The sequence below is a fragment of the Bacillus sp. B25(2016b) genome (assembly GCF_001679765.1).
GTDB classification, from domain to species: domain Bacteria; phylum Bacillota; class Bacilli; order Bacillales; family Bacillaceae_G; genus Bacillus_A; species Bacillus_A thuringiensis_K.
The window spans coordinates 3067189-3114477 of sequence record NZ_CP016285.1; the positions used below are offsets into that span (position 1 = coordinate 3067189).

Sequence of the window (47289 nt, forward strand, 5' to 3'; positions counted from 1 at the left end):
GCTTGAAATAATAATATGTCAGCTGCCATTAAAATCGGGTACGTGTATAACCCCATATTCACTCCCGCATCGACCTCTAACCCTGCTTCTTTATTTTGCTCCGCCTTCGCTTTATACGCATGAGCACGGTTCATAAGACCTTTCGGAGTTAGGCAAGCTAAAATCCAAGCTAATTCTAGAATCTCCGGCACTTCCGTTTGTCGATAAAAAATCACATCTTCTCCAAGTCCAAGCGATAGCCAAGTAGCTGCTACCTCTTTCGTATAACTACTAAACTGACTCGGATCATGCACAGCATTTAATGCATGATAATCAGCTATAAAGTACAATGCTTTTCCTTCATTATTCTTTGACATTTGTAATGCAGGTTTAATCGCACCAATATAATTTCCTAAATGCGGATAACCTGTCGGCTTAATTCCTGTTAACATTATTTTGTCACTCATCCTAACTCCTCCTTTCTCAAAATAAAAAGAGCCCCTCATCCTTAAAAAAGGACGAGAGACTCCCGCGGTACCACCTTAATTAGCTATCATGAATAGCTCACTTCAACTTCTTAACGTGAAGCAACCGTCTTTACTTACTCATTTCAGTTAGAAGCTCCAGAGCCCATTCCACATTCATCCCTTACTGATTCCCACCATATCATACATCAGCTCTCTGAAAAGTTTCGAATATGTACTCTTCTCTTTCATCGCTTTTCATTATTTTTTACAGTTTATCACATTTCACTTCTAAACAAACCAAAATTTTCTACTTTATATAGCAGGAATTTCCACTTCAATTGTCTAATACCATATAGGTTTGCAGAAATACTCGAAACAACTTTGGAGGTTTTTTCATGGTAAAATATATATCTATTTTAGGTTCAACAGGATCTATCGGCACATCTGCATTAGATGTCGTTTCAGCTCATCCCGAACATTTTAAAATCGTCGGTTTAACCGCAAATTATAATATTGATCTTCTTGAGCAACAAATCGAAACGTTTCAACCTCGCATTGTAAGCGTTGCGACAAAAGAATTAGCAGACACGCTTCGTACGCGTATTTCAACCAACGTAAAAATTACATACGGAACAGATGGCTTAATTGCGGTAGCTACTCACCCTGATTCAAATCTTTTATTAAGTTCCATCATTGGTGTTTCAGGGTTACTTCCAACAATTGAAGCATTAAAAGCGAAGAAAGATATTGCCATCGCTAATAAAGAAACGTTAGTTGCAGCTGGTCATATCGTAACTGAACTGGCCAAGCAAAACGGATGTCGTTTAATTCCAGTCGATAGCGAACATTCAGCTATTTTCCAATGTTTAAACGGAGAAAATAATAAAGAAATTGACAAATTAATCGTTACAGCTTCTGGCGGTGCATTCCGTGATAAAACACGTGATGAAATGCAAACATTACAAGCAAAAGATGCTTTAAAGCACCCAAACTGGTTAATGGGGGCAAAACTAACGATTGATTCTGCCACATTAATGAATAAAGGGTTCGAAGTAATGGAAGCAAGATGGCTATTTGATATTCCTTATGAAAAAATTGATGTAATGATTCATAAAGAAAGTATTATTCATTCTTTAGTAGAGTTTATTGATGGATCAGTTATTGCGCAGCTCGGTGCTCCTGATATGAGAATGCCAATTCAATATGCGTTTCACTACCCTACTCGGCTATCTTCTTCCTATGAAAAATTAAATTTATTAGAAATTGGTAGTTTACATTTTGAAAAACCAGATTTAGAGAAGTTCCCTTGTCTACAATACGCATATGAATGTGGCAAAATCGGTGGTACTACTCCCGCTGTATTAAATGCAGCAAATGAAATTGCAAATGCACTATTCTTAAAAAATGAAATTGCCTTTTTCGATATTGAAAAAACAATTTACAAAACAGTTGAAGCTCATCATAACGTAAAAGATCCTTCACTAGATGCTATATTAGAAGCGGATCAATGGGCGCGCCAATATGCAAATGAATTGTTAATAAAAAAGAGCTAAAACAGTTCCCACTGTTTTAGCTCTTTTTTTCACGTATTCAACTTAACAAATCTATAACCGTGCGTCACTAACACTTTTAATATCGCATACCCTGGAATCGCTAAAATAATGCCCATAATCCCAAATAAATTTCCGGCAGTTAAAATAATAAAAATGATAGTAATCGGATGAATGTCTAACTTTTTCCCCATAACTTGCGGAGAAATAAATTTACCTTCTGCTAATTGTACAACCATCATAACGATAATTACTTTTAACACCATTGCTGGCGAGTCGATAAATGCGATAATTAACGCTGGTGTAATCGCGATAATTGGTCCTACGTACGGAACGATATTTACAATCATCGCTAAAATCGCAAGTAATACCGCATATTTTATACCGATAATAAGGTAACCGATTAATAGCATAATACCGATAAACAAGCTCACGATAATTTGCCCTCTAATGTACGAACTAATCGCATAATGCATATCGTCTAGTATTCTCATTGCTGCTGGTTGTCTTTGCTCTGAAATAAACTTTAAAAAGTGATTCGGCAATTGCTCACCATCTTTTAAAAGATAGAACAATATAAATGGAACCATTACAAATGTTAAAACAACCTCTGTAACAGTACTCAAAAATCCAGTTACATTTCCTGTTACTGATGATAAAGATTTCGTAAAATCAACTGTGTAGTCTTTTACCATATTCGCAACATTAATATTTAAATTCTCCTGAATTTTACCGAGTAAATTACTTTCCCCGAATCTACGTGCTGCTTGTTCAATCTCATGACCAAAATAAGGTAAGTTATCAATTAATGCATCAATTTGATCTTTAATAATAGGGATAACCGTTACAACTAAAAATACAAATAATCCTAGTACGATTAAATATATGGAAGCTATCGATACAATTCTTGAAACACCTTTCTTTTCTAAAAGCGAAACGAATGGATGTAAAATATAGAATAGCACGCCTGCTAATAGTACTGGGAAGAAAATTGTTTTTAAAAATACGATAAACGGTGTAAAAACAAATGATATTTTTGTTAGCAATAAAATATTAATGAACAATAACGCAAATCCAAGTAATACCGCCAAATAATTTTGTTCTCTAAAAAACTTTCTTAACTTATCTCTTTTTCTTATATTTATTTTCTCCAATGAAACCACCTCTTCGAATGATGAAAAGCCCTTATTCAGGGCTCTTCATCATAATCTATATATCTATTTCTTTGCAGCTTTCACTACAAATGATACAATAAAAATTAACACGATTGCACCTAATAATGCTGGTACGACATGAATCCCACCAAATGATGGCCCAAAGGATCCAAATAATCTACCACCTAACGAAGCACCTAATAAACCTGCGATAATATTTCCGAACATACCACCTGGGAAATTTTTACCCGTTATAGAACTAGCAATTGCACCTATAATAGCACCAACTATTAATGTGATAATCCATCCCATTTTTAGTCCTCCATTTCTATTATAGTTTGTATGATTCAATACAAACATATGTATCTATCATTGCTAATCATATTTCACTATAGAAATATATTTACTACTATTTTACATATGGAGATACATATATTATATGCAAAAAAGAAAAATATTGTCAAACTCACCCATAAAGCAATTATATTCATATACCATATTTAAAGGAGGCTTCATTATCTATGATTCTTAAGTTAAATTCCACTTCTTTTGAAGTAGCAACATCCATTTTACAGGTTCAAATTCCAGCTTATAAAGTTGAAGCAGACTACTTAAATAGTACTGCCATACCTCGTTTATATGATACTGTAAACGATATTCAAAGTTGCGTTGAAACATTCTATGGATATTTCTCTGAAAATAAACTTGTCGGTTTTATTTCTTTTGTACAAGAAGAAAAACTAATCGATATCCACAGGTTAGTTGTATCGCCCGATTTTTTTCAAAAAGGAATCGCAACGAAACTCCTAATTTATATATTTAACATGTTCCCTTCTTCTATGACATACATTGTACAAACGGGTAAAGCGAATACCCCTGCTATTACTTTATATAAAAAACACGGATTCATTACAGTATCAGATACAATACTTCCTAACGGTATGATTCTTACGCAATTAAAAAAGACAGAATACACAAAATAATTTGACTCGTTCGCTCCTTTGTGTTATTTTTTACTTTATAAAACCTTTTGCTGAGTCCAAATTTTGGAGCGGGGGAACCATTTTTGTAGCTATGCTACTTGGGGCGAATCTTCTTTAAGTAGGGAAACTCTCACTTCCCGAGTCCGACAGCTAACCTCGTAAGCGTAATGGGAGAGGAAGGTGCTTTTTGCCTATGTTACACATTTTGCCTCCTTAATTATAAATATGGGATCGATATCAAATAGTCACCTATATTTATAGAAAAGGAGAATGTATTATGTTACGTTTATCTGATCACGCAATAAAAATGATGGAGCAAAGACTCCGAATTGAAAAACAACGCACATATCAAGCAAATAAAGTTGTAGATAACTTACATCACAAATACTTCTTTCAGCATATTTTCCAACCGAAAAGATGAAGAAAATGTTTATTTAATATTAAAAAACACAAGGTGTGTCTTACAAAGACATTCCTTGTGTTTTTTATATTCTTTATAAAATTTTCACTACATTTAAACTTGCTGTAATCGCACCTGCTATAGTAGTCACATGACCTACACCTAACGGGCCATTTTGTAATATTAATGTTGAATTGGCACTCGTCACATTCACAAGAAGTGTATTTGAAATGGCTGGTTCGATTACTACAGTTGATGTCGTTACGTTTTGTATAAAACTCCCTGTTAGTTGCGTTCCATTTAATAGTAACCTAACAGATACTGTCTCATTCCCACCAGTCGCGTCCCCTTGGAAATAGTAGCTTACTAAATATATTCCTGGTGTGGATACTGTGACAGTTGTAGCACTAGTTAAAGATACACCAGTTCCATATACAGTAGATCCAGAATTAATTGGGATGTTGGCATTTGCTGCAATTGTACTTGTTGAGGTAGAGAAGAAATAGCCGCCACCTGTTGAAATGGCAGACGATCCAGTTGCACCGGTTAAGCCGGTTGGGCCCGTAGCACCTGTTGGGCCTGTTACTCCCGTTCCCCCTGTTGCTCCTGTTATTCCTTGGATTCCTGTCGGTCCTGTTGCACCCGTCGCTCCCGCTGCTCCTGCCTGACCTGTTATCCCTTGTGGTCCTTGGATTCCTTGCACTCCTTGTGGACCGGTTGCTCCTGTCGGTCCGGTTGCTCCGGTTGCTCCTGTTACACCTTGTGGTCCTTGAATTCCTTGAGGTCCTTGAGGGCCCGTTACTCCCGTCGCTCCTACTATTCCCGAGAAGCCTATTGCTCCTACGCTACCAGTTGCACCTGTAGGTCCAACCGCTCCATTTTGCCCCTGACTACCTTGCGCTCCAACTGGTCCTATACTACCATTAGCACCTGTCACCCCACTTGCTCCAATTGGGCCTTGCAACCCTTGAATCCCTTGTATACCTTGTATTCCTTGCGGACCCGTTGCACCTGTATTGCCTGTCGTTCCCGTTATCCCTTGTATTCCCGTAATCCCTTGAACACCTTGCACACCTTGTAGTCCAGTTGCCCCAGTTGCTCCTGTGGCTCCAGTTTCACCCGTTGCACCTGTAATTCCAACATTTCCTTGTGGGCCTTGTGGGCCTTGACTACCTTGCGCCCCTTGGACTCCCTGTGGACCTGTTATACCGACTTCCCCTGTATTTCCTTGGGGACCTCTAATTCCTTGTGCACCTGTTGGACCGGTAATTCCTTGCACACCTTGTATACCTTGAGAACCTTGCGCTCCTGTTGGACCTGTTACGCCTTGTATTCCTTGCACACCTCTAGGACCTTCCGCACCGGTTGGACCGATTTCTCCCTGCGGACCTTGTATGCCTATTGGGCCTTCTACACCGGTTGCTCCTGTTATTCCTTGAACTCCTTGTATTCCTTGTATACCTGTAGTTCCGTCCTCCCCTTGTATTCCTTGCGCCCCTTGAGAACCTTGAGGGCCCGTTACACCTGATATTCCGGTTACACCTATTTCTTCCTGCACTCCTTGCGCGCCCGTTTCTCCTTGCTCACCTATTTCTCCTTGTATTCCTTGGGCGCCCTGTATACCTTGACTACCAGCAGGGCCTGTAATTCCTTGTATTCCTTGCATACCTTGTAATCCAATATCACCAACAGGACCTTGCTCTCCAATTAATCCTTGAGGACCTTATAAGCCGACCGGACCAGTAATTCCTTGCTCTCCAGTATCACCAACGGGACCTTGTATCCCTTGAGCTCCTGTTGTCCCTCGTGGTCCTTGTATCCCCCCAATACCTTGGGGGCCTTGTGGACCAGTTGCTCCCGTAGGCCCAGTAATTCCCGGAGGCCCGACCGGATCTTCATGCCCTCCAGTTGGACCGATTGGACCACTATTACCTGTCGGACCCGTTGCTCCTATACGCGGAAGAGGCAGTGCCACTCCAAATTTTTTGCACTTTCTATGATGACGCACAACAATCCCCCTTCCCCAAAATAATTACACCTTTCATATGAAATGCATCTTTATAAGAAAAGTACACTTTTGACCTCATTTTTTTAAAATAAAGAAGCCTATCATTTCATCTATTTGAAATGATAGGCTTCTTTTTATAAAACAATTTACTTCCTCGCCTTAATAATAAAAGTAGTTGGCACCATCCTAGCTTTATATAAAGAATAATATTTCGTAGACGGCTCAGCTAGTTCTCCATCAAACGAGCTCGATGGTTCAGGCTCTTCTATTCTCTCAATTTTAAATCCCGCTCTATTTAACTCATTTATGTATGTACTTATTTTTCTCTTATATAATGTCGCTTGTACATTTTCTCCTTTAAATGTTTCAAACGTAATGGGCGTTTCCTCATGATAAGAAGACTTTATAGCAACTTCTTCCGTACCATACTGTAAGTTTGAATATACTGGGTGCTCCCAACTAAAAATAAAACTTCCCCCTGGCTTTACATATGAATAAATCAGTTCCAACGTTTTTCTTAAATCCGAAGTCCAACCTAATGCATAAATGGAATATACAATATCAAAATATCCTTTCGGAATATCTCCTTCTTCTTCCATTGCTCCGCATACTAACTTTGGATTCCAATCCTTTAACGTCTTATTCGCTATTTCAATTTGTGTACTCGAAAGATCAAGCCCCCATAATTCCTCTGCCCCTTGTTCCGCCATATATTGCAACGAATGCCCACTTCCACAGCCAATATCAAGAACCTTTTTCTTTCTGATTGAATCGAACAAACGAATCTCATCTTCAGACGCCGTATACGGACCATATTTAGGTAAACAATCCACTTGAAAAAAATAAGGTGCAACTGTATCCCAACACTTTTTATTTATAGCTAGCATTTGTGTGCCTTTCATATTATTCATTCCCCCCATCCATTTTTCTTTCTCTAATATTAATTACATATCATAACCAGATCGCCCTTTTCTCTTCGCCCGGTAGTTTTTCACTTTTGCAATCGTACCGCATGCTCTTCCTCCTTCTTCTCCAGCATACATACCACACCATCTTTTACTTCCATTTCGCGAATGATCATAAAATACCCAGCGACAATCTGGACATGCTTTTAACCTTCCCCACACACTTTCTTGAATTGACATTAACACAATGCTTAACACTTTTGTATACACATTCTCTTTATATACTGGTTCATATGTAATACCTTTCATATTATCCTTTATATGTACATGAAATGGGTATTTCTCTAACCATTTTTGCAATGATCCTTCGCCTTCAATTGTCATCCGAATATCTTCTCGAAAACCTCTTAATTCCTCTATCGTATGAAATGGAAACTCTTCATCAAAATATTCTTTCATAAAGAGCTTTATATCTTCTTTTGTTTGCAGCAAATCAATTGGCTCTCTCGTATCGTTTGGTATTCTCCATGTATTTAAAAATTCCCGAATATATTCTAGTTCATTTGGAGCGTTTTGATTCAATTCGATCCACCTTCTTCTTAAAATTTACTTTTTTCTGACTTTATGTATAATTATAGTATAAAATAGTTAACCATCAAATATTTTTACTGGTTACATAATTAGGAGGATTTCTATGAAAAGTTTCTCAACACCGATACGTTTCATGCTTATTTCTTCATTTTTTATGTCTTTTGGGTATTTTGCAGTATACGCATTTTTAGCTATTTATCTATTAACCTTTCTTCATTTTTCTGCTGTCCAAGTAGGAACAGTGTTGACGGTTATGACAATTACATCACGAGTTATCCCATTATTCTCAGGGTTAATTGCTGACAAAATAGGCTATATCATTATGATGATAGCCGGTTTATTTTTGAGAGGAATCGGATTTATCGCTTTAGGAATATGCTCTGATTTCCATACAATTTCTATTTCTTCTGCACTTATTGGCTTCGGAACTGCATTTTACGAACCTGCCGCTCGTGCTATATTTGGCTCACAGCCAGCTCATTTGAGAAAAAATTTATTTACATATTTAAACCTTAGCTTTAATTGCGGTGCAATAATCGGACCAATTGCAGGAGGATTCTTACTCTTACTCGATCCACTCTACGCTTTCTCTCTAACAGGATCTCTTATGCTGTTATTTGCTTTTATCTTTTACTTACTTAAAAATCACTTCCAAGTCACTACTGAAAACACGTCTATTACATTAGGAATACAGGCCATCTTACAAAACAAGTATTTCCTTCTGTTTTCCTTTATCATGATTTTCTTCTATATTATGTTTACTCAGCTTACTGTCGCACTTCCACTTCATATGAAAAACATTAGTAATAGCAATCAACTTGCTACACTCGTTATTACGATAAATGCGATAACAGGCGTCATATTTATGGTATTATTCCGAAAATTATTCCACAAATACAACACACTTTCGATTATTAAATACGGTGTTTTATTAATGAGTATTTCCTTTTTACTCATTCCTTTATTTCGACACCCATATTGGCTCTTTATTTGTGTAATTTTATTTACAATCGGTGAAACACTCGTATTACCTAACGCTGATATCGCTATTGCAAATTACAGTAATGAATCATATACAGCCACTTTCTTCGGATTTTATCAATTATCACTCGCATTTGGTTTTATCATTGGTAATTATACCGGTACATCTTTTACATCCAACTTAAGCGGAATGTATACACCATGGCTTATTTTTGGCGGAATAGGACTTATTGGTTTTATTTCACTACATATTTTGAATATAAAAAAAGTGGCCTCTAAAGAGGATGTACACCTATGCAATACAAGCGACCTATAACGAAAAAGATTCGACCATCATATGTGACAGTCGAATCTTTTTATTTTTCATATTCAAGGTGATTATGTCTTTTACAACCAAATAAATAGCAAGCCCCTATATAATCAGTTTCAAACTCTAATCCTGGAACGTATCCAGATTTGATACGTTCTACCAATGTTTTATAACAATTATTCTCTTCTGTATATTCCTCAATTAACTCTTTCTTATCATTTTCTGTCCAGTTTTCTTCTACTTCTTCATTCTGAACATCTTCTATTTCTGCTGTTTTCGCTTCGATAGATTCCCGTATAACTTCATTTATACGGGAGAAATTATTCGTTTTATATAGAGCATACACAAATCTACCAATCCAATTAGGACTTTTCCAGCATTCTTTATATCCCTTTTCGAACCATTCAATTGCTTCTTTATAGCAATTCAACTCAACATATAAATCTGCTACCTTAATTTCCCCTAAAAAATTATCAGATTCCCTGTTAAAAGTATCTAACTTCTCTTTTGCTTCTGTCATTCGTTCTAAATCAATTAAACATTTTACATAGCTATACATGATATAGTCCGAATCCCCTGCAACTCGCAAGAAAAATTCTGAAGCTTTTTCCAGCTCTCCAAGGTTATAATGTGCTACAGCTACATTATGATATGCTTCATCTGATGGTTGAATCGAAATAGACTTTTGTAATGCTTCTTTCGCTTCTGTCCATTTTTCTTGTTTCATGTAAATGTCCCCTAAGATGTTATAAGGAAAGTATGAAGAAGGATTCAACTTAACAACTTCTCTTATTAATTCAAGAGCTTTATCATCATTCTCTTCCTCATAAAAGTACATCCAAGCCAGATTATTGAGAGATTGTACGTCTCTAGATTCATGTACTGCTTGTTGAAACAGTTCCATTGCTTCCTCATATTTATTTTGTTCAAACATTTCAATTGCCTTCTCATTAATGTTCAAATAAATACCTCCGAAGTAAATGAATTCATCTATTCCCTATCATTATAGTAAAATGTAAAAATTATAATTTCTATAAAAAAATTTCTTTCTCTCGTCTACATTTCGATTGAAATAGAAGCTAAAACACACGAATTTACAACAATCAGTAAATTTTTCAATCTCCCTTAAATTGGATATACACCCTGTTTTAATTTACATATTATGGTACAATTAAAAGGGTACTAACTAAACATTTACGCTCCACACTAGTAATCTAGCAATACCAAAATCAAAATTCACATGGAATTGAGGGATGTTATGAAACAGAAATTAGCTGTTCTTCTATTCACCGGAATCATATTATCCGGATGTTCAGCTATTCCAGGAAATTCTTTAGAAACTGGAAACGGCAGTATGGAATTATTAACACCAACCATTACAACAAAAGATAATGAATTAGAAATTAAGACCGAGGGCATTGATGAAAATAAAGTGACCTTTATTTATGTTGCTAATAAAAAAGTGTTGGAACAAAAGCTAAAGAATGGTGAATCCTACAAGCTTAACATTAAAGATATCGAACACGCTCATAGGACAGACTACAAACCAAAAGTTCAACTTTTGCAAACGAAAGATGATGATGATGGTGGAGAAATAGTAACCTTCAAACAAGTTAGATATACAGTTAAAAACTGATTTTAAAGTTGTTTCATTATAAATGTAACGAACGAAAATATACTTTTAACAGTAGATACATGTAAGGGGTGCTAACATGAAAAAACGATGGATTTCTTGGTGGATTGGTAACATATTTTGGATTATCGTTTTTGGAATATGGGCCACTATCATTTGGCTACGAGATTTTGATGGTGCTGGTGTTATTCAAACACCTGAAATTAAATCAATATCACTTATCGTTTTATTAATTACGTTTATCATACCGGTATTTTTTCAAATTATATGGCTAATCATTAATTTGAGAATGAGTAAAAAAAATAATTATACGATTTAGTTTTTTTGAATTAACAGATGAATATTTTTCATAAAAAAGAGAGGAATCTACATCAAAATAGATTCCTCCCTTTTACATTTGGACTTATACTGCGCTTTTACCGCAGCACTACTCCTCTTTTTTACGATGCATGTTCATCTTTCTTCTTCATTAACGCTCTTTTCTTCATCGCTTTCGTTAAATATCCACCTTTAAACGAACGAATTTCATACGAAGACATAAACGCTTTCGGTGCAATTTCATTAATAATTTCTAAAAGCTCTTTCTCTCTAGAACGCTTTGCGACGATATCTAAGCGATAACGTATAGAATTAATACCTTCGCCTTCAAATACTGTAACGCCAAATCCAGAGTGACGTAACTCATCTACTAATTCATTACAACGGTCTAGTAAACTAACTTGATACGTAATATAACCAATTGCTAATTTATTCTCTATATAACCGCCTAATAACAGTCCCGCACTAAAGCCAATGACATAGGCAACGATGTTCATCCAATTTGATAAATCTTGAAACACAATACCTAAACTGACAATGTAAATAGCTCCTTCTAACAATCCAACACCAGCAGCGGATCTTGTTTGATTCTTTACAAGCAAAATCGTACGAATTGTTAAAATTGGAACGTAAATAATTTGTAGCACAAAAATAAGTAGCGCTTGTAACATTGGTATCCACCTCTTTCAAAAAGTCTTTTGTCATAATAACATACATAACCTTTAGAAATCGATGGGTTTTTTAAAATTTTTTTATTATTTTTCATACTATTGAAAAACGCAAAAAAGAAGCGTATCATATTTGTCGTTAATTTGATTACTTGTATCATATCGCTAAACTAAAAAAGGAACCAAATTAGGTCCCTTTCATCATAGCTCTATGTTTTTCGAAGCATGTTCCCTTTGCTTCTCTTCTTCTTTCACTAACTGCATATTTGCATACGCTAAATTTGCAATCATTAAAAAGTGACCACCTAAAATACCTGTACCGAATGCCCAAATTTCCATTTCATGCTCAATTTCATACATGATTATAGCTCCTAAAATAGCAGCTGCAAATCGGTTTAAAACTCCTAATCCAGGAGACTTTTCCTTCATTACGATACTTTTTCCGAGTTTCTCCACTCTGCGAGCTAATAACCAAAGACAATAGGCGCTTACTGCTAATCCAATACCAAACCCTGTCACTTGTTTTCCAAACGGAGTAATCGTCCACATAAGTAGTAAACCACTAAAGATCACATACAATTGTAATCGATATACACGTAAGGCTTCTTGAATCAAAATATCCGCTCCTAAGTTCTCATTTTTTGTACTTTAGAAGAAAAGCAGCAACTTACACAGTTGCTGCTTTCTCTTCTTCTTGTTCTTGTTCCATCTTACGAATTTCAACACGTTTAATTTGGTAAGCGTCTTTTTCTAACACTTTAAATTCATAACCTTCTGCCTCAACGTGTTGTCCTTCTTCGATTTCATGATTTTGCATCATAATCCATCCACCGATTGTATCCACATCATCTTCTTCGATGTGTAATCCAAATAAATCTTTCACTTCTGAGATAAGCACTTTTCCATCAACAATGATATGTTGCTCGTTCACATGTTGAATTGGTGGTGCTTCATCTTCATCATATTCGTCACGAATTTCGCCGACGATTTCCTCCAAGATATCTTCAAGCGTTACAATTCCGGCTGTTCCTCCGTACTCATCATATAAAACAGCCATCGGAATTCGCTTCTTCTGCATTTGAAGTAATAAATCGTGAATTGGAGTCGTTTCCATCACTTCAATAATCGGACGCATATACGAGCGAATAGATGATAAATCTTTTTGATCCTCGGTCATATATCGAATAAAGAAATCTTTTACGTTGACCATACCGATAATATCATCTTTATCCTCTCCAAAAATCGGATAACGTGTGTATCTCTCATTTTGGATCACTTTCATGTGTTCTTCTACTGAATCTTCCAGGTAGAAACCAACGATTTCTGTTCGCGGTACCATAATCTCTTTTGCAATACGATTATCAAATTCAAAAATGTTATTTACATACTTGTATTCGGCTTGATTAATTTCGCCACTTTCATAGCTATCTGAAAGAATAAGGCGTAATTCTTCTTCGGTATGAGCTACTTCATGTTCAGAAGCCGGTTTTAAACCGAATAAACCAGTTATCACACGAGCTGAACCATTCAATACCCAAATAAATGGATACATTACTTTATAGAACATCATTAGTGGAGCTGCAAATAATAATGTTACTTTTTCAGCCTTTTGAATTGCCATCGTTTTCGGAGCCAATTCCCCTACTACAACGTGTAAATACGTCATTAACATAAAAGCAAGACCAAATGTTAATACTGATGAAATAGAAGGATTTAAGTTCCATTTCTCAAATAATGGGTGTAATAACTTTTCAATTGTCGGTTCACCTAACCAACCTAATCCCATAGCTGTCACTGTAATACCTAATTGACAAGCAGATAAATATTCATCTAAATTTGTTGTTACCTTTTTCGCTGCTAAAGCACCGCGTTTTCCTTCTGCAACAAGCTGATCAATACGACTTGAACGTACTTTTACAATCGCAAACTCAGCTGCTACGAAAAATCCAGTAAATGCGATTAAAATCGCAACCATGACTAAATTAAATATTTCCAATGAATCCCCTTAGTTAAAAAACTAAGGTGTCCACCTCCTGTATACTATAATGTTTTCTTATTTGTTTCTTAGAAAACATAGCCCTATACAAAAATTAAAGAGGTCAGATTTCACTTTTTCTATAATAATAGAGCAAGTGTCTGTATTAAAGCTGTCGTTTGACCAGATAAAGATTTCGATATTTTTTCACGTTGTGAATCAGTCAATCCATCTAAAAGCGGCTTTAACTCTGTTAACTCTGCTTCTAATCGATGAATATGGTCTGTCACTTCATTCACTTGTTTCGAAACGTGTTCATTGATACCGAGCAGCTTCTTCTTCTCCTCGATTTTCTCTTTAATTTCACAAAGCGGCATATGCATTTCTTTGCACTTCTCAATAAATTGTAATGTCTCAAATGCTGTTTCGTCGTAATAGCGATAATTAGATTGAGATCGCTCCGCTTTTAAGATACCTAGATTCGTATAATAATCAATCGTTCGTTTCGACACGTGAGCCATGAGAGCCAACTGTCCGATTCGATACACCTTCCCAACGATCTTCCCCCCTTGTTTATATTACTTACATGATACAATACATAAACTGTACAGTCAAACGTGACGGTTTATTATTCACAATTTATACCAAATTCCAAGCTCCACCCTACTATTATCCAATACAAATCACTCATACAATAAAATTACTAAACTATTACCTAATCACTACATTGTCTGTACCTTTTAACCTTTCTTATTTAAAAGCATATTCTACTAATAATGATTGCTTGTATAGGAGGAAATTAACATGAAAAAGACAATCATTTCTCATTTTTATAATGAAGAATACCTACTCCCATGGTGGCTTATGCATCACACGAAAATATTCGATCACGGCATTTTAATTAATAGAGGGTCTACAGATCGTTCCGTAGAGATTTGTAAACTATTAGCACCCCACTGGGAAGTACGAAATTCCAGATTTCTTGAGTTTGATCCAACTAATACTGATATTGAAGTGATGGAAATTGAAAGAGAAGTTTCAGGTTGGAAAATCGTTTTAAATACTACTGAATTCTTTTGTTGTAATAATACTGAAGATTTTTTTTCATCTCTTCATACACTAGGCCAAAACATGTATGCGATTAGAATGATTTTAATGATAGATAATCACAATTATAATTATTCAAAGCCTAGATATTCTATCCCCTTAGTAGAACAGCGATACCACGGTGTCTTCCCTTACAACCCACAACTCGGATGTGCTTGGAGATTTATTCACAATCATCTAGATGGTGCATATTTACCTGGTAGACATCATTCGCGGCACGGATATATAATTTATGACTATCCTTCATTTATTTTAAAATTTTATTTTAGCCCTTGGAATGAACAGTCAAAGGCAAGAAAATTACAAATTACACCTACCCTTTCAAAAAGGGGTGTTCAAATGGGGCTTCAAACACATTACGGTCAATCTCCTGAAGTACTGGACATACGTTTTTTAGAGCTTAGTAACCTAACACAAGACCTCCGTCATAACCCTGAATACCAAGAATTATTCCCAAAATTCAAACCGTAATATTTTCTGCATCGTCATCGCCTCAAACATTTTCATTCGCTTAATCAAAAACAATCTCATTTGCATAAAACATGAATACTGTATAAATAATAAATTTTTATTTTAGGAGGAAAAAATGAAAGCTGTTATTCTTGCTGGTGGGTACGGTACAAGAATTGGGGAAGAAACACATTTAAAACCGAAACCTATGATTGAAATTGGAACAAAACCCATTCTATGGCACATTATGAGTTTGTATAGTCATTACGGGATTACTGAGTTTATTATTTGCTTAGGCTATAAAGGATATGCAATTAAAGAGTTCTTTCTAAATTACAACTTACACATGTCTGATTTCACAATACAGTTAAACGATAATACAATTACTAGCCATTCTCATCGTGTAGAACCGTGGAAAGTTACACTAATCGATACTGGTGTAAATACCGAAACGGGTGGCCGAGTGAAAAAGATTCAAAATTATGTCGGAGACGAACCTTTCTGCCTCACTTATGGTGATGGATTAAGTAATGTAAATATAAAAGAACTTATTACATTCCATAAAAAACATGGAAAAATGGCTACTGTTACTGCCGTACAACCTCCTGGTAGATTTGGTTCTCTCATATTAGATAAACAGTCTGTAACATCTTTTCAAGAAAAGCCATTAGGTGATGGCGGATGGGTTAACGGTGGATTTTTCGTTTTAAATCCTGAAGTTTTCAATTACATTAGTGGAGATAAGTCTGTTTTTGAAACAGACACTTTAGTTCAGTTAGTAAACAAAAACGAATTGGCCGCATATCAACATTCTGGTTTTTGGCATCCAATGGATACATTGCGGGATAAAAATAAATTAGTCGAGCTATGGGAAAGTAATAACGCTCCATGGAAGGTTTGGTAATATGGCTTCATCATCTTTTTGGAATAAGAAAAAAGTATTTATTACGGGACATACTGGATTTAAAGGCTCCTGGCTCACCCTTTTCTTAAGTTCTTTAGGGGCAGAAATAGTGGGCTTTTCTTCTCATCCCCCATCCATTCCTAATCTTTTTGAACAAGGTAACGTAGCAAAAGAGTGTATGACAATTCATGGCGATATTACTGATTACGACTCTTTATTCCACGCCCTAAAACAACATAATCCCGACATAATATTTCATTTAGCAGCTCAGCCAATCGTCACCACTTCATACAAAAATCCTATCGATACATTCAAAACGAATGTTTTAGGTACTGTCCACGTGCTAGAAGCAGCAAAGTCCGTCGAAAGCGTACGTGCCATTATTAATGTGACAAGCGATAAATGTTATGAGAATGACGGTAGTGGCGACCGAGCGTTCGTGGAAAATGACCGACTAGGAGGTTTCGACCCTTATAGCGCTAGCAAAGCTTGCGCTGAAATAGTGGCAACATCCTATCAAAAATTATTCTTCCGCACTAATACCCAGAAACTCGTCTCAGTCAGAGCTGGTAACGTCATCGGCGGTGGTGATTGGGCAGAAGATCGATTATTCCCTGATATCATTCGGGCATATTTGCACAATCATACTTTGTGTATTCGAAACAAATATGCCGTCCGTCCGTGGCAACATGTTTTAGATCCTCTACATGGCTATATCCTTCTAGCTGAGAAACTTTGGAATGATGCTAAATATGCAGAAGCATGGAATTTCGGACCGATTAATGAACCTAGCAGAACCGTAAATGATGTCATTCAATCCGTAACGAAATTATGGAATAAACGACTCACCATCCATTCTCCCTCTACGAAAACTCCTTATGAATCACCAATTTTAACACTCAACAGTACAAAAGCAGTAAACAAACTCGGCTGGACCCCTAAGTTATCAACAGATGATTCTATTGCTTGGACTGTTGATTGGTACAAAAAATATGCATCCGGTGAAAATATAGAATCTTTCACGCGACAACAAATCGATGCATTCAAAAATTTATAAGGGGACTATAAAATGGAACAGAAAAAATGCCGTTTTTGCCACTCATTACTAACCAACACTTTTTTAGATTTGGGCGTTTCTCCTCTTGCTAATTCATTTGTAGCTCCTGAAAATTCATATAAAATGGAACCATTTTATCCGCTGCACACATTTGTTTGTCACTCTTGTTTACTCGTGCAGCTAGATGAATTTGAATCTCCGCACAATATTTTTCATGACTACTTATACTTCAGCTCTTACTCCTCAAGCTGGCTCCTACACGCTAAACAATATGTAGAAATGGCGATTAAGCGTTTCAACTTAACGAAACATTCAAAAGTGATTGAAATCGCAAGTAACGATGGGTACTTATTACAATACTTTAAAAAAGAAAATATCGAGACATTGGGAATTGAACCCGCGAAAAACGTAGCAGAAATTGCTATCAAAAAAGGAATTCCTACTCATGTGAATTTTTTCAGTAATGACTTAGCAAAAAAATTGCCACAAGCTGATTTAATCGTCGCAAATAACGTATTAGCACACGTTCCGAACTTGCATGATTTTGTCGCTGGTTTAAAAACACTATTAAAACGTGATGGCACGATAACAATTGAATTCCCACACTTATTAAACCTCATATCCTTTAAACAGTTCGATACTATCTACCATGAGCACTTTTCCTACTTCTCACTTATAAGCCTTCAAAAAGTTTTAAGTTATCATCATTTACAAATTGTTGATGTAGAAGAACTTTCAACGCATGGTGGTTCCTTACGGATTTTTGTAAACCATCTAAGTGCCCAATCAACTATCCATTCCAATGTTACAAAATTAATTCAAAAAGAAGTCGACCACGGGTTAGATACTTTAGATTGCTATCTCCTTTTTTCTAAACGCATCGAACAATTGAAAATAAATATTTTAAAGTTTTTTATTGAAGCGAAAGCTTTAAACAAACAAATTATCGGTTACGGTGCTCCAGCTAAAGGAAACACCCTTTTGAATTATTGCGGGATAGGTAAAGAATTTCTAGCTTATACAGTAGATAAAAATCCTCACAAACAAAATCTCCTTTTACCAGGAACTCGTATTCCAATAAAATCTCCAGCAGAAATTAAACGTACAAAACCAGATTACATTCTTATACTTCCTTGGAATTTGAAAGACGAAATTATGAAAGAATGCTCTTTCATTCGTGAATGGGGCGGTAAATTTTTAGTGACGGTTCCAGAAATTGAGGTGATCGAGCCATGAAGAAAGTTGTTGTAACAGGTGGTAGTGGCTGGATAGGTAAATATGTTGTACATTCACTTATACAAAAGGGATACGAAGTGCACGCCACGTATAATAAAAATAACCCCTCTCACCTCCCTTGCCATTGGCATAAAGTAAACTTGCTTCGCGATGACGAAGTAAAACAATTCATTTACGACGTTCAGCCTAGCCATCTCATTCACCTTGCTTGGGAAGCAGTGCCACCAGCATGCTATGTATCTATTAATAATTACTATTGGCTAAAGTCTAGTATTTCATTGATTCAACACTTTACAACATGCGGTGGAAAGCGTGTTGTCGTTGCAGGTACTGGCGCAGAGTACGAATGGTTTAACGGCGTATTATTTGAAGATTCACCGCTCCTTTCCTATAAAACCCCGTATTCTTTATGTAAAAATGCACTGCACTCCTGGCTAGAAACGTATGCACAACAAACAGGCCTCAGCATGTGTTGGGGCCGCATTTTTCATATGTATGGACCTCACGAACAAGGTAATCGGCTCGTTTCTAACATTATCACTTCCTTATTAAAAAACGAGGAAGCACTATGTACACATGGAAAACAATCGAGAGATTTCCTCCATGTGAGTGACGTCGCTGACGCTCTCGTAACAATATTAGAACACATCGTTACAGGCACCATCAATATCGCTTCTGGTCAATCTGTACAAATTAAAGAGTTAGCTTCTATCATTGCTAAAAAGATAGGAAAAGAACATTTAATTAAACTAGGTGCAATCCCTTTCTCTAAAGATGAACCTTTATTTGTCGGGGTTAATGTAGAACGTTTAAAAACTGAAGTAAACTGGAAACCAACATACGATCTAAATACAGGAATTGAAGAAACAATTTTATGGTGGAAATCATTTATACAAAAACATAACGATATGCATCATTAAAACGTAAATCCTTCGTTCCTCTCGCTAATTCCTTATACCATCCTTCTAATCTTTCCGGCGTAACAATATGATGCGTCCCCATTCCCCCATGCTTACTAGCTTCAGAAAGAGTCGGACCAATTTGTAACTTTCTCTTTCTCATCGCATCGTTCCACGGACTAAACCCAAACCATAATATACAGGCAAGAGGTGGATAAATCATCGATTCATGCGCAGATAAATGTCTTCCAACCGTATAACTTCCATGCTCATGATTATGAATAAATCTACCTCTTCTCCATAACGGCCAATCTTCTGGTAAATAACCATGAAACCGCTGTTTCATTAAAGGTATTCCAAAGTTAAGGTCCGGATAGTTGTAGTTAGGATCATCAACCATAATAAGCCCGTCCAGCCAATACATCCTCCTCCCCAATTCATTTAGCAATTTCCAAAACTGATTTTTATCTTGCACGCAAAGAAACTCAGTCGTATTTAAAATCATTTTCCATCCTTGTACTTCTTGTTCTATCCTCATCACTTCATGATCTGTCGCATATGCATCAAACTCTGGATTTACAGAATCTCGCACCTCCCAATGCGGTGCGAATTTTTTACAAATCTCAACCGAACGATCCTTAGAACCTTTATTAATTAAAATGCCATGATCAAACAGTTTCGTATGATGTATAAGCCACCACGGCAATAAATACTCTTCGTTATAAAAATGAGAAATAACAGTTGTAGTTATAACAATCTCCTCCTCTTTCTCTATTAATCTACTTTTTCATCCTACTCTTAATATACTTATCTGCTATGTCATTGGTTTCTCTTATTTTAAAAATATGTTTTTCTACCATATACTACACTTTCTTAGACAGCCACTATTTCCTAAAGAAACATCCCAATAAACTGAAAATTAAGTTATAATATCATTATAAAATATGAAGGAGGAATGCACCCATGTACTACAACACTTCATTCGAAAACGATCAACCTGTAGGCCGTCTATAAACTAAGGCGGGCTTGTAACACATACACTATGCCTCGTCTTAGGGAACTCATATTACCCTAAAAATAGACGGAGGTACTTCAAATGAAACAAACAATTTTAGGAGCTATATGCTTATCACTAGCAGCAAGTATATGGGGCGGTATGTATGTTGTTAGCAAATACGTACTCGATTTTATCCCACCACTAACACTCGTTTGGCTACGCTTTATTATCGCTTTTGTTGTTTTGTATGGCATTTTAAAACTAGCTGAGAAAAAGCAAAAGAAAAAAGTAACCATTCGCAAAAAAGATTGGCTCCTATTCGCTTGGATTGGATTTATCGGATATTTTATTTCAATCACATGTCAATTTATCGGAACAAAATTATCCGACGCTCATACAGGCTCATTAGTAACATCAGCTACACCTGCATTTATGGCTATATTTGCAGCGCTCATTTTGAAAGAAAAACTAACCGCTCGTAGACTTTTATCTACTATCATAGCGACAATCGGTGTCATTATCGTAATCGGGTGGGATATTGAAATTGGCTCCTATTTTATCGGAACAATCATTTTAGTTGGAGCCGCTATTACGTGGGCTTTACTATCTATTTATGTAAAAATCGCTTCAATCCAATTTTCATCCTTAGTTATTACAACGTATGCCATATTCTTTTCACTCTTTTTTATTACACCTTTTATGATAGGGGAACTACAAACATCCTCTATCGGAACAGTAAATACGTACGTCATATTAGGCGTATTATACTTAGGAATCGTCTCAACAGCAGGTGCCTTTTTCCTTTGGAATAAAGGATTAGACTTAATGGATGCAAGCATCGGTTCCTTATTTTTCTTCTTCCAACCTATCGTTGGATCATTACTTGGTTGGCTCTTATTGAATGAGACATTAAATAGTAACTTTTTCATTGGTGGTATGCTCATTATATGTAGCGTTTTCATTACTACTTTTGAAAAGAAATAAAAAGCAGGCAGAGATTCTTAGTCTCTGCCTGTTCGCATAATTGGATCTTGGTCGTGAAAACCAATACAAATCGGTATATATCATAATACTTCGCTTCTATTTGCTCTACTGCTAACGAAAAGACATCCTCTTGCATCTCTTCTAAATACTGAAATATATCCACACTAAACACTCCTCACTCTTTACGCACTCCAATGCGATGGACGGGACAACAATTTCGGCAATTTCGTATGCTTATCCCCTTTCGCCGCATTAATTTGAACTTGCGTAAGAAAAATACAATTTGTAAAGTCTGCTCCGCGAATATCTGCATCTCGTAAATCTGCTCCAATGAGATCTGCCCCTCGTAAGTCTGCTCCATTTAAGTTTGCCGCAATTAAGTAAGCTCCTCTTAAATTTGCACCTTGTAAATCTTTCTTTTTCAGATTCGCTCCCATAAGGTCTGCTCCGCGGTGAATGATTCGTTTCTTACGCGCAGTATTCATTTCCTTCCATACTAATTCGCTCGTTTCTAAAAGAAGAATGTTCACCTCTGCCCTATGCATTGGAACATTTATTTTCATTAACTCACCTGGATTTAAATTCGAAAGTCGCTCTGTCTCCTCAATTGCGGTCTCCAGCTCTTTATGAATTGGCTGTGTTGCCTTTAAAAGAATCGCTTCATTCAAATACCAAAGCATTTCATGAAGTTGATGCATAACCGGAAAAGCATCGTACATTTTTCTTGCATGCTTTGCATCTTTCCTCCAATCAATCCCTTTAAACGTACCCTGAGAAATCTTCTGCCCAGCACCGAAACACTCAAATACTGTACAACCTTTATAACCTTTTCCTCTAAGATTTTTATGTATACTACATTTAAAATCTGATTGTAAGTTGGAACATGGTTTACCACCATCTTTATTCACTGCAAAATCTACCGATGCTGCGAACGGTAATGCAACGCAACATAGACCGAAGCATTTTTCGCAGTTTGCTTTTAAATGATCATTATGATTAGTCAAAATCTATACCCCCTGTTGTCTTTTGACTATTTCATAATATTCCAACTGTAATAAATAATCAATTTTAAAATAAACCGGCATCTTTCGTTTCAATTCATAACTTTATCATTCGATTTCCTTTCAATTGAAAAGGACTATTTCTATTCAATGAATTATAATTAAATTATAAATTTTCTAACTAAAAGGAGACTTATTATGGCACTAGAAATGAAAACAAACTGTCAAATTTGTGATCAATCGCTCGAACAAGATTCTGAAGCATACATTTGTGTATATGAATGTACATTTTGCGCACCATGTACAGAAGAAAGACAAAACGTTTGTCCAAACTGCGGCGGCGAATTAGTACGTAGGCCGAAAAAGAAACAATAAAAAGCAAAGCGATATCGCTTTGCTTTTTATTGTTTTCTGAGTATATGAAATTATATCGAACACAACTTAAACATTTAAAAACTTCACACAAACAGGCTCTGGCACAGCAACATCAGATTGTAAAAGTGTTAACTTTCCTGTAGATTCATCTCTTGAAAATAGCACAAGATTATGTGACTTTTCATTTGTAGCAACAAGGAACTTTTCAGTAGGATCTAATACAAAGTCTCTTGGCCAATTTCCTTCTGTAGATGTGTGTTCAACAAATGTAAGCTGACCTGAATTTTGATCTACGCTATAAACAGCGATACTATTATGACCACGATTACCTGCATATACAAAACGGCCGTCAGAAGAAATATGAATCGCACTTCCTTGACTATTTTCATCAAATTGTTCTGGAAGAGTAGAAATATACTGTAATTCTGTAAAAGATCCTTCTTCCGAGTTATATGTTAGCGCAATAACCTCTGAACTAAGCTCCGTCATTACATAAGCGTATTTTCCATTTGGATAAAAAGCAATGTGTCTTGGTCCACTTCCCGGATTCACAGACAGGCTATTCACTTCTATTAATGTACTATCTTTTATTTCATACGTAATTAATTTATCTATCCCTAAATCAACACCTATCACATATTTTTCATCAGGAGTGTACCCCGCGTAATGTGCATGTGGTTTTTCTTGTCGTTCTTTATTCGGACCTGAACCTTCATGCGCCATAATAGATGAAGCAGGATTTACAGTTCCATTTTCTTCATTTACTTCAAAAGACTCAATCGTTCCTTTATGGTAATTTGCTGTAACTACTGTATGATTTCCACTATCAACACTAATATGACAAGGAGAAGCCCCTTCTACTACTTGTCTATTTTTCGCTTTTAGTTCTCCAGTATGACTATCAATGGAATAAGCAGCTACACCGCCAGATTCGCCTTCCTTAACAACGGAATAGAGATATTCATTATTTCGGTTAATCGTTACATATGTAGGGTTATCCAACTTAGCGGCAAGTGTTACATTACCAATTTTTTTTGCTTCCGTGTCTAAAATAAACTTATATATTCCTTCACTATTTTCTTTCGTGTATGTTCCAACATATCCGATAAACTCTTTGTTATCCTTCATTTTCATAACCCTCTCTCCCTATATTTTTCATTCATCATACTTCTTAAAATATTTTATGTTGAAAGAGTATCCTAAAAAATCGGAGTACCTCTTTATACGTTACCATATTTTCTTGGTAAATAGCTTTTAAACCCACTTTTTTTGATACGCTGCTATACTTTCATATTCTTCTTCCAATTGACGGGACAAACGGATATAGATTGGCGTTAAATCTTTATATTTTTCCACACTTTCCATGTTTGGCTCATGATGAAAATCTGCACCTACCATTTCAGAAACTACATGTAACGTATCTACTTCACCTAAACTATATAAACCGAGGATGGCAGCTCCTAAGCAAGAGCTTTCGAAACTTTCAGGAACATATACGTCTTGATGGAAAATATCCGCCATCATCTGTCTCCAAAGTTCCGACCTTGCAAAACCGCCTGTCGCTTGAATTTTTTTCGGTTCGCCAATGAGTTCTTTTAAAGCGAGAAGAACTGTATATAAGTTATAAATTACTCCTTCTAAAACAGCACGTATCAGATGTTCTTTCTTATGATGCAATCCGAGTCCAAAGAAAGATCCTCGCGCATTTGCATTCCATAAAGGAGCTCTTTCCCCCGCTAAATACGGGTGAAATAATAAACCGTCAGATCCCGGATTCACTTTTGCTGCTATTTCAGTAAGCACCTCATATGGATCTTTTCCTAAGCGCTTTGCAAGTTCAATCTCTGAAGTGCCCAATTGGTCACGAGCCCACCTGAAAATCATACCGCCGTTATTAACTGGTCCACCGATTACCCAATGGTCTTCAGTTAATGCATAACAAAAAATTCTACCTTTTGGATCTGTTACAGGACGATTTGTTACAGCACGTATCGCACCGCTTGTACCAATTGTAACAGCCACAACGCCAGGATCTATTGCATTTACACCTAAATTAGATAGTACTCCATCACTCGCTCCTACTACAAAAGGCGTAGAAACAAGTACATTCATCTCTTTGGCAAACTCTTCATCTAATCCTGTTAAACTGTGCGTTGTTGGAACAAGCTTTGAAAGCTTTTCATCTGTAATTCCTGCTACATGTAAAGCCTCTTCATCCCACTTTAAAGATTTTAAATTGAACATTCCTGTCGCTGATGCTATAGAATAATCAACTACATACTCTTTATATAACTTGTAAAAAACATATTCTTTAATAGAAATGAATTTATAACTTTTTGCGAATAACTCTGCCTGCTCATTCTGTAGCCAAACTAATTTCGAAAGTGGTGACATCGGATGAATTGGTGTCCCAGTACGAAGGTAAATTTCATGACCATTCATATCATTCTTTATTTTCTCTGCCCAGTTTGCACTTCTATTATCTGCCCAAGTGATACATCTCGTTAACGGCTTTCCCTTTTCATCTACAGCAATGATACTATGCATTGCCGAACTAAAAGAGACACAAAGAATATCATTCGGCTGTACACTACTTATTCGTACAGTTTCTTTAATCGTATTTATTACTGCACGAAAAATTTCTTCTGGGTCTTGTTCTGCTGTTTCAGGTGTAGGAGAATATAAAGGATATTCAATTCCATGACTAGCAATAACAGATCCATCAGTAGAAAATAGAACTGATTTTGTACTAGTTGTCCCAATGTCTACACCAATCATATATTTTGAGCTCACCATTTCTTCCTCCTAACAAAAAATTGCTACAGTATCCCACCATAAAAATACATTCCTTTTATCTATTAATAACGTTGTATGCCACAATTATCTAAATAGAAACATCTTTATCTTAAACAAACATATCGAGTAGTAAAACGCCTCCAAAAGCGATAAATGAAAGTAACGTTTCTAATACTGTCCATGTTTTAAATGTTTCTTTCACTGTTAAACCTAGGTATTCTTTTACCATCCAAAAACCAGCATCGTTTACGTGTGAAAACATTAATGCTCCTGCACCTGTTGCAATAACGAGTAACTCTAAGTTCACACCTGTCGTATTTTCAACGATTGGCGAAACGATACCCGCTGCTGTTGTTAAAGCGACTGTCGCTGAACCTGTCGCAATTCGAATTAACCCAGCTACTATAAATGCTAATACAATTGGAGATAGAGCTAAATGCTCAGACATTTGAGCAATAGCATTCCCTACCCCACTATCGATGAGAATTTGCTTAAATCCCCCGCCGGCACCAATAATCGCAACAATTGAACCGATTGGTAATAAGCTATCTTCTGTTATCTTCTTAATAGCTTTTTTATCGATACCTTGACGAAATCCAAGAAAATAGAACGCCGCAAAACATGCAATCAATAGTGCAATTATAGGACTACCGATTAATGTGACAATCTTCATCAAAGTATTAGAAAGAGGCACATAAGGAGCTGCTGCAGCTAAAACCATTAACATAACAGGTAACAATATAACTAAAAATGAAACTCCTATTCCTGGTAATTTCGTTGATTTTGTATTTACACGAATCAATTCTGGCTCATTTTCAGGAATTACACGTTTGTGAATCCACTTAGCGAATATAGGACCTGCAATAATCGCTGCAAAAAATGTAATAATGAGTGAATACATTAGTACCTTTCCAAGATTCGCTTTATAAATACCAATTGCAACTATGGCCCCTGGATGCGGAGGAACAAGACCGTGTACGACAGATAGCCCAGCAATTGCTGGTAATGCTATCAATAAAATATTTTGTTTCGTTGTTTTATGAATTGAAATTACTAACGGCAGTAATATTAAAATGCCTACTTCAAAAAACACCGGGATTCCAATAATAAAACCTGCAATTAACATAGCCCATGGTAAGTTTTTTATCCCAAAGGATTTAATAAAGAACTCTGCCACTTGCATTCCAGCACCTGACTCTGCCATCATTTTCCCTAAAATTGTACCCAATACTAAAATACCTACTAAATGCCCGAGAACACTTCCGACTCCCATTTCATAAGCACTCACTATTTTATCCATTGGCATTCCAGACATAATTGCTAAAAACAAACTTGCAATCGTTAAACTAATAAACGCATGCCATCTCCACCACGATACCCCTAAAATAACAATTACAATTGATAATAATGTAATAATTAAAAGGTACATATTCATACGCAATTTCACCCCTTTATGTAAACCCTTTCAAAATTACTATACAATTAAGAGCACCTATATAGTTCTTTCATGAGTAAGAATTTATATATCGATATACAAATCATCTTCACAAAATAATAATTTATACAAAAAGAATCTCCCTTATCAGAGATACATGTTAACTACTCTCTCTGATAAGGGGATTTCTCTTTCATAATTATAATGTTATTTTATACATGCTTCATACGAGCATATTTTCCTTCTTCAAAAGTGAATGACACTTTCTTCTCTTGCTGTTTTCACGTAGTAAGACTACAAACTCAGGATCCAGTTTAAACGATGAAGTTACTTAAGATTTGTCCTCTCATGAAAAACAATTTTCGGAAAGCACCTTCGCTTTCATACATTATAATTTAGGCGCTTTCGCCCAATCAGCAGCAAATTTCTCAATACCTTGGTCTGTTAATGGGTGCATAGCAAGTTGTTCAATTACTTTATAAGGAATTGTTGCAATGTGAGCACCTGCCATCGCTACACGAGTTACATGATCTGGATGTCTAACAGAAGCCGCAATAATTTGTGTATCTAGTTGATGAACATCGAATAATTCAGCAATTTTAGCAACTAATAATACGCCATCTTCAGAAATATCATCTAAGCGTCCTAAAAATGGAGAAACGTACGTTGCACCTGCTCGAGCAGCTAAAAGTGCTTGGTTCACCGTGAAAATAAGTGTAACATTCGTTTTCACACCTTTTTCAGTAAGGTAGCGACAAGCTTCTAATCCAGCTAACGTCATCGGAAGTTTAACTGTAACTTTTTCATCGCCACCGTTAATTTTAATCAGTTCTTCTGCTTGGGCGATCATCTCTTCAGCTGTAACAGCATCTGGCGTTACTTCTGCCGAAACAGATTCAACTTTAGGAACTGCCTGACAAATTTCTGCAATACGGTCTTCAAATTTAATGCCCTCTTTTGCTACTAAAGAAGGATTCGTTGTAACACCAGCTAAAACTCCAAGTTTATATGCTTTTTTTATATCCTCAAGATTTGCAGTATCAATAAAAAATTTCATGATTAATTCCCTCCAGTTTTTAAACGTTGATGAGTTACATGTTTAATATGCTTATCCCGTAAAAGCCCGATTGGTGTGGAATGAAGCCCCTACTTATTAAAGTTTCACTTTATTTCTTTTCTACTGCATGTCCGCCAAATTCATTGCGCAGAGCTGCTACAACTTTTCCTGTAAATGTATCATTGTCTAATGAGCGGTAGCGCATTAATAGAGACATTGCGATAACAGGAGTTGCTGTTTGAAGGTCTAATGCTGTTTCTACTGTCCATTTTCCTTCACCAGAAGAATGCATAACACCCTTAATCTCATCCAGTTTTGCATCTTTAGAAAATGCATTTTCTGTTAATTCCATTAACCAAGAACGAATGACTGAACCGTTGTTCCATACTCTTGATACTTTTTCATAATCGTAGTCAAATTCACTTTTCTCTAGAATCTCAAATCCTTCACCAATAGCAGCCATCATACCGTATTCAATTCCGTTATGAACCATTTTTAAGAAGTGACCACTACCAGCTTTTCCAGCATATAAGAATCCATTTTCTACAGCAGTATCGCGGAAGATAGGTTCAACGATGTCCCAAGCTTCTTGATCTCCTCCGATCATGTAACAAGCACCATTACGAGCTCCTTCCATTCCACCAGAAGTTCCTGCATCCATAAAGTGAATGCCATCTTTCTTTAATTGCTCATATCGGCGGATAGACTCTTTATAATGTGAATTACCAGCTTCAATTAAAATATCTCCTTTTGATAAAAGTGGTGTAACCTCATCAATAACAGAATCAACAACAGCGTGTGGTACCATTACCCAAAGAATTCTTGGTGATTGTAATGACTGAACAAGTTCACTTAAACTAGATGTACCTGTTGCCCCGTACTCTTTCATTTCTTCTACTGCGCTCGTATTTAAATCAAATGCTACTACTTCATGTTTATGATCCATTAAATTTTTCCCTAAATTTAACCCCATTTTACCTAACCCAATTAATCCTACTTGCATAATATAATTCCTCCTCAAATCATCTTTTATTAAAAATCCATATCACTACAATCTGGAATGCCTTTCAGCACTGAAATGTTAGTATGTACAGAAAGGTATTCACAATCATAGCTTAAGAATTCAACACATTTTTTGTAATTTGAACAACATTTTCTGGCGTAAATCCAAATAGATTCATGACTTCAGCTCCAGTACCTGAAGCTCCAAATGTTTCAATTGATAGTACTTTTCCTTCTTGTCCTACATAACGTTCCCAACCAAGAGATACACCCATCTCAAGAGATACTCGTTTCGTTATAGAAGACGGAAGAACGGATTCTTTATATTCGTTCGGTTGGTGATCGAATAGCTCCCAGCTCGGCATTGCAACGATGCGAACAGAAACTTGATCTTCTTCTAATTTTGCTTTCGCACTAGCAGCTAAGGATACTTCAGAACCTGTCGCAATTAAAATTACATCCGGATTTTCATTCGTTTGTGTTAATACGTAAGCTCCTTTAGAGAGATTCTCTATGTTCGCTTTCGTTTCATTAAACACCGGTAAATTTTGACGGCTCAGTACTAAAACGACTGGACCATCCGTTTGCTGTAAAGCATACGCCCAAGCACTTGCTGTTTCATTTGCATCTGACGGACGGATAACTGTTAGACCAGGAATTGCTCGAAGAGCTGCCAATTGTTCAATTGGTTCATGCGTTGGACCATCTTCTCCTACAGCAATCGAATCATGTGTAAATACGTAAGTAACAGGTAACTTTTGCAGTGCAGCCAGTCGAATGGACGGACGAAGATAATCATTAAATACAAAGAATGTACTTACGAAAGGTTTTACTCCTCCATGAAGCGCCAATCCATTCGCTGCAGCGCCCATTGCATGTTCACGTACACCGAAATATATATTTCGTCCAGCATACGATTCTACTGCATATACTGCTTCACCTTTTATATCTGTCATCGTAGAATGAGAAAGATCCGCACTTCCACCGAAAATAGAAGGAATCGATTTCACATAATGATTAATAGCTTCCCCACTTGCAACACGAGTAGAAATTGTTTTTTCAGTATCAAAGGATAGAATGTCTTTCGCTTCAATTAAAACCTCACCTGTAATCGCTTTTTCTAATTCATCTGCCAGTGTAGGATTCGCTTCTCTGTATAAGTTGAACTGCTCATTCCAGTCATTGTCTTTTTCAATACCTTTTTGTTTTAGTGCATTAAAATGAGCCTTTACTTCTTCAGGTACAAAGAAATCTTCCTTATAACCCCAACCATACACTTGTTTTGTCGCTGTTGCCTCTTCTACTCCAAGCGGATTACCATGTGCTTTGTTCGTTCCAGCAACTTTTGGACTTCCATAACCTATAATGGTTCTAATTTCTATAAGAGTAGGTTGATCCGTATTTTCTTTCGCTAATGTAATAGCTTTTGTAATAGCATCGACATCGTTTCCATCTTCAACTCTTACATATTGCCAATGTACAGATTCTACCCTTTTCTGAATATCTTCAGAGAAAGCAATGCCTAATTCACCATCAAGTGAAATTTCATTTGAATCATACAGTACAATTAACTTGCCAAGTTTCATATGTCCTGCCATTGACATCGCTTCATAAGCGACACCCTCCATTAAGTCACCATCTCCGACTAAAGCATACGTATTGTGATCTATAATAGAGTGACCACCCTTATTAAACTTTGCTGCTAAATGAACTTCTGCCATTGCCATTCCGACAGCATTAGCAATCCCTTGTCCTAACGGGCCTGTAGTCGCTTCAACTCCAGGAGTATGACCAAACTCAGGATGTCCAGGTGTTTTACTATTTAACTTTCTGAAGTTTTTCAAGTCATCAATTGAAACATCATATCCAGCTAAATGAAGTAGACTATATAACAGACTAGATCCATGTCCCGCCGATAAAACGAAACGATCACGGTTAAACCATTCTGGGTGATTAGGATTGTAATTTAAATGATTCGCCCATAATGCATAAGCCATTGGTGCTGCTCCCATCGGAAGACCTGGATGACCTGAGTTTGCCGCATTAATAGCATCAATCGATAACGTACGAAGTGTATTCACTGCTAATTGATTTATGTTTTGTGTCATAGTAATCGTCCCCCTAAATGCTTTCATTAAAGAAAGTGCTTATTTTTCCGTCTCTTGATCTAACCACCATTTAAATCCACTTTCTTGTAACAGTTCATTCGACGCTTCTGGACCATATGAACCAGACTCATATTCATGAAGCGGTAATAAGTTTTCCTCGAACGCTTCAAGAATTGGTTGTACCCATTCCCATGACAATTCAACTTCTCTCCAATGTGCAAAGAATGTAGCGTCTCCACTCACAGCATCATGAATGAGTCTTTCATACGCTTCAGGTACTCCCACATCCGCTTGCTCACAAGTAAAGTTAATACGCATCGGTTCAATTTCTCCATTTTTCAATGGATTTTTACTGTTTAACTGTAATGAAACGTTCTCACCTGGACTAATTTCAATTATTAACAAGTTAGGTGCTGCATTTGGATTACTATCTTGATATTGCTGTTTTAACGTATTTTTAAATTCAATTACAATACGAGTAGACTTTTCTTTCATTCGTTTGCCTGTTCGTATATAGAAGGGAACGCCAGTCCAAAATGGATTATCGATCCACAGGCGAGCAGCAACAAATGTGTCTATGTTAGAAGAAGGATTTACTCCTGGCTCCTCTTTGTATGCTACAACTTGCCCGCCTTTTATCTCACCTGCAGCGTATTGTCCGCGAATGATATGGCTTTGAACGTCTTCTTTTTTCACTTTACGAAGCGTTTCCATTACCTTTCGCTTTTCCTCTCGAATTTCACATGCATTAACCTTTTCCGGCAGATTCATAGCAGTCATCATTAATATTTGTAACATATGATTTTGAACCATATCTCGAATGGCCCCTGCCTGGTCATAATATCCTGCCCTTTCTTCAACCCCAACTGTTTCACTCGCTGTGATTTGTACATTCGCTATATGTTCTTTATTCCAAATTGATTGGAGAACAGGATTTGCAAATTCTAATGCTTCAAGATTTTGAATCATCGGTTTACCTAAATAATGATCGATACGGTATATCTCGTCTTCTTCAAACGTGCGACTAAGCTTATCGTTAAGCTCACGAGCAGATGTAAGGTCGTGCCCGAATGGTTTCTCAATCATCAGACGTTTCCATCCATCCGTTTTATCAAGTCCGCTTTCCTTAATATTTAAAGCAATGGTCTCGAAAAATTCAGGAGCAACGGAAAGATAAAACATTCTATTTCCTTTTATATGTAATTCTTCTTCCCTTTCACGAACGACTTGTAATAACCTCTCATAGTCTTCCGGCTTACTCACATCTAATGGACAATAGCGAAAATTATCTAAAAAACCTTCCAGTTCTGGAGTACCTTCTTCTCTATGACGGGAAAACGTCTCTATTGATTCTTTTATTCTTTCTTGAAAATCTACATGAGATACTTGACGTCTCCCAAGCCCGATAACGGATATTTGCTTTGGAAGCTTTTGATCTCTATATAAGTTATATAGTGCGGGGTAAATTTTGCGTTTCGCTAAGTCCCCTGTCGCTCCAAATAAAACAAAGGTCATTGATTCCAATTTCAGTCCCCCTCTTGTTGTATAATCCTTGTCAATATTTTAAAAATGAATTGTACAGAAGCTCATGTTTTATAAAAACAAAGAGTTATCAAATTCCAATTCTTTTTATACCTTTCGCTTTTTAATTGTCCCCAATATTAATAGTGGCAATTCAAAGCATTTCTACCACAACTACTTATTTATAGAATTTAACGGAATATTTTATATCTAATTACTTTTAGTAATTAGATAATCTTATGTCTAATATATTAACCACATAAATTATTATCGTCAATAAAAATGTCTTGAATTACATACGATTTATTTCGTAATACTTTTCTAATTGTATTCCTAGTTACCATTCATTTTCAAAGATAATGATCGATACGATAAATATCAGTTTAATCAAAACATTCAATTAATTTTCCATTAAACTCACGAGCAGACGTTACATTATAATCAAAAGGCTTCTCTATAATAAGACGATTTAATCCTTTTGTAGCCCACAATCCACTTTCCTTAATATTTAAAGCAATGACATCAAATACTTCTGGTATAACAGATAGGTAAAACATACGGTTTTCAGGAATATTTAATTCTGTTTCACGCCTCTTTACAAGACTCAACAAATCTTGATAGTCCTCTACATTCGCTGTATTTAATTGACAATAACGAAATGTGCTAATAAATCCTTCTACTCCTGATTCGTCATCAGTAGATCTTCTAGAAAATGTAGCAATGGATTGTTCTACCTTTGTTTGAAATTCCACATCTGACATTCCCCCTCTACCAATACCGATAATTGAAATAGATTGCGGTATATGTTGATTACTAATTAGTTTGTATAAAGCATGGTAAATTTTGCGTTTCGCTAAATCCTCTGTCGCTCCGAATAAAGTGAAACTTTAATTAGCCCTTACCAATCTGGCTTTTACAAGCAGCCCAACTCCCACCTAACTTCTTTGCTTTCGCTGAATTTTGAGGCGGGGGTCTTACTGCCCGGCAAAAAGCGGGATAACATTCAAAAAAACCTTGCAGAAAAATTCTACAAGGTTTTTGTCTATACATACAAAATAATCACTATATTAAAATAAAAGAGTTTATAATTCATCACAATACTATTAAATATAAGCTGCTTTAAAGGCTTGTTGGACAGCTTGTACTTCTAATGAGTCTTTACCATATAAGTTCGTTGCTACACGAATACAAGCTTCTTTTAATTCTTTAAAGTCAGAAGTCATATTTAATTCATCCGTATTTGCATAATAGAAAATATCAAACATTTTATCTTCTCCAATGCCATGTACGTTTACTCCATTATGGTTTCCACCACTAGCAATCAAGTAAGCTACTTTATTAATAATGCTAGAGTTCGTGTGTACACCACCATGATCGTGGTCAGCATCAATAGGTAAGTTATTATAATGTCTATAGTCCTCCGGATATCTAGAAGAGATAGATGATGGGTTTTTCATATCTCTAAAAATACGACCTGATTGTTCTCCCATTGTCCAATTGAACTTTCCGTTATTGGCATACTTTTCAACTGCTACTCCTAAAATATCAGATAGAGCCTCATTAATTGCACCAGCTTCTCCTGCGTACTCAAGTCCAGACTCATTTCTTGTAACCGCGTGTGTAAATTCATGTCCTGCCACATCAAATGCTCTAACAATTGGATCTCCGTATACTAGCATAGCTCCATTACTAAATGCATTAAACCACTGCTTAGGATTTCCTTTATTCGTACCATTTGTATTCCAGCCATGAACGACAGAAATTACTTTTTGTCCGTTATTATCAAAGCTGTTACGCCCATATTTTTCTTGATAAAAATCATATACTTTCGTTGCTAAATAATGGGCACTAACTGCTTTAGGATCAGTAAAATTTGTAGAATTACTTGTTACTAAATCATCGAGATAACCCCATACATTTCTTCTATAATTATTATAATCTTTATAATTAGCAGTGTATGTTTCAATTCCCTTACCACGAGAATAATCTGCAAGCATGTACGTTCCATCACTTCGCTGCGTAATTCCAAACGTACGATTAATACCTAAGTCATCTTTTCCTGTACCTGTTAATTTTGAAGGATCTTGTGATTTATTTGCTGTCGCAGATTGGACAATACTACTATCTACTTGTATACCCAATTTTTGAACGAGTTCTTTTAATAGATTACCACCAAAAGCATCAATTAATACTGTACCCGATACATATTCAGGTGTAGATGCACTAAAAGTAATTTGATATGCGTTTGTAGCTTTACTTGTATTTTCATCTACATATACTACTTGTTTAATTTCTGGTTCTTCAACAAATGTGAGATTATTCCCATAAATGTTAAAGAGCTGTTTCTTTGCATCTTCTTCTGATAGAGTAATAGGTTGTTTCAAATCTTCCTGTTGTTGTAGATCTTGGGCGCTATCCCCCGAAACACTCGTAAGTACACCATCATCATTAATATGTGCTGTTAATTGATATCCGTATACATCACGTCCTTCATATGTTTGTTGAAGACGTACCAATGTAGTACCATCATAAGATTTACGACTTTGCGTAACATTATAATTAACTTTGGATTCAGTATTAACTTGCTTTGATGATAATGCTTGTTCTGTTTTTCCTTTTAGCGCATCCTTTGCTACATTTTCTGCCGAATTTTGAGAAGGTGCTGTTAAATTACCTGTTCGGAACGTATCTTCCTTTGTTTCCACTTTTAAATCTTCTGTTTCCGCATGTACTCCTCCATAAGGCATAATCGCCGATAACACCACTCCTGTAGTTAAACCTACCTTTACGAAATTATTCATATTTTTACTCCTTTATAATCGTATTATCAAATTTTAAAAATGTATTTTAGAATTTTAAGCATAGATAAAAAATTTTAACTATAGCCAATCGTTTTTACATACCTCTACATATATAGGTTAATAGATTGGTTTGCTACTTTTTTAGATTCAATTCATTTCTCAAAAATTACTTATTATATAAGCTATCTTTATATTTATTCATATACGTTATTTTTTGTGGTTCTGATAACATATTTATTGCCATCCACACATTCTTTTTCATTTCTAATTTTTGCATTGGTATCTCTTTTAAAAACTGATTACCTATAATCGCTTCCATTTCTTCATCAATTCTTTGTATAAGATTTTCTTCTGGATTATTTTGCAAAGAAGTATTTTTCAATCCCCATTTTGTTATTATAAATTCATTCGTTTTATTCATAGGATTAATAATAGTAGCTTTACTAGTTAATCGTTTTTTTATTTCATCATGATAGATTTTAATTCTATATCCCTCTTTTAGTGGAATGATATCTTTTACAATTATTACATTTGTTCCTTCCATTTCCTTCGTATAAATTTTTTCACCTTTTTCATTAAAGACCTCTATCGATGCATATTTTTCACCTGCATAATAGCTATGAGGCGTTTTAGTAGTAACCGTAAAAACAGCTCGCTTTTGCTCTAAATCCGTATTTAATTCAGCAAATTGGTCATCTCCTAACCCTAGGAATTGGATCGTTTGATTTACCAACTTGCCCACTTTCATTTCGTTAACATCAATAGTTAGACTATTATCTTTTTCTTTTACATAGGCATAATACGAACTGAAATGATACATAACATCTGTTTTTCCACCTGAAATCTCAACTGTATAAACCCCATTTGGTACATCTTGTAAATTGATATCTGTTGTTTCGATTGTTTTCTCTTGAATAACTATATTCCCTTCTTTTAATTTAATTTTTCCTCCTTTCAATGTATCTATTTCATTTGTATTTAAATGGATATGCAAATTCCCTTTTAGCCCAAGTGAAGCAATTTGCTGATTTGTAACTATTTCAAAGTTAGAGTTTATAAGAATCTCAGAATCAACTAGTGCTCTTGCTTTAGCTAATTGTGATTCAGGCACTATATAAGCTAAAGAAGTAACAGCCGGAAAACCTTTCGCCCTATTCATCTCTATTTGTTTATGATTAAGCTTAAAGCCCCATCTTTCAAATACAGGTGTAAAATCAACTCCTCCATTCTCACTATAATACTCATTCATCAAATCTGGTAAAGAATGGTCATCTTTTTTGAAAGCAGCATTGCTAGCTAGTTTTCGATAACCTTGATACATTTTTGCAAAAGCTTCATCGCCAGCTTTTTGTTTCGCCATCGTTAAAAGAATAAGTTTTTGTCGTAAATCTAAATCATCATAATTTTTATTTTCTTTCATTAAAGCATTATATAAATTCCGTTCTACCTGTTCCTTTTTCCCGAAATTAAACAACCAACCAACTTGATCTGCTTTTTTGCCGTATTTACTATATTGATATTGAACACCAAATAGATTATTAGAAACTTCTCCTGTAAATATTCCTTGATTATCAAAACCAGCTTGGTATCCATGAGCGATTTCATGTAAAGTTCCCCAACTCAGTTTATCTAACCACATTTTTGTACTATCTGAACTATTCGCTGTCCAATTTGTGCCATAATAAGCACCGCCAGCACCAGATATATCTGCTTTTAAAAAATAACGATTTTGACTTTTTTTATTTTCAAACGCTGAACCATCTAAACCAATAATTGAATCATACATCGCAAAAATATCTTCATAATACGCAATTAACTCATCCAACGATTGAAAATCTTTTAAAGATCTTACTAACTCTTTATCTTTTTTAGGTACAAATAATTGAAAACTCTCCCCTTGAATTAACGCATACTCTCCATCAAATTGATCCCATGTACTAAAAAATTGAGATACACTTTCTTGTTGTTTATAAATGGGAAGAGGCTTAGTAGCACTTTCATTCCCTACTTGGTACTCAAGTACAGCATGCTCTTCACCATACGGAGTATCTATGAAAGGAACTAAAGGCGTATCACCTTGAATGGTAACCCATTCATTTCCTACTTGTATGGATTTTTCATTTTTTGAGTCATTAGACAATAAACGTAATGTTAATTTGTCTTTAAAATTAGGATTCGTTTGTCTTACCTTTAGTGGTGTATTTCTCTGCAAAATAAGCCCTAAATCTTGTCGATCGTGATATTTCCCCTTACTTATGCCCGCCTGAAATATCCAAGTAGGCTCTTCTAAACTAGTAATTTCTTTTACATTTGTCCGTTCATCAGCATGTAAGTGTATATTTCCTATGAGGAAAAACATTGTATACATTATGCCTATAACAAGTAACCTTTTCATTTACATATCTCCTTCTCTATTTTTTATATACAAAATACAATAAAACCCTCCTTCTTCACTTATAACTGTCGTCAATAAGTTACTTATCAGTGTAATTATTATAGTTACATTAACTCGTGATTATCAATCATTAAACGTATGTAATTTTGCATATATGAATATTTTGTGATAAGTTCCAAAATATCGTATAATTATCAATATTTTTTCAGACATTATTCAATAAAAAACACGAAGACTCTTAAGTCTTCATGTTTTTTATACATGTTATTACACTTGTAATTGAATTAATTACTAAAATCTTTTTAATCGTAAAAAATCAATTATTTTTAGGCTAATAGCCATACGTAAACTTTTATGATTTACTCATCCTTTTTGTTCTGTAATATTAAATTTTGAAACCAATTCCGTTAATTCTTCCACCTTTTCTTTCATTTTGTTGGATTGGATTGATATTTGTTCAATTGATACGGCCTGTGATTGAATTGAATTTACTGTTTGAAGAGTCTCCTTTTTCACATCCGTAGCAGTTTCAGAAACTAGCGAAAGAGAAGCATTTACTTCTTCTGTACCAGCAGACATCTCTTCTGTCGCTGCGGATACTTCTTGAATTTGACCTGTAATCTTAAGCAGCTTCTTTTCCTTCTACTGCCTTTTGTTGTCCTTTTTGCATGACATTAACTGTATCTTGGGTATCTTTTTGAATCGATTTTATTAAATGATTAACTTCTTTTGCAGATTCTTTAGATTGATCAGCCAAGTCTCGAACTTCTGCGGCAACCACTGCAAATCCTTTCCCATTCTCTCCAGCACGTGCCACTTCAATAGCGGCATTTAAGGCAAGAAGGTTCGTTTGTTCGGCAATATTAGTAATTGCAGCGAGAGCTGTATCAATCTGTTGTGTACGTGTAACAAGTTTATTTATTACTTTTGATGTTTCCTCGACAACATCATGCACACTATTCATTTGAAGAATAGATTGATTTATCACTTCACTACCGATATTTATTCGTTCTGTAGTCGTTACTGCTACCTCAGCGACTACTGCTGAAGATTCAGCTACAGTTTGCACCCCGGTTGTAATTTCTTCCATTGAGGATGGGCTCTCCTGAATACTAGTTACCTGTCCTTCTATTTTTGTTTTTACTTCTAGAACAGTCTGTACAACCTCATTTGAAATACTAGACGCTCGATTTGTATCTTGTACTACGCCCTCCGTAGGAAAAATAACCTCTTGTGTTGTCATCTTAACATTCTCAATTAATTGTTGAAGGTTATCTAACATACTATTAAAAGACTGAACAATATGCCCTAATTCATTATTTGCTTTATAAGGAGTACGTGTTGTTAAATGTCTAGCTGCTACTTTCTCCATATCATTTTGTAGTAATGCAAGTGGTTTTCGGATAGTTAATTTAATAATATATCCAATTAATATAATTATTAAAATTGCTAAAATCGAAATACTAACAAACATTATCATTGTATTTTGAGCACTATTATTATTTTCCTTCTGTAAAAGCTCTGCATTATTACTATTATATAAAATCAATTCACAAATTGATTTTATTGATTTTTGCATATTAGGTTCAATCTCTTTTAGGTAATATGCATATGCTTCTTCATTATTAGATTTTCCTAATTCTTGTGCTTTCTTCATTTGAGTCCTTAATTCATTAAATGTTTCATGAAACGTGTTATATAATTCTTTTTCTTTAGTAGAAATAAGTTTAGCCTCAAACTGCTTTAAAAGATGATCATTTTCTTTACGAATTCCATCCATTTCTCTTATTAATTCGTTCATTCTTTTTTCATCTTTTGATAACATTATTTCCATAAAGTTCATATTAACGTGATAAAAATTAGATTCTACAATCCCAATCCACTCAATTGGTAGTAAATTATCCTCATACATATTAGAGGAAGTACTTTTCCCTCTTTCTAATCCCCAAAACCCTATTAGGGATAATACTATACATGCAATACTTGATATCGTTATTAATATGTTTAGTTTTGTACCAACCTTACTGTTTCTTAATAATTCCAATTTCATATTTTTCATTCTAATATATAGTTTAAATAATGTATTTTATAATAAGAATCCAAAAATTCATGATTATGAGCACACCCCATTAAATCTTGAACTTCTCATCCAAAATATCCACAAATATTGTGGCACCAGGGGAACCTATCATTGATATATAAATTATACTTCCATACAAGACTAGCTTAAAAATATTTTTCTTATTGCTCATTTTTCTATTTCCTCTCTATTAGAAGTACTTCTAGCACATCACACTAATAAAAACGATAGTATTAAAAAAATAAGGAAAGACATAACACCTATGTCTTTCCTCTAAAATTGTAACACTCAATATGCTCTTGGCTCTATTTGATTTTCCAGTTAAATCCTCGCATTTCTTTCTTTATAATATTTCCTAACTCCGTCCAACTTGTAATTCGCGGGATATTGAGATGTTGATTGTAAGAAGTAGTTTTTGCATACACATTTATCGGTTTTCCTATTAACGTTTCTAAGACTGCCGGCTTATCATCAAAGAAATAGTTTAATTTTATTTCTTGTATGAAGTGTATTTTTTCTTCATCCTTCATTCCATAGAAAAAGCGATCTTCATGTACCGGAAAACCTTTTTCTATTAACCATTTTTTTGTTTGCTCTCCATGCTCTTTAGGTCGCGCTGTTATATAGTATATTTCATGTCCCTGTCTTTCTAATTCTTGCAATGTCTCTACTGCATATGGAAACGGTGAACAAGAAGTATAATAAATCTCATCCAGCAAACTATTCCACATATGACTACCTTCCTCCGAAGTCATGCCAAATGCTTCATGAATTTCAATTGTTTTTAAAGAATGAAATACATCCAATCCTACTTTTTTGTTTAATTTTTTATTATATAAATGAAAAGCATGCTGCCTTAAATCAATTAACGTATCATCGATATCAAATCCAAACTTCACTCTTCATCGCTCCTTTCTGCAATCCATTTATCGGAAAATATAAGTAGTTTTTATTCTCCTTATTTCTCACCTTTCTGATATTCTGGGTAACCAATAAATCTATAATCTTTTCCAACCTGGGTAAATGATATATCCTTAAATTCAATTGCATCTTGCATTTTAGTAATACCAGCCCCCTCTACAAAGCTAGGCGCCATTCTACCCCCAATCATTTTAGGTGCAATATATAAAATCAGTTTATCTATTAATTTATTTTCAATAAACGAAGCATTTACCTCTCCACCACCTTCAATAAGCAGGGAGGAAACTCCTTTTTCCCCTAAAACATCAAGCATTTCATATAAGTTTATATGCTTTTCTCCGCTAGTAACAAATACTTTGACTCCTGCATTTTCTAATGCTTTCTTTTTTTCCGCTGCATGATTACTTGTTGTAAATATCCAGGTAGGAGCTTCTCCATCTGTAATAACGTTAGCTTCCATTGGTATGCGTAATGTTGAGTCCAATATTACTCGAATTGGATTTCGCCCATTTGGAATACGCGTTGTCAATGATGGATTATCCTCTTGTACAGTATTTGCTCCTACTAAAATGGCTGCATTTTCATTTCGTATTTGGTGTACTTCCTGTCTCGCTTCTGTAGATGTGATCCACTTACTATCCGATAAAGAAGTAGCAATTTTCCCATCTAATGTAACTCCTGATTTAATCGTTACAAATGGGCGCTTTGTCAAAATATATTTATTAAAGACTTCATTCATCTTTTTAGATTCTTCTTCACACACTCCTACAAGTACTTCAATACCTGCATCTTGTAGAATTTTAATTCCACGTCCAGAAACAAGCGGGTTTGGATCAAGTGTAGCAACTACTACCTTCTTAATTCCTGCTTGTACAATTGCTTCTGCACAAGGCCCTGTTCTTCCATGATGAGAACAAGGTTCAAGAGTTACATAGATTGTACCACCACGCGCCTGTTCTTCCGCCATACGTATCGCATGTATTTCAGCATGTGGTTCTCCAGCCTTCATATGTGCTCCGACCCCTACAATTCGGTTATCATTTACAATTACAGATCCAACCAATGGATTTGGAGTCGTTTGTCCCTTCATAGCCTTGGCATTTTCTAGTGCTAGCTTCATATACAATTCATGCTCAAGCATGTAAGTGTCCCCCTTCAAAATGTCCAGAACGCTGAATCTTCGTTTGCAAATATTTCTCATTAAACTCTGAGACATCACCCCATAACGGTTCACGACTCGTAACATTTAATCCAGCTTTTTGTAACGCTTCTAATTTTTTCGGATTATTTGTAATAAGTTTTACAGGTTTTGAGCGTAGCGCTTTTAATACTTCAATTGTATCATCATAGTTTCGAACATCATCTTCAAAACCTAGGTTCAGATTAGCTTCTACTGTATCTAACCCATTTTCTTGCAAGAGGTACGTCATAGCTTTACTAAACAAGCCAATTCCTCTTCCTTCATGATTCGCTAAGTAAAATAATGCGCCTGAACCATGTTCTGTAATCATTTGTAAAGACTGCTTTAATTGGAATCCACAGTCACAACGTTTACTACCAAAGATATCACCGGTGTGACAAATACTATGCATACGAATTAGGGCATCTTCAGAATTCTCAAAATCACCATATACAAGCACACTAGATTGCTGCATATCAGCTAAATTAATAGATGAAAGTTTTTCAATAACCCCTTCTACACTATTTGTACCCTCACTACATTGTAACCAAGAATACCATTGAAAAACTTTAGTCTCCCCATATAAATTAATTGGCAATTTCATAGGGCCTACTAAATAAATATCCTTTCCATCTTGATGTATAAATTGAATTTTATCTTCTAACATATGAATTGTATCTGTTGTAACCATTAGGTACCTCCTAGTATAGAGAATCTCTAAAATTCTCTTCCATTGTTATATTTTTTATTGTTTAACTTACACAACGTAAGTGTTTTTACAGATGCTATTCTTTTTTCTCTCAGCTTATATGCAATATGTATCATTACAACTTTGGCCATTTAAAGAAAAGAGTTTTAGTTACATAAAACAACTTAGTTACTTTATGTAAGTGAGTATACATTCGTAATTAATTTACGTCAAGTAATTAATTATAAAAACATTTGTTACTAATAGTAAGATGTTATATAATTTATTTTAGGAGGTGAAGGAAAATGAATGATTCTACATTATGCCCTCGCTTTGAAAAAGGAATGAAATTTTTTAGTCAACGATGGACAGCACTAATTATTTACCAACTTTTTTCTGGATCTCAGCGCTTTTGTACGCTTGAATCTTCTCTTCCTGTTAGCGGAAGATTACTTTCAGAAAGATTGAAAGAATTAGAACTAGAAGGAATTGTCGAACGTAAAGTCTTTCCTGAGACACCAGTTCGTATAGAATATTCTTTAACTCAAAAAGGATTTGCTTTAGAAGCTATTATTCGCGGAATAGAAGAATGGTCACAGAAATGGATAGAACTTGAGGAATAACATAAAAGCTTTTTCGTATATAGTTTTAAGTGTCAAATTACAGATACCTATTATTAAAACGCTAATTTTTCAAGCATTTATGAAAAGCTAGCGTTTTTTAATAAATAAAATGTAAGAAATAAAGCAAGGTGATCAAAACGATCACCTTGTTACCTTACAGATTAAAATATTGTTTTAAAATCTTTTATTCATACATACTCGATTAATAAAAAAACGAATAAGTTTTTTTATTACTAAACAGTTTTATTTTTACAATACAGTTAGCTTCTCCTGCTATTTGCGGACAGTAAGACCACCACTGATTAAATTTCCATTTTATTACATTCGAATATTACTTATGAAATTTCACACGCTCTTCAAGTGGTTGGAATTCTTTTTCACCTGGTGCAGCTGTTGGATTACCAAATGGCATTTGTGCAATTAGTTTCCAATTAGCAGGGACATTCCATTCTTGTTTTACCTCATCGTCAATTAATGGATTATAATGTTGTAAAGATGCCCCTAATCCCTCTGCTTCTAAACCTGTCCACACGACTAATTGGTGCATACCTGATGCTTGGTGTGACCAAATTGGGAAGTTTTCAGCATATGCAACAAATTTTTCTTGAAGCGATTTAACGATAGCCTCATCTTCAAAGAATAGTACTGTTCCATAACCAGCTTTAAAAGAATCCATTTTTTGTTGCGTTCCTGAGAATTCTCCATCTCCAACTACTTTTCTTAATGTTTCAGTTGTAATATCCCATAATTTATCATGAGCTTCACCAAATAATACAACTAATCGCGCAGTTTGAGAATTGAAAGCTGATGGAGTATATTTCACAGCAAACTCCACAATTTCTTTAATTTTTTCATCCGATACTTGTACCTCTTTGTTAATTCCATAGTAAGTACGTCTTTCTTTCAGTGCAGTATAGAAATCTTTTGTCATAATTCCATTCCTCCTAAGTTTTAATATTCTTCAAAAGGATACATCTCAAAGATAATATGCGTTTAAATGAGTTCATTTTTGAATCATTGAACTTCCTATCACCCATTGCCAGTCATTCTAAATCTAAACACACTGCTTCCTTCAGTTTCCCTAAAAAAAGCCTTATAACATCATTCATAAAATCTAATCATCATTCGGTATTATTTTACCCATTCTCTATTCATGTATCCTGCTTGTTTCATATTTACACAAACATGAAAATAAGCTTAAATTGATAGTTAAAAAGCCAGGTAGCATGAATAATGCATTACCTGGCTTTTTACATTTTAAATTTAACTAAATATTACTAACGAACTGTAGTAGAAACCATACTGGTCACTTATTTAATAATTAACATCTCATAAGGATTTACATATTAGTAATTGCTTATAATACTCCATTATCTAATATGAAAGTATAAAAATACTTTCATTACTGATTCAACTGATTTTTCACCGCTCTTATAACCAATTCATGATCTTCTTCTGGTGGTAATCCTGAAACTGTTATCATTCCAATAACCCCTACGTTTTTTATTCTGATAGGAAAGCATCCACCAAACGCAGCATATTCCGAAGTATCTAAAAGATATTTTTCATTATATGAAATTCCAGTTATTTCACTTTGTATCTGCATATAATACGAGCTACAATCATGTAGGGAAACGACTCGTTTTTTACGCTCAATCCATTTCGTATTTTCCTCATTTGTCCCTGTCATCTTGAAATGAAATAATTGCACACCATTTTTCGTTATATCAACAGCAATCAATTTCCCCTCTTTCTTCGCTGTTTCAACGATAAATAAACCTATTTGCAAGGCATCTTCATTTGTAAAAGAGGAAAATTGAAGTGTTTCCTCCTCTTTTAAAATTTGTTTACTTATTTCATTCAAATTTGAAGTACTCATATCTTTAACCTCCATAATTGTTTTATGCCACACCGACATTTTTTCGAAATTATTAGGCCATATAGTACAACCTTTCAATCAATTTGATTCTAAATAAACTACTGTAACATCTTTGGTAACTAGTAGTACCGTAAAGCTTGTTTTCTTCTTACTGGTGCTATTATGAATGACATTCAAAGTTATAAAAAGTACTATTCTACTTATCCCTATCTTACAGAGACTATTATGAAATATATTTAACATCTTAAAAATGTATGTACTAAAGAATAATATTTTTAATCACTAACTTTTTTGATCAATCGTTATAATCCAATTTCATCAAAATTTTTATCAATTATTACACTATCCAACAATAGGAGGAAACAAAGATGGATGAAAATATATCCAAAAGCTGAAAAGCAGTTGAGTCCCTTGAGAGAATAGTTATAATTCACTACATATAGAAATAAACATACAAAAAACGCCATCCTTTCCTATAATTCTAAAGAAAGAATAGCGTATTCTTTTCAAAAATGATTTCTTTTATTGAGAAAATTTGATTCTATATTATACATAAAAGGGCAACCAGTGCTAAAACAGCTGGAAGTCCTTGTTTCACAATAATTGATTTATTAGATGTGAAACCTCCGAAAATAGCTGCTATCACCACACAAATCACGAAAAATAATTGGACCATATAACCAATTGGATTGAGCCCAAGTACAAGTCCCCAAATGAGACCAGCCGCTAAAAATCCATTATATAAACCTTGGTTTGCAAACATAATGGCTACGTTTCGATCTCCTTCTAAAGGCTTCGGTAATTTGAAAGCACGTTTTGCTACTTTTGAATCAATAAAAAACATTTCAAGGATCATGATAAACAAATGTTCTAATGCTACGATCCCGACTAAAATAGCTGCGATTATTTCCACACTATTCTGCCCCCTACACTCTCTATTCTTTAATATTCTCCACATTTTTTTGCATCTGTAATAGAACATGAATAAGTATTTTGCGTTCTTCTCCACTGATATTTACGAACATTTCCTTCATAAAATGTTCCTTTTCTTTCTTGTCAAAACATTAATTGATATATCAATTATTGATACATCAATTAATATACACCTCTCTTTTTATTTTTGCAAGTTTTTTTGCTCAATTGGTTTTATTTTGTTCCAGCAACTTTAAACCAATTCAAAACATCAGTTTGCATTTCTAGAAATCATAATTACTTTAAGTTCATTCTAACAATCATATTTAACTAAATATATAAAAGAATTGAGTTATATCTCCATCAATTTATAAAAATTAATTTTTTCTAAAAACAGATACTTTACGTTTTTTATAGTAATAAAAATCATTTTTTGTTTCAGAAGCAATCCATTTTGTTAGCTTGATGGGCATAGGATAGCACCCAGATGACGAACCAATTATCTTTCAAGAAGACGGCTAGAAAACTGGATTTGGTAGGGGAGTTGCCTACTTCCCCGATCCAGATGGTACTAATTTAGAGCAAATTGCTCCAAAAAGGCCATTCAGACGTGAATAGTTAAAATAAATTAATACCGAAACAAGCCACCTTCTGCTGAAGTGCCCCCCGAAAGTTAGACAGGTCGTTTCATTAGGCAGCCTCTAGGGTATGAGCCCGGTATTGTACTGGGCTCATACCCTTTAATTTTGCCTTAATTCTTTTATGATTATAGTATTCTATATACTTTGCTAACTCTTGTTTGAAATGTGTTATACTTTCAAATTCTTTTCGATACAGAAATTCCGATTTCATGATACCGAAGAAATTTTCAATAACGGCATTGTCATAACAGTTTCCTTTGCGAGACATACTTTGAGTTATGCCACAATTCTTAAGAGAATGACGGTATTGTTTCATTT

The 47289-nt window shown here is 35.1% G+C and carries 44 protein-coding genes, 3 pseudogenes, 1 riboswitch and 1 other annotated feature (1 of these 49 only partly in view); of the genes and pseudogenes, 15 read left to right on the plus strand and 32 right to left on the minus strand.

Annotated features, from left to right (window positions below):
- On the minus strand, window positions 1–446 hold the beginning of the coding sequence (locus BAQ53_RS15625; RefSeq protein ID WP_208905774.1) for a tryptophan--tRNA ligase. The gene continues 553 nt to the left of window position 1, outside the view; 446 of the gene's 999 nt are visible here — the first part of the coding sequence; the start codon lies at window positions 444–446; the stop codon falls past the left edge of the window.
- Window positions 447–490: 44 nt separating this feature from the next.
- Window positions 491–704: a binding site (T-box leader), on the minus strand.
- Between the two features lie 137 nt (window positions 705–841).
- Between BAQ53_RS15625 and BAQ53_RS15630 the strand changes: the two genes are divergently transcribed.
- On the plus strand, window positions 842–1999 hold the full coding sequence (locus BAQ53_RS15630; protein WP_208905776.1) for a 1-deoxy-D-xylulose-5-phosphate reductoisomerase: 1158 nt from the start codon (window positions 842–844) through the stop codon (window positions 1997–1999).
- Window positions 2000–2028: 29 nt separating this feature from the next.
- On the opposite strand, the gene BAQ53_RS15635 is transcribed toward BAQ53_RS15630, so the two are convergent.
- Window positions 2029–3150 carry an AI-2E family transporter gene (locus tag BAQ53_RS15635; protein ID WP_000411481.1) on the minus strand — a complete coding sequence of 374 codons (1122 nt, stop codon included), beginning with the start codon at window positions 3148–3150 and terminating at the stop codon, window positions 2029–2031.
- A 63-nt stretch (window positions 3151–3213) separates the two neighbouring features.
- A complete protein-coding gene (locus tag BAQ53_RS15640) occupies window positions 3214–3462 on the minus strand; it encodes a GlsB/YeaQ/YmgE family stress response membrane protein (protein WP_000539730.1) in 249 nt (82 codons plus the stop codon).
- Between the two features lie 209 nt (window positions 3463–3671).
- On the opposite strand from BAQ53_RS15640, the gene BAQ53_RS15645 reads away from it, so the two are divergent.
- Together BAQ53_RS15645 and BAQ53_RS15650 are read left to right on the plus strand one after the other, a co-directional pair.
- Window positions 3672–4133, plus strand: a complete 462-nt coding sequence (locus tag BAQ53_RS15645; protein ID WP_208905778.1) for a GNAT family N-acetyltransferase — start codon at window positions 3672–3674, stop codon at window positions 4131–4133.
- A gap of 38 nt (window positions 4134–4171) precedes the next feature.
- A riboswitch (cyclic di-AMP (ydaO/yuaA leader) is annotated at window positions 4172–4314 on the plus strand.
- A gap of 96 nt (window positions 4315–4410) precedes the next feature.
- A complete protein-coding gene (locus tag BAQ53_RS15650) occupies window positions 4411–4554 on the plus strand; it encodes a hypothetical protein (protein WP_000945243.1) in 144 nt (47 codons plus the stop codon).
- 73 nt (window positions 4555–4627) lie between these two features.
- Here BAQ53_RS15650 and BAQ53_RS15655 read toward each other — a convergent pair.
- From BAQ53_RS15655 to BAQ53_RS15665, 3 genes and pseudogenes are all read right to left on the minus strand, one after another.
- Window positions 4628–6541 (minus strand): annotated as a pseudogene (locus BAQ53_RS15655) (collagen-like protein).
- Window positions 6542–6687: 146 nt separating this feature from the next.
- A complete protein-coding gene (locus BAQ53_RS15660; protein WP_208905780.1) occupies window positions 6688–7443 on the minus strand; it encodes a class I SAM-dependent methyltransferase in 756 nt (251 codons plus the stop codon).
- Between the two features lie 42 nt (window positions 7444–7485).
- On the minus strand, window positions 7486–8028 hold the full coding sequence (locus tag BAQ53_RS15665; RefSeq protein ID WP_208905788.1) for a CGNR zinc finger domain-containing protein: 543 nt from the start codon (window positions 8026–8028) through the stop codon (window positions 7486–7488).
- Between the two features lie 112 nt (window positions 8029–8140).
- Here BAQ53_RS15665 and BAQ53_RS15670 point away from each other — a divergent pair, with 112 nt between their 5' ends.
- Complete coding sequence (locus BAQ53_RS15670; protein ID WP_208905790.1) at window positions 8141–9334, plus strand: MDR family MFS transporter; 1194 nt, start codon at window positions 8141–8143, stop codon at window positions 9332–9334.
- Window positions 9335–9374: 40 nt separating this feature from the next.
- On the opposite strand, the gene BAQ53_RS15675 is transcribed toward BAQ53_RS15670, so the two are convergent.
- On the minus strand, window positions 9375–10289 hold the full coding sequence (locus tag BAQ53_RS15675; RefSeq protein WP_001024460.1) for a tetratricopeptide repeat protein: 915 nt from the start codon (window positions 10287–10289) through the stop codon (window positions 9375–9377).
- A 279-nt stretch (window positions 10290–10568) separates the two neighbouring features.
- Between BAQ53_RS15675 and BAQ53_RS15680 the strand changes: the two genes are divergently transcribed.
- Both BAQ53_RS15680 and BAQ53_RS15685 read left to right on the plus strand, forming a co-directional pair.
- On the plus strand, window positions 10569–10964 hold the full coding sequence (locus tag BAQ53_RS15680; protein ID WP_074593361.1) for a hypothetical protein: 396 nt from the start codon (window positions 10569–10571) through the stop codon (window positions 10962–10964).
- 76 nt (window positions 10965–11040) lie between these two features.
- Window positions 11041–11280, plus strand: a complete 240-nt coding sequence (locus tag BAQ53_RS15685; RefSeq protein ID WP_000747686.1) for a DUF3923 family protein — start codon at window positions 11041–11043, stop codon at window positions 11278–11280.
- A 121-nt stretch (window positions 11281–11401) separates the two neighbouring features.
- Here BAQ53_RS15685 and BAQ53_RS15690 read toward each other — a convergent pair whose 3' ends face one another.
- The 4 genes from BAQ53_RS15690 to BAQ53_RS15705 all read right to left on the minus strand — a co-directional run bounded on the left by BAQ53_RS15690 (window position 11402) and on the right by BAQ53_RS15705 (window position 14470).
- Complete coding sequence (locus tag BAQ53_RS15690) at window positions 11402–11950, minus strand: DUF2179 domain-containing protein (protein WP_000938438.1); 549 nt, start codon at window positions 11948–11950, stop codon at window positions 11402–11404.
- Between the two features lie 198 nt (window positions 11951–12148).
- Entirely contained in the window at window positions 12149–12562 is a 414-nt protein-coding gene (locus tag BAQ53_RS15695; protein WP_000613879.1) for an ATP synthase subunit I, read from the minus strand.
- A gap of 52 nt (window positions 12563–12614) precedes the next feature.
- Window positions 12615–13943: a hemolysin family protein gene (locus tag BAQ53_RS15700; protein WP_000402275.1), complete on the minus strand. Its 1329-nt coding sequence runs from the start codon at window positions 13941–13943 to the stop codon at window positions 12615–12617.
- 119 nt (window positions 13944–14062) lie between these two features.
- Window positions 14063–14470, minus strand: a complete 408-nt coding sequence (locus BAQ53_RS15705; protein WP_000285637.1) for a MerR family transcriptional regulator — start codon at window positions 14468–14470, stop codon at window positions 14063–14065.
- Window positions 14471–14726: 256 nt separating this feature from the next.
- Between BAQ53_RS15705 and BAQ53_RS15710 the strand changes: the two genes are divergently transcribed.
- The 5 genes from BAQ53_RS15710 to BAQ53_RS15730 all read left to right on the plus strand — a co-directional run bounded on the left by BAQ53_RS15710 (window position 14727) and on the right by BAQ53_RS15730 (window position 19596).
- Entirely contained in the window at window positions 14727–15500 is a 774-nt protein-coding gene (locus BAQ53_RS15710) for a glycosyltransferase family 2 protein (RefSeq protein WP_000750968.1), read from the plus strand.
- A 115-nt stretch (window positions 15501–15615) separates the two neighbouring features.
- Window positions 15616–16383 carry a glucose-1-phosphate cytidylyltransferase gene (rfbF, locus tag BAQ53_RS15715; RefSeq protein ID WP_000648807.1) on the plus strand — a complete coding sequence of 256 codons (768 nt, stop codon included), beginning with the start codon at window positions 15616–15618 and terminating at the stop codon, window positions 16381–16383.
- A 1-nt stretch (window position 16384) separates the two neighbouring features.
- The gene (gene rfbG / locus BAQ53_RS15720) at window positions 16385–17440 is read left to right on the plus strand and encodes a CDP-glucose 4,6-dehydratase (RefSeq protein ID WP_208905792.1); all 1056 of its coding nucleotides are present in this window, start codon (window positions 16385–16387) and stop codon (window positions 17438–17440) included.
- Between the two features lie 12 nt (window positions 17441–17452).
- A complete protein-coding gene (locus tag BAQ53_RS15725; protein WP_000435767.1) occupies window positions 17453–18676 on the plus strand; it encodes a class I SAM-dependent methyltransferase in 1224 nt (407 codons plus the stop codon).
- Entirely contained in the window at window positions 18673–19596 is a 924-nt protein-coding gene (locus BAQ53_RS15730; RefSeq protein ID WP_208905794.1) for an NAD-dependent epimerase/dehydratase family protein, read from the plus strand. Before BAQ53_RS15725 ends, BAQ53_RS15730 begins: the two co-directional genes overlap by 4 nt.
- Here the strand turns inward: BAQ53_RS15730 and BAQ53_RS15735 are convergent.
- Window positions 19565–20350, minus strand: a complete 786-nt coding sequence (locus BAQ53_RS15735; protein WP_208906956.1) for a glycosyltransferase family 2 protein — start codon at window positions 20348–20350, stop codon at window positions 19565–19567. The two genes, BAQ53_RS15730 and BAQ53_RS15735, sit on opposite strands and share 32 nt — an antisense overlap.
- A 321-nt stretch (window positions 20351–20671) precedes the next feature.
- On the opposite strand from BAQ53_RS15735, the gene BAQ53_RS15740 reads away from it, so the two are divergent.
- A complete protein-coding gene (locus BAQ53_RS15740; protein ID WP_000814728.1) occupies window positions 20672–21556 on the plus strand; it encodes a DMT family transporter in 885 nt (294 codons plus the stop codon).
- Between the two features lie 182 nt (window positions 21557–21738).
- Here the strand turns inward: BAQ53_RS15740 and BAQ53_RS15745 are convergent, their stop codons facing one another.
- Entirely contained in the window at window positions 21739–22560 is an 822-nt protein-coding gene (locus BAQ53_RS15745) for a pentapeptide repeat-containing protein (protein ID WP_000181433.1), read from the minus strand.
- Window positions 22561–22755: 195 nt separating this feature from the next.
- Between BAQ53_RS15745 and BAQ53_RS15750 the strand changes: the two genes are divergently transcribed.
- A complete protein-coding gene (locus BAQ53_RS15750) occupies window positions 22756–22932 on the plus strand; it encodes a DUF1272 domain-containing protein (protein ID WP_001162791.1) in 177 nt (58 codons plus the stop codon).
- 66 nt (window positions 22933–22998) lie between these two features.
- Here the strand turns inward: BAQ53_RS15750 and BAQ53_RS15755 are convergent, their stop codons facing one another.
- The 15 genes and pseudogenes from BAQ53_RS15755 to BAQ53_RS15820 form a co-directional block, all read right to left on the minus strand.
- The gene (locus BAQ53_RS15755; RefSeq protein WP_208905796.1) at window positions 22999–24066 is read right to left on the minus strand and encodes a lactonase family protein; all 1068 of its coding nucleotides are present in this window, start codon (window positions 24064–24066) and stop codon (window positions 22999–23001) included.
- A gap of 120 nt (window positions 24067–24186) precedes the next feature.
- On the minus strand, window positions 24187–25728 hold the full coding sequence (gene gntK / locus BAQ53_RS15760) for a gluconokinase (protein WP_002181319.1): 1542 nt from the start codon (window positions 25726–25728) through the stop codon (window positions 24187–24189).
- A gap of 109 nt (window positions 25729–25837) precedes the next feature.
- Entirely contained in the window at window positions 25838–27163 is a 1326-nt protein-coding gene (gntP, locus tag BAQ53_RS15765; protein WP_001057596.1) for a gluconate permease GntP, read from the minus strand.
- A gap of 388 nt (window positions 27164–27551) precedes the next feature.
- Window positions 27552–28220: a fructose-6-phosphate aldolase gene (gene fsa / locus BAQ53_RS15770; RefSeq protein WP_000667679.1), complete on the minus strand. Its 669-nt coding sequence runs from the start codon at window positions 28218–28220 to the stop codon at window positions 27552–27554.
- A 109-nt stretch (window positions 28221–28329) separates the two neighbouring features.
- Window positions 28330–29223, minus strand: a complete 894-nt coding sequence (gnd, locus tag BAQ53_RS15775) for a phosphogluconate dehydrogenase (NAD(+)-dependent, decarboxylating) (protein ID WP_001195925.1) — start codon at window positions 29221–29223, stop codon at window positions 28330–28332.
- 112 nt (window positions 29224–29335) lie between these two features.
- Entirely contained in the window at window positions 29336–31330 is a 1995-nt protein-coding gene (tkt, locus tag BAQ53_RS15780; RefSeq protein WP_208905798.1) for a transketolase, read from the minus strand.
- Between the two features lie 39 nt (window positions 31331–31369).
- Entirely contained in the window at window positions 31370–32854 is a 1485-nt protein-coding gene (zwf, locus tag BAQ53_RS15785; RefSeq protein ID WP_208905800.1) for a glucose-6-phosphate dehydrogenase, read from the minus strand.
- A gap of 380 nt (window positions 32855–33234) precedes the next feature.
- Window positions 33235–33717 (minus strand): annotated as a pseudogene (locus tag BAQ53_RS15790) (glucose-6-phosphate dehydrogenase); the annotation flags it as partial.
- Between the two features lie 237 nt (window positions 33718–33954).
- Window positions 33955–35652: a M4 family metallopeptidase gene (locus BAQ53_RS15795; protein ID WP_001058950.1), complete on the minus strand. Its 1698-nt coding sequence runs from the start codon at window positions 35650–35652 to the stop codon at window positions 33955–33957.
- Between the two features lie 166 nt (window positions 35653–35818).
- Window positions 35819–38047, minus strand: a complete 2229-nt coding sequence (locus BAQ53_RS15800) for a putative mucin/carbohydrate-binding domain-containing protein (RefSeq protein ID WP_046945746.1) — start codon at window positions 38045–38047, stop codon at window positions 35819–35821.
- A gap of 363 nt (window positions 38048–38410) precedes the next feature.
- Window positions 38411–38626, minus strand: coding sequence for a hypothetical protein (locus tag BAQ53_RS26650; protein ID WP_002164104.1), 216 nt, complete (start codon window positions 38624–38626; stop codon window positions 38411–38413).
- A 43-nt stretch (window positions 38627–38669) separates the two neighbouring features.
- On the minus strand, window positions 38670–40106 hold the full coding sequence (locus BAQ53_RS15805) for a methyl-accepting chemotaxis protein (RefSeq protein ID WP_481747208.1): 1437 nt from the start codon (window positions 40104–40106) through the stop codon (window positions 38670–38672).
- Window positions 40107–40432: 326 nt separating this feature from the next.
- Window positions 40433–41026 (minus strand): 5' nucleotidase, NT5C type, encoded by a 594-nt coding sequence (locus tag BAQ53_RS15810; protein WP_151522588.1) that lies wholly within the window; start codon window positions 41024–41026, stop codon window positions 40433–40435.
- A gap of 59 nt (window positions 41027–41085) precedes the next feature.
- Window positions 41086–42189 carry a bifunctional diaminohydroxyphosphoribosylaminopyrimidine deaminase/5-amino-6-(5-phosphoribosylamino)uracil reductase RibD gene (ribD, locus tag BAQ53_RS15815; RefSeq protein ID WP_046945744.1) on the minus strand — a complete coding sequence of 368 codons (1104 nt, stop codon included), beginning with the start codon at window positions 42187–42189 and terminating at the stop codon, window positions 41086–41088.
- A complete protein-coding gene (locus BAQ53_RS15820; RefSeq protein ID WP_208905802.1) occupies window positions 42182–42919 on the minus strand; it encodes a GTP cyclohydrolase II in 738 nt (245 codons plus the stop codon). The genes ribD and BAQ53_RS15820 overlap by 8 nt, the downstream gene beginning before the upstream one ends.
- A 302-nt stretch (window positions 42920–43221) precedes the next feature.
- Here BAQ53_RS15820 and BAQ53_RS15825 point away from each other — a divergent pair, with 302 nt between their 5' ends.
- Window positions 43222–43539, plus strand: coding sequence for a winged helix-turn-helix transcriptional regulator (locus tag BAQ53_RS15825; RefSeq protein ID WP_208905805.1), 318 nt, complete (start codon window positions 43222–43224; stop codon window positions 43537–43539).
- Window positions 43540–43870: 331 nt separating this feature from the next.
- Here the strand turns inward: BAQ53_RS15825 and BAQ53_RS15830 are convergent, their stop codons facing one another.
- The 3 genes from BAQ53_RS15830 to BAQ53_RS15840 all read right to left on the minus strand — a co-directional run bounded on the left by BAQ53_RS15830 (window position 43871) and on the right by BAQ53_RS15840 (window position 46331).
- Entirely contained in the window at window positions 43871–44470 is a 600-nt protein-coding gene (locus BAQ53_RS15830) for a nitroreductase family protein (protein WP_000158943.1), read from the minus strand.
- 471 nt (window positions 44471–44941) lie between these two features.
- Window positions 44942–45457 (minus strand): heme-degrading domain-containing protein, encoded by a 516-nt coding sequence (locus BAQ53_RS15835; protein WP_208906957.1) that lies wholly within the window; start codon window positions 45455–45457, stop codon window positions 44942–44944.
- Between the two features lie 502 nt (window positions 45458–45959).
- Window positions 45960–46331 (minus strand): DUF1304 domain-containing protein, encoded by a 372-nt coding sequence (locus BAQ53_RS15840; protein ID WP_208905807.1) that lies wholly within the window; start codon window positions 46329–46331, stop codon window positions 45960–45962.
- Window positions 46332–46813: 482 nt separating this feature from the next.
- Here BAQ53_RS15840 and BAQ53_RS26655 point away from each other — a divergent pair.
- Window positions 46814–46948, plus strand: a pseudogene (locus BAQ53_RS26655) (VOC family protein); the annotation flags it as partial.
- Between the two features lie 72 nt (window positions 46949–47020).
- On the opposite strand, the gene BAQ53_RS15850 reads toward BAQ53_RS26655, so the two are convergent.
- Window positions 47021–47289 (minus strand): IS3 family transposase (locus BAQ53_RS15850; RefSeq protein WP_208905809.1); only part of this gene is annotated, 269 nt, incomplete at its 5' end.

Excerpts from the sequence above, each read along its gene's own strand:
- BAQ53_RS15630 (WP_208905776.1), top strand. The coding sequence starts at position 842 with ATGGTAAAATATATATCTATTTTAGGTTCAACAGGATCTATCGGCACA.
- BAQ53_RS15640 (WP_000539730.1), bottom strand. The coding sequence starts at position 3,462 with ATGGGATGGATTATCACATTAATAGTTGGTGCTATTATAGGTGCAATT.
- BAQ53_RS15645 (WP_208905778.1), top strand. The coding sequence starts at position 3,672 with ATGATTCTTAAGTTAAATTCCACTTCTTTTGAAGTAGCAACATCCATT.
- BAQ53_RS15650 (WP_000945243.1), top strand. The coding sequence starts at position 4,411 with ATGTTACGTTTATCTGATCACGCAATAAAAATGATGGAGCAAAGACTC.
- BAQ53_RS15660 (WP_208905780.1), bottom strand. The coding sequence starts at position 7,443 with ATGAAAGGCACACAAATGCTAGCTATAAATAAAAAGTGTTGGGATACA.
- BAQ53_RS15670 (WP_208905790.1), top strand. The coding sequence starts at position 8,141 with ATGAAAAGTTTCTCAACACCGATACGTTTCATGCTTATTTCTTCATTT.
- BAQ53_RS15680 (WP_074593361.1), top strand. The coding sequence starts at position 10,569 with ATGGAATTGAGGGATGTTATGAAACAGAAATTAGCTGTTCTTCTATTC.
- BAQ53_RS15685 (WP_000747686.1), top strand. The coding sequence starts at position 11,041 with ATGAAAAAACGATGGATTTCTTGGTGGATTGGTAACATATTTTGGATT.
- BAQ53_RS15690 (WP_000938438.1), bottom strand. The coding sequence starts at position 11,950 with ATGTTACAAGCGCTACTTATTTTTGTGCTACAAATTATTTACGTTCCA.
- BAQ53_RS15710 (WP_000750968.1), top strand. The coding sequence starts at position 14,727 with ATGAAAAAGACAATCATTTCTCATTTTTATAATGAAGAATACCTACTC.
- rfbF (WP_000648807.1), top strand. The coding sequence starts at position 15,616 with ATGAAAGCTGTTATTCTTGCTGGTGGGTACGGTACAAGAATTGGGGAA.
- rfbG (WP_208905792.1), top strand. The coding sequence starts at position 16,385 with ATGGCTTCATCATCTTTTTGGAATAAGAAAAAAGTATTTATTACGGGA.
- BAQ53_RS15725 (WP_000435767.1), top strand. The coding sequence starts at position 17,453 with ATGGAACAGAAAAAATGCCGTTTTTGCCACTCATTACTAACCAACACT.
- BAQ53_RS15730 (WP_208905794.1), top strand. The coding sequence starts at position 18,673 with ATGAAGAAAGTTGTTGTAACAGGTGGTAGTGGCTGGATAGGTAAATAT.
- BAQ53_RS15740 (WP_000814728.1), top strand. The coding sequence starts at position 20,672 with ATGAAACAAACAATTTTAGGAGCTATATGCTTATCACTAGCAGCAAGT.
- BAQ53_RS15750 (WP_001162791.1), top strand. The coding sequence starts at position 22,756 with ATGGCACTAGAAATGAAAACAAACTGTCAAATTTGTGATCAATCGCTC.
- BAQ53_RS15755 (WP_208905796.1), bottom strand. The coding sequence starts at position 24,066 with ATGAAAATGAAGGATAACAAAGAGTTTATCGGATATGTTGGAACATAC.
- gntK (WP_002181319.1), bottom strand. The coding sequence starts at position 25,728 with ATGGTGAGCTCAAAATATATGATTGGTGTAGACATTGGGACAACTAGT.
- gntP (WP_001057596.1), bottom strand. The coding sequence starts at position 27,163 with ATGAATATGTACCTTTTAATTATTACATTATTATCAATTGTAATTGTT.
- fsa (WP_000667679.1), bottom strand. The coding sequence starts at position 28,220 with ATGAAATTTTTTATTGATACTGCAAATCTTGAGGATATAAAAAAAGCA.
- gnd (WP_001195925.1), bottom strand. The coding sequence starts at position 29,223 with ATGCAAGTAGGATTAATTGGGTTAGGTAAAATGGGGTTAAATTTAGGG.
- tkt (WP_208905798.1), bottom strand. The coding sequence starts at position 31,330 with ATGACACAAAACATAAATCAATTAGCAGTGAATACACTTCGTACGTTA.
- BAQ53_RS15795 (WP_001058950.1), bottom strand. The coding sequence starts at position 35,652 with ATGAATAATTTCGTAAAGGTAGGTTTAACTACAGGAGTGGTGTTATCG.
- BAQ53_RS15800 (WP_046945746.1), bottom strand. The coding sequence starts at position 38,047 with ATGAAAAGGTTACTTGTTATAGGCATAATGTATACAATGTTTTTCCTC.
- BAQ53_RS26650 (WP_002164104.1), bottom strand. The coding sequence starts at position 38,626 with ATGTCTGCTGGTACAGAAGAAGTAAATGCTTCTCTTTCGCTAGTTTCT.
- BAQ53_RS15805 (WP_481747208.1), bottom strand. The coding sequence starts at position 40,106 with ATGAAAAATATGAAATTGGAATTATTAAGAAACAGTAAGGTTGGTACA.
- ribD (WP_046945744.1), bottom strand. The coding sequence starts at position 42,189 with ATGCTTGAGCATGAATTGTATATGAAGCTAGCACTAGAAAATGCCAAG.
- BAQ53_RS15820 (WP_208905802.1), bottom strand. The coding sequence starts at position 42,919 with ATGGTTACAACAGATACAATTCATATGTTAGAAGATAAAATTCAATTT.
- BAQ53_RS15825 (WP_208905805.1), top strand. The coding sequence starts at position 43,222 with ATGAATGATTCTACATTATGCCCTCGCTTTGAAAAAGGAATGAAATTT.
- BAQ53_RS15830 (WP_000158943.1), bottom strand. The coding sequence starts at position 44,470 with ATGACAAAAGATTTCTATACTGCACTGAAAGAAAGACGTACTTACTAT.
- BAQ53_RS15835 (WP_208906957.1), bottom strand. The coding sequence starts at position 45,457 with ATGTCGGTGTGGCATAAAACAATTATGGAGGTTAAAGATATGAGTACT.